The sequence below is a fragment of the Kordia periserrulae genome, assembly GCF_003054265.1.
Classification (GTDB): domain Bacteria; phylum Bacteroidota; class Bacteroidia; order Flavobacteriales; family Flavobacteriaceae; genus Kordia; species Kordia periserrulae.
Map to the genome: position 1 here is coordinate 57,672 of NZ_QBKT01000001.1, position 57,671 is coordinate 115,342.

General features: G+C 35.6%; 46 protein-coding genes (2 of these 46 cut by a window edge). 20 read left to right on the plus strand and 26 right to left on the minus strand.

Going from position 1 to position 57,671, the window contains the following annotated elements:
- Positions 1 to 68 carry the 5' portion of a PASTA domain-containing protein gene (locus C8N46_RS00280; RefSeq protein WP_108112862.1) on the minus strand. The gene continues 529 nt to the left of window position 1, outside the view, so the window shows 68 of its 597 coding nt (coding positions 1-68); it begins with the start codon at positions 66 to 68; its stop codon lies beyond the left edge, outside the window.
- Between the two features lie 163 nt (positions 69 to 231).
- Here C8N46_RS00280 and C8N46_RS00285 point away from each other — a divergent pair, with 163 nt between their 5' ends.
- Positions 232 to 1,212 carry a D-alanine--D-alanine ligase gene (locus C8N46_RS00285; RefSeq protein WP_108112863.1) on the plus strand — a complete coding sequence of 327 codons (981 nt, stop codon included), beginning with the start codon at positions 232 to 234 and terminating at the stop codon, positions 1,210 to 1,212.
- A gap of 35 nt (positions 1,213 to 1,247) precedes the next feature.
- On the plus strand, positions 1,248 to 1,700 hold the full coding sequence (coaD, locus tag C8N46_RS00290) for a pantetheine-phosphate adenylyltransferase (RefSeq protein ID WP_108112864.1): 453 nt from the start codon (positions 1,248 to 1,250) through the stop codon (positions 1,698 to 1,700).
- A 117-nt stretch (positions 1,701 to 1,817) separates the two neighbouring features.
- Here the strand turns inward: coaD and murB are convergent, their stop codons facing one another.
- A complete protein-coding gene (gene murB / locus C8N46_RS00295) occupies positions 1,818 to 2,834 on the minus strand; it encodes a UDP-N-acetylmuramate dehydrogenase (RefSeq protein ID WP_108113560.1) in 1,017 nt (338 codons plus the stop codon).
- Positions 2,835 to 2,842: 8 nt separating this feature from the next.
- Positions 2,843 to 4,033 (minus strand): pyridoxal phosphate-dependent aminotransferase, encoded by a 1,191-nt coding sequence (locus tag C8N46_RS00300; protein WP_108112865.1) that lies wholly within the window; start codon positions 4,031 to 4,033, stop codon positions 2,843 to 2,845.
- 152 nt (positions 4,034 to 4,185) lie between these two features.
- Between C8N46_RS00300 and C8N46_RS00305 the strand changes: the two genes are divergently transcribed.
- Positions 4,186 to 5,529, plus strand: coding sequence for an aspartyl protease family protein (locus C8N46_RS00305; RefSeq protein ID WP_158269034.1), 1,344 nt, complete (start codon positions 4,186 to 4,188; stop codon positions 5,527 to 5,529).
- 178 nt (positions 5,530 to 5,707) lie between these two features.
- On the opposite strand, the gene C8N46_RS00310 is transcribed toward C8N46_RS00305, so the two are convergent.
- On the minus strand, positions 5,708 to 6,133 hold the full coding sequence (locus tag C8N46_RS00310; protein WP_108112867.1) for a DUF1573 domain-containing protein: 426 nt from the start codon (positions 6,131 to 6,133) through the stop codon (positions 5,708 to 5,710).
- Positions 6,134 to 6,326: 193 nt separating this feature from the next.
- Between C8N46_RS00310 and C8N46_RS00315 the strand changes: the two genes are divergently transcribed.
- Complete coding sequence (locus C8N46_RS00315; RefSeq protein WP_108112868.1) at positions 6,327 to 8,960, plus strand: valine--tRNA ligase; 2,634 nt, start codon at positions 6,327 to 6,329, stop codon at positions 8,958 to 8,960.
- Positions 8,961 to 9,338: 378 nt separating this feature from the next.
- On the opposite strand, the gene C8N46_RS00320 is transcribed toward C8N46_RS00315, so the two are convergent.
- The 7 genes from C8N46_RS00320 to rsfS form a co-directional block, all read right to left on the minus strand.
- Positions 9,339 to 9,767 (minus strand): organic hydroperoxide resistance protein, encoded by a 429-nt coding sequence (locus tag C8N46_RS00320; RefSeq protein ID WP_108112869.1) that lies wholly within the window; start codon positions 9,765 to 9,767, stop codon positions 9,339 to 9,341.
- Positions 9,768 to 10,054: 287 nt separating this feature from the next.
- The gene (locus C8N46_RS00325; RefSeq protein ID WP_108112870.1) at positions 10,055 to 10,312 is read right to left on the minus strand and encodes an acyl-CoA-binding protein; all 258 of its coding nucleotides are present in this window, start codon (positions 10,310 to 10,312) and stop codon (positions 10,055 to 10,057) included.
- On the minus strand, positions 10,309 to 10,959 hold the full coding sequence (locus C8N46_RS00330) for a phosphatidylserine decarboxylase family protein (protein ID WP_108112871.1): 651 nt from the start codon (positions 10,957 to 10,959) through the stop codon (positions 10,309 to 10,311). Before C8N46_RS00330 ends, C8N46_RS00325 begins: the two co-directional genes overlap by 4 nt.
- On the minus strand, positions 10,949 to 11,770 hold the full coding sequence (locus tag C8N46_RS00335) for a phosphatidate cytidylyltransferase (RefSeq protein ID WP_108112872.1): 822 nt from the start codon (positions 11,768 to 11,770) through the stop codon (positions 10,949 to 10,951). The genes C8N46_RS00330 and C8N46_RS00335 overlap by 11 nt, the downstream gene beginning before the upstream one ends.
- A gap of 1 nt (position 11,771) precedes the next feature.
- Positions 11,772 to 12,380 (minus strand): LUD domain-containing protein, encoded by a 609-nt coding sequence (locus tag C8N46_RS00340; protein ID WP_108112873.1) that lies wholly within the window; start codon positions 12,378 to 12,380, stop codon positions 11,772 to 11,774.
- A 111-nt stretch (positions 12,381 to 12,491) separates the two neighbouring features.
- The gene (gene ftsH / locus C8N46_RS00345) at positions 12,492 to 14,429 is read right to left on the minus strand and encodes an ATP-dependent zinc metalloprotease FtsH (RefSeq protein WP_108112874.1); all 1,938 of its coding nucleotides are present in this window, start codon (positions 14,427 to 14,429) and stop codon (positions 12,492 to 12,494) included.
- 18 nt (positions 14,430 to 14,447) lie between these two features.
- Complete coding sequence (rsfS, locus tag C8N46_RS00350; protein WP_108112875.1) at positions 14,448 to 14,819, minus strand: ribosome silencing factor; 372 nt, start codon at positions 14,817 to 14,819, stop codon at positions 14,448 to 14,450.
- A gap of 92 nt (positions 14,820 to 14,911) precedes the next feature.
- Between rsfS and C8N46_RS00355 the strand changes: the two genes are divergently transcribed.
- Entirely contained in the window at positions 14,912 to 15,643 is a 732-nt protein-coding gene (locus C8N46_RS00355) for a biotin--[acetyl-CoA-carboxylase] ligase (RefSeq protein ID WP_108112876.1), read from the plus strand.
- A gap of 141 nt (positions 15,644 to 15,784) precedes the next feature.
- Here the strand turns inward: C8N46_RS00355 and C8N46_RS00360 are convergent, their stop codons facing one another.
- Both C8N46_RS00360 and pyrE read right to left on the minus strand, forming a co-directional pair.
- Positions 15,785 to 16,177, minus strand: coding sequence for an SRPBCC family protein (locus C8N46_RS00360; RefSeq protein WP_108112877.1), 393 nt, complete (start codon positions 16,175 to 16,177; stop codon positions 15,785 to 15,787).
- Positions 16,178 to 16,208: 31 nt separating this feature from the next.
- The gene (gene pyrE / locus C8N46_RS00365) at positions 16,209 to 16,853 is read right to left on the minus strand and encodes an orotate phosphoribosyltransferase (RefSeq protein WP_108112878.1); all 645 of its coding nucleotides are present in this window, start codon (positions 16,851 to 16,853) and stop codon (positions 16,209 to 16,211) included.
- A 7-nt stretch (positions 16,854 to 16,860) separates the two neighbouring features.
- On the opposite strand from pyrE, the gene C8N46_RS00370 reads away from it, so the two are divergent.
- On the plus strand, positions 16,861 to 17,442 hold the full coding sequence (locus C8N46_RS00370) for an NUDIX hydrolase (protein ID WP_170110050.1): 582 nt from the start codon (positions 16,861 to 16,863) through the stop codon (positions 17,440 to 17,442).
- 148 nt (positions 17,443 to 17,590) lie between these two features.
- Here C8N46_RS00370 and C8N46_RS00375 read toward each other — a convergent pair whose 3' ends face one another.
- The gene (locus C8N46_RS00375) at positions 17,591 to 19,342 is read right to left on the minus strand and encodes a M14 family metallopeptidase (RefSeq protein WP_108113561.1); all 1,752 of its coding nucleotides are present in this window, start codon (positions 19,340 to 19,342) and stop codon (positions 17,591 to 17,593) included.
- 161 nt (positions 19,343 to 19,503) lie between these two features.
- On the opposite strand from C8N46_RS00375, the gene C8N46_RS00380 reads away from it, so the two are divergent.
- The 3 genes from C8N46_RS00380 to C8N46_RS00390 all read left to right on the plus strand — a co-directional run bounded on the left by C8N46_RS00380 (position 19,504) and on the right by C8N46_RS00390 (position 25,587).
- Complete coding sequence (locus C8N46_RS00380; RefSeq protein WP_108112880.1) at positions 19,504 to 21,114, plus strand: SulP family inorganic anion transporter; 1,611 nt, start codon at positions 19,504 to 19,506, stop codon at positions 21,112 to 21,114.
- Between the two features lie 80 nt (positions 21,115 to 21,194).
- The gene (locus tag C8N46_RS00385; RefSeq protein WP_108112881.1) at positions 21,195 to 23,411 is read left to right on the plus strand and encodes a tetratricopeptide repeat-containing hybrid sensor histidine kinase/response regulator; all 2,217 of its coding nucleotides are present in this window, start codon (positions 21,195 to 21,197) and stop codon (positions 23,409 to 23,411) included.
- A 43-nt stretch (positions 23,412 to 23,454) separates the two neighbouring features.
- The gene (locus tag C8N46_RS00390) at positions 23,455 to 25,587 is read left to right on the plus strand and encodes a tetratricopeptide repeat-containing hybrid sensor histidine kinase/response regulator (protein WP_108112882.1); all 2,133 of its coding nucleotides are present in this window, start codon (positions 23,455 to 23,457) and stop codon (positions 25,585 to 25,587) included.
- Between the two features lie 756 nt (positions 25,588 to 26,343).
- Here the strand turns inward: C8N46_RS00390 and C8N46_RS00395 are convergent.
- Complete coding sequence (locus tag C8N46_RS00395) at positions 26,344 to 29,265, minus strand: leucine-rich repeat domain-containing protein (RefSeq protein ID WP_108112883.1); 2,922 nt, start codon at positions 29,263 to 29,265, stop codon at positions 26,344 to 26,346.
- A gap of 429 nt (positions 29,266 to 29,694) precedes the next feature.
- Here C8N46_RS00395 and gap point away from each other — a divergent pair, with 429 nt between their 5' ends.
- The 3 genes from gap to C8N46_RS00410 all read left to right on the plus strand — a co-directional run bounded on the left by gap (position 29,695) and on the right by C8N46_RS00410 (position 35,219).
- Positions 29,695 to 30,690, plus strand: a complete 996-nt coding sequence (gene gap, locus C8N46_RS00400) for a type I glyceraldehyde-3-phosphate dehydrogenase (protein WP_108112884.1) — start codon at positions 29,695 to 29,697, stop codon at positions 30,688 to 30,690.
- 59 nt (positions 30,691 to 30,749) lie between these two features.
- The gene (locus C8N46_RS00405) at positions 30,750 to 32,918 is read left to right on the plus strand and encodes an ATP-binding protein (protein WP_245896662.1); all 2,169 of its coding nucleotides are present in this window, start codon (positions 30,750 to 30,752) and stop codon (positions 32,916 to 32,918) included.
- 477 nt (positions 32,919 to 33,395) lie between these two features.
- Positions 33,396 to 35,219, plus strand: coding sequence for a hypothetical protein (locus C8N46_RS00410; protein WP_108112885.1), 1,824 nt, complete (start codon positions 33,396 to 33,398; stop codon positions 35,217 to 35,219).
- Positions 35,220 to 35,272: 53 nt separating this feature from the next.
- On the opposite strand, the gene C8N46_RS00415 is transcribed toward C8N46_RS00410, so the two are convergent.
- Both C8N46_RS00415 and C8N46_RS00420 read right to left on the minus strand, forming a co-directional pair.
- Complete coding sequence (locus tag C8N46_RS00415; protein ID WP_108112886.1) at positions 35,273 to 36,007, minus strand: hypothetical protein; 735 nt, start codon at positions 36,005 to 36,007, stop codon at positions 35,273 to 35,275.
- The gene (locus C8N46_RS00420; RefSeq protein ID WP_108112887.1) at positions 36,007 to 36,552 is read right to left on the minus strand and encodes an RNA polymerase sigma factor; all 546 of its coding nucleotides are present in this window, start codon (positions 36,550 to 36,552) and stop codon (positions 36,007 to 36,009) included. The genes C8N46_RS00415 and C8N46_RS00420 overlap by 1 nt, the downstream gene beginning before the upstream one ends.
- Before the next feature lie 107 nt (positions 36,553 to 36,659).
- Between C8N46_RS00420 and C8N46_RS00425 the strand changes: the two genes are divergently transcribed.
- From C8N46_RS00425 to C8N46_RS00440, 4 genes are all read left to right on the plus strand, one after another.
- Positions 36,660 to 38,057: a hypothetical protein gene (locus tag C8N46_RS00425; protein ID WP_108112888.1), complete on the plus strand. Its 1,398-nt coding sequence runs from the start codon at positions 36,660 to 36,662 to the stop codon at positions 38,055 to 38,057.
- Between the two features lie 82 nt (positions 38,058 to 38,139).
- The gene (locus C8N46_RS00430; protein ID WP_108112889.1) at positions 38,140 to 39,681 is read left to right on the plus strand and encodes a T9SS type A sorting domain-containing protein; all 1,542 of its coding nucleotides are present in this window, start codon (positions 38,140 to 38,142) and stop codon (positions 39,679 to 39,681) included.
- 22 nt (positions 39,682 to 39,703) lie between these two features.
- Positions 39,704 to 40,291 (plus strand): hypothetical protein, encoded by a 588-nt coding sequence (locus C8N46_RS00435; protein ID WP_108112890.1) that lies wholly within the window; start codon positions 39,704 to 39,706, stop codon positions 40,289 to 40,291.
- Positions 40,292 to 40,421: 130 nt separating this feature from the next.
- Positions 40,422 to 43,190 carry a CHAT domain-containing protein gene (locus C8N46_RS00440; RefSeq protein ID WP_158269035.1) on the plus strand — a complete coding sequence of 923 codons (2,769 nt, stop codon included), beginning with the start codon at positions 40,422 to 40,424 and terminating at the stop codon, positions 43,188 to 43,190.
- A 716-nt stretch (positions 43,191 to 43,906) separates the two neighbouring features.
- Here the strand turns inward: C8N46_RS00440 and lpxK are convergent.
- Complete coding sequence (gene lpxK / locus C8N46_RS00445; protein WP_108112892.1) at positions 43,907 to 44,923, minus strand: tetraacyldisaccharide 4'-kinase; 1,017 nt, start codon at positions 44,921 to 44,923, stop codon at positions 43,907 to 43,909.
- Positions 44,924 to 45,181: 258 nt separating this feature from the next.
- Here lpxK and C8N46_RS00450 point away from each other — a divergent pair, with 258 nt between their 5' ends.
- Positions 45,182 to 46,576 carry a hypothetical protein gene (locus C8N46_RS00450; protein ID WP_108112893.1) on the plus strand — a complete coding sequence of 465 codons (1,395 nt, stop codon included), beginning with the start codon at positions 45,182 to 45,184 and terminating at the stop codon, positions 46,574 to 46,576.
- 33 nt (positions 46,577 to 46,609) lie between these two features.
- Here C8N46_RS00450 and C8N46_RS00455 read toward each other — a convergent pair whose 3' ends face one another.
- Entirely contained in the window at positions 46,610 to 46,987 is a 378-nt protein-coding gene (locus tag C8N46_RS00455; RefSeq protein WP_146169685.1) for a hypothetical protein, read from the minus strand.
- Between the two features lie 223 nt (positions 46,988 to 47,210).
- Between C8N46_RS00455 and C8N46_RS00460 the strand changes: the two genes are divergently transcribed.
- Both C8N46_RS00460 and C8N46_RS00465 read left to right on the plus strand, forming a co-directional pair.
- A complete protein-coding gene (locus tag C8N46_RS00460) occupies positions 47,211 to 48,305 on the plus strand; it encodes a Nif3-like dinuclear metal center hexameric protein (RefSeq protein ID WP_108112895.1) in 1,095 nt (364 codons plus the stop codon).
- Between the two features lie 2 nt (positions 48,306 to 48,307).
- Entirely contained in the window at positions 48,308 to 49,087 is a 780-nt protein-coding gene (locus tag C8N46_RS00465) for a zinc ribbon domain-containing protein (protein WP_108112896.1), read from the plus strand.
- 30 nt (positions 49,088 to 49,117) lie between these two features.
- Here C8N46_RS00465 and C8N46_RS00470 read toward each other — a convergent pair whose 3' ends face one another.
- Positions 49,118 to 49,924 carry a class I SAM-dependent methyltransferase gene (locus C8N46_RS00470; RefSeq protein ID WP_108112897.1) on the minus strand — a complete coding sequence of 269 codons (807 nt, stop codon included), beginning with the start codon at positions 49,922 to 49,924 and terminating at the stop codon, positions 49,118 to 49,120.
- A 116-nt stretch (positions 49,925 to 50,040) separates the two neighbouring features.
- Here C8N46_RS00470 and C8N46_RS00475 point away from each other — a divergent pair, with 116 nt between their 5' ends.
- Positions 50,041 to 51,984, plus strand: coding sequence for a T9SS type A sorting domain-containing protein (locus tag C8N46_RS00475; protein ID WP_108112898.1), 1,944 nt, complete (start codon positions 50,041 to 50,043; stop codon positions 51,982 to 51,984).
- Between the two features lie 143 nt (positions 51,985 to 52,127).
- Here C8N46_RS00475 and C8N46_RS00480 read toward each other — a convergent pair whose 3' ends face one another.
- The 6 genes from C8N46_RS00480 to C8N46_RS00505 all read right to left on the minus strand — a co-directional run.
- Complete coding sequence (locus C8N46_RS00480; RefSeq protein ID WP_108113563.1) at positions 52,128 to 53,219, minus strand: amidohydrolase family protein; 1,092 nt, start codon at positions 53,217 to 53,219, stop codon at positions 52,128 to 52,130.
- A 235-nt stretch (positions 53,220 to 53,454) separates the two neighbouring features.
- On the minus strand, positions 53,455 to 54,039 hold the full coding sequence (locus C8N46_RS00485) for a hypothetical protein (RefSeq protein ID WP_108112899.1): 585 nt from the start codon (positions 54,037 to 54,039) through the stop codon (positions 53,455 to 53,457).
- A gap of 329 nt (positions 54,040 to 54,368) precedes the next feature.
- Complete coding sequence (locus C8N46_RS00490) at positions 54,369 to 55,157, minus strand: SDR family oxidoreductase (protein WP_108112900.1); 789 nt, start codon at positions 55,155 to 55,157, stop codon at positions 54,369 to 54,371.
- A gap of 108 nt (positions 55,158 to 55,265) precedes the next feature.
- Positions 55,266 to 55,580, minus strand: coding sequence for a GIY-YIG nuclease family protein (locus C8N46_RS00495; RefSeq protein ID WP_108112901.1), 315 nt, complete (start codon positions 55,578 to 55,580; stop codon positions 55,266 to 55,268).
- A gap of 170 nt (positions 55,581 to 55,750) precedes the next feature.
- Positions 55,751 to 57,196, minus strand: coding sequence for an aldehyde dehydrogenase (locus tag C8N46_RS00500; RefSeq protein WP_108112902.1), 1,446 nt, complete (start codon positions 57,194 to 57,196; stop codon positions 55,751 to 55,753).
- Between the two features lie 2 nt (positions 57,197 to 57,198).
- Positions 57,199 to 57,671, minus strand: partial view of a hypothetical protein gene (locus C8N46_RS00505; protein ID WP_108112903.1) — the 3' portion only. Its footprint extends 178 nt past the window's final position; the window shows 473 of its 651 coding nt (coding positions 179-651); its start codon lies off the right edge, out of view; it ends in the stop codon at positions 57,199 to 57,201.

Here is a 57,671-nt window from a genome sequence, read left to right on the forward strand (position 1 = left end):
ATGATTCCGACAGCTATTCCTAATTGTTTTAAAAATACTTTTGACGTAAGAAACTTTAAAAAATCCATTTACAATCCGTTTTAAAAGACAAATATACATACTATTATTGAACTCGTCTCGACTTTTCCATCTCAAAAAAATACCGAGATTCTGCTACTTTTCTGCTTTGATTTGTCCACAAATACAGTTACTTTCGTTTAATAACGTTTATTTGAGTTATTTCTTATTGGAATGAAGAAAAATATTGCCATCATTATGGGCGGTTATTCTAGTGAATACGCCATTTCATTAAAAACGGGAAATGTTGTTTACAAACATTTAAACAAAGAATTATACAATGTCTTTAAAGTGCATATTTTTCTCGAAAAGTGGGTTTGTATGACCGATTTTGGCGAAGAGTTTCCTATTGATAAGAATGACTTTTCCGTGACTATCAATGCGGTTAAAATTACGTTCGACTGTGTGTTTAACGCCATTCACGGAACGCCAGGCGAAGATGGTTACATGCAAGGCTATTTAGATTTGTTGGGAATTCCGCATACGAGTTGTGGTATGTACCAAGCGGCATTGACTTTTAATAAACGTGATTTGCTAGCGACTTTGAAACCCTATGGTATTAAAAGTGCTACTTCTTACTATTTGAACGTGGGCGATGCTATTGACGAAACTGCTATTATTGAAACGGTTGGCTTGCCTTGTTTTGTAAAAGCGAACAAAGCAGGAAGCAGTTTTGGAGTCTCCAAAGTTCATGAAGTTTCCGAATTGCAAGAAGCAATTGCGGTCGCTTTAAAAGAAGATGATGAAGTCATTATTGAATCGTTTTTAGATGGTGTTGAAGTTTCTGTCGGTGTGATTAATTATAAAGGAAAAGTAACCGTGTTGCCAATTACAGAAATTGTGTCTGAAAATGACTTTTTTGATTACGAAGCGAAGTATTTAGGGAAATCACAAGAAATTACACCTGCACGAATTTCGGCAGAATTGACCGAGAAAGTTTCCAAAGTAGCCAAACATATTTATGAAGTATTAAAAATGGAAGGCTTTTCGCGAAGTGAATTTATTTTTAAAGATGACGAACCGTATTTGTTGGAAGTAAATACCGTACCAGGAATGACCGAAGAAAGTATTTTACCACAACAAGCAAAAGCCGCAGGAATTTCGTTAGAAGCACTCTTTGGAAATGCTGTTGCCTTAGCTTTGGCTAAAAAATAGTACCTTGTCAACGATTTTCATCTCAAATTAAGCACATGAAACGAGCTATTTTCCCAGGATCTTTCGATCCAATTACTTTAGGACATTATGATATTATCAAGCGTGGCATCCGATTGTTTGATGAAGTTATTGTCGCTATTGGCGTGAATTCTGCAAAAAAATACATGTTCAGTTTGGAACAACGCAAGCAATTTATTGAAGCTGCATTTAAAGACGAACCGCGTGTAAAAGTAGTTACGTATGAAGGTTTAACTGTTGATTTTTGCATGAAACACAAGGTAGATTTTATTCTGCGCGGACTTCGAAATCCCGCTGATTTTGAGTTTGAAAAAGCCATTGCACATACCAATCGTGATTTGGCACCTGTAGAAACTGTTTTTCTGTTAACTGCCGCAAAAACTTCCTATATCTCCTCTTCCATCGTTCGCGAAGTCATTCGCCATAATGGCGATTATACCTTGCTAGTTCCAGATTCGGTTCGAGTTTGATGTTGAATGTTGGATGTTGGATGTTGGATTTTGAAATTATAAAAAAGAAGTATCTAAAAGCGCAGCGGTCTAAGAGATTTCGCATTCGCAGAAACAAGTCTAAAAGCAACAGTGCATCTAAGAAATCACATTCACTTCCGCTTCAATCGCAATATTGAATTTTTCTAAAACGGTTTCTTGTATTTTTTTCGCTAAGGCTAAAATTTCCGATCCTTTGGCATTTCCGTAATTCACCAATACTAAGGCTTGATGCTTATGTACACCTGCATCTCCAAAGCGTTTTCCTTTAAATCCACATTGCTCAATGAGCCAACCTGCAGGCACTTTAATTTCCGTATCTGAAACGACATAATGCGGTGCATTGGGATAGTTTTTTTGTAAAGCTTCAAAGGCGGTTTTTAGAATTATCGGATTTTTAAAGAAACTTCCACTATTGCCAATTTCTTTCGGATTGGGAAGTTTTCGTTGACGAATCGCAATCACGGCATTACTCACATCTTTGATGGTCGGATTGGTTATGTTATTGCTTTCCAATTCTTGTTGAATGGCTCCGTAAGAGATATTCAATGAATGCTTACGCGAAGTCAATTCGAAAAAAACAGAAGTGATAATATAGTTGCCTTTCGCTTCGTTTTTAAAAATAGAATTTCGATATCCAAATTGGCAATCTTCTAATGTAAATACTTTTTCTTCTTGCGTTTTTATATCAATGGCGATGCAATGCGAAAAAACATCTTTCAATTCTACGCCATACGCACCAATATTCTGAATAGGAGACGTTCCTACATTTCCTGGAATGAGCGATAAGTTTTCAACGCCGCCGTAATTATTTTCCAAACACCACAATACAAATTCATGCCAATTTTCGCCAGCTTGAACTTCCACAATCACAGTTTCTGAAGAGGCAGCCACCACTTCTTTCCCTTTTAAATTGACATGCAATACAGGAGTTTCAACATCGCGAGTGAGGAGCATGTTACTACCGCCACCAAGTACAAAATAATCTTGAAATTCGGGTAATTTCAAAACTTCAATCAATTCCTTTTTGGTAGAAACTGAAATAAAATACTTCGCGTTGACATCGATGCCAAACGTGTTGAAATCTTTTAGCGAAACTTTATGTTGTATGGTGATTTGCAAAATTAAGCGTTGTAAGCTTTCAAAGCTTCTTTAAGTATTTTGATAGATTTTTTCAAACTATTTTCATTCAACACATACGCAATTCTAATTTGATTGAGTCCTGTGTTTGGTGTAGAGTAAAATCCTGCTGCTGGTGCAACCATAATGGTTTCGCCGTTGTAATCAAAGCTTTCCAACAACCACTTTGCAAAATCTTCTGCATTTTCAACAGGCAATTCTGCCACGCAATAAAAAGCACCTTTCGGATTTGCCACACGCACACCTTCAATTTCTTTCAATCCCGTGATAAGCGTATTACGTCTGCTTACATATTCTTCAATAACATCATCAAAATAACTTTGCGGTGTTTGTAAAGCAGCTTCACTGGCAATTTGGGCAAATGTTGGAGGCGACAAGCGCGCTTGCGCAAATTTCATCGCAGTTTCCATTACCTCTTTGTTTTTTGATATAATACAACCAATACGCGCTCCACACATGCTATAGCGTTTGGAAACAGAATCGACCATAATCGCATGTTGTTCCAAATTAGGTTCTTGCATAATGGAATAGTGCTGCACACCATCATAAGCGAATTCGCGATATACTTCATCCGCAATTAAAAATAAATCGTGTTTTTGTACAATTTTAGCCAGTTTTTGAATTTCTTCTTTGGTATATAAATAGCCTGTTGGATTTCCAGGATTGCAAATAAGAATTGCTTTTGTTTTTGGCGTGATTAATTTTTCAAATTCTTCAATTGGAGGCAACGCAAAATTGTTCTCTATCTTAGAAATTACAGGAACCACTTTTACGCCAGCAGCGACTGAAAAACCGTTGTAATTGGCATAAAAAGGCTCAGGGATTATCACTTCATCATCTACGTCCATTGTACTTCCAAAAGCAAATGCTAAGGCTTCACTTCCACCTGTTGTCACTATAATATCATCTGCATCTACTTCAATGTCATGCTTTGCATAATAATTGGCAATTTTTTTTCTATATTCTTCCGAACCGTCTGATTTTGTGTACGCCAATACATCTAACATGTGCACTTTTACAGCGTCCATTGCAATTTGCGGCGTTTTAATATCAGGTTGCCCAATGTTTAAGTGATATACTGTTTTTCCTTGTTTATAAGCCTTTTCAGCATACGGAACAAGTTTACGAATAGGCGATTGAGGCATTGCAATTCCTTTGTTGGAAATAGTTGGCATGATATACGATTTTTAGAGCTACAAAAATGCAAAATATATTTCAGAAATATAACGAATATGACATATTTTCAACAACGTTAAAAAAGAAGTATTTTTCGGAAAAAAGAAGGTTTTTTTGTATATTAGTTTGTTACCAAAACCCCTCAATAATTTTGCGAAAGTTAAAAATACATATATTTCTGCTGTTATTTTGTATATCTGGAATTGCACAGGCGCAAAGTAAGTTTCACATCATCGATGGAAAAGAAAAGGCATCTGTAAGTTTTAAATTGATTAACAACTTGATTGTCCTTCCTGTTGAAATTAATGGTGTAAGCATGTCTTTTCTGTTAGATTCTGGCGTTAATAAACCCATTATGTTTAGCTTGAATCCTGGCGATTCATTATCTATTGAGCAAAAAGAGCGCATTCAACTTCGCGGTTTGGGTTCTGGAGAATCAATTGATGCCGTAAAAGCGCGTTCGGATACGTTTAGAATCAACAATCTTCTCAAAAATAATTTAGAATTATACATCATTCTCGACCAAGATATCAACATGTCTACTCGTTTAGGTGTTCCAATACATGGTATTATTGGTTATGATGTGTTTAAAGATTTTATTGTGGAAATTAATTATGCCACGGAAAAAATCAAGTTTTACAACCCAAAAACATATAAGTATCGTAATTGTAAAAAATGTACCGATTTACCACTGACATTTCGAAATAACAAACCGTATATTGATGTCACAGTTGCCATTGAAGAAGATACAGAACCTAATATTCCTGTAAAATTATTAATTGATTCTGGCGGAAGCGATGCCTTGTGGTTGTTTGAAGATAAAGAAAAACAAATTACCATTCCTGAGAAAAAATTTGATGATTTTCTAGGTCGCGGATTGAGTGGAAGTATCTACGGAATGCGTTCGCGGGTAAAGAAATTTAACGTGGGACAATTTACATTTGAAAACGCAAAAGTCGCTTTTCCAGATTCTACTGCAATCACCTACGTAAAAAACTTTAAAGAGCGCAATGGAAGTATTGGTGGCGAAATTTTAAAGCGCTTCAGAGTCATTTTCGATTATGGCAATGAACGTATCCGACTTCGAAAAAGTAAATACTTCTCCGACCCATTTCGTTACAATATGAGCGGTATTGAACTGCAACACAATGGCATGCGCGTGGTGCAAGAAATAAAAAAACGTAGTAATGGTGTTACCAATTATGGTCGCCAAACAGGCAATGGTGAAATCAGCGTTGTTTTTGAACATTACAACACGTTCAATCTTGTAAAAGCTTATGAAATTGCTGAAATCCGAAAAAATTCCCCAGCAGAATTAGCAGGATTAAAAAAAGGTGATGTGATTGTTTCTATCAACGCAAAAACAGTTGATAAAATGTCTCTAAGTGAAGTCACAGAACTACTGCAAGGAAAGGAAGATAAAAAAATGCGTATCAAAGTCTTACGCGGTCCGATGGAATTAAAATTTGAGTTTCGTTTAAAAGACGTACTTTGATAGGCAATAGACTTCTTAGATTTTAAGATTTGTTAGATTTTTAGACTTTTAGACTTTTTAGAAACACTTTGCTTTTACAAATAACTCTAAGACAAATCAACGAATCCACAAAAAACATAAAAAAAACGCCCAATCAAAACTGAAAGGGCATTTTCTAAAATTATAGGGTTGTCAGAGATTAAGACTCAATTTCTGATTTATCTTTCATCATAATACTTTTCTGCTTGCTAGGATCCACAATTTTTCCTTTAATCTTGATAGCTTTCGTTGGCTCATCTGCATTAGAATATACCGTAATGGTCTTTCTAATTGGTCCTACACGCTTTGTATCGTACTTCACTTCAATAATTCCAGTCTTTCCTGGTAAAATTGGAGCATCTGGTTTTTTAGGAATAGTACATCCGCAACTTGAATATACTCTTGTAATTACCAAAGGCGCTGTTCCTGTGTTCGTAAATTCGAATACACGTACGCCGTCGGCTCCTTTTTCAATCGTTCCGTAATCAATCGTTTCTGTTTTAAACTCAATCTTTGCGGTTTTTTCCTGCGCTTGTAAAGCAATAGTAAATAAACCTACAAACAATATCGTAACTATTTTTTTCATCTTCTTTGAATTTAGTATTAGTGTAAAATTAGGTGCTTATTTATAATTTTACAAAAATTATTTCACAAAAAACAAAGTAACTCGTATCAAATACACATATTTCGCAATTAACTGCAAAAGTGATAAAACACTTTTTAAATAGTGTAGATATAAGTACTTTTGTCAACTTAAATAATACAAAAACAATACCAAAATGAGTATTCAGAAAAAGTATGATCCAAGTAAGATCGAAGACAAATGGTATCAGTATTGGATGGAAAACAACTATTTTCATTCAGAACCAGACGAACGTGAAGCGTACACCATCGTAATTCCGCCACCAAACGTCACAGGAGTCTTGCACATGGGACACATGCTCAATAATACCATTCAAGATGTATTGATACGCCGCGCCAGACTGCAAGGATACAACGCTTGTTGGGTTCCTGGAACCGATCACGCTTCTATTGCAACGGAAGCAAAAGTCGTGAACAAATTGAAAGAAGAAGGCATCAATAAGTCCGACATTACACGCGAAGAATTTTTAACACATGCGTGGGAATGGACACATAAACACGGCGGTATTATTTTAGAGCAACTCAAAAAATTAGGTGCTTCGTGCGATTGGGAACGTACAAAATTTACGATGGATGACGATATGTCAGCATCTGTCATCAAGACATTTGTCGATTTATACAATAAAGGCTTAATTTATCGCGGATATCGTATGGTAAATTGGGATCCCGAAGCAAAAACAACATTGTCTGATGAAGAGGTAATTTACGAAGAAAAACAAGGAAACTTATACTATCTGTCATATGCCATTGAAGGAAGTGACGAAAAAGTTACGATTGCCACAACACGTCCAGAAACGATTTTGGGAGATACTGCCATTTGTATCAATCCAAATGACGAGCGTTATGCACATTTAAAAGGTAAAAAAGCGATTGTGCCATTGGCAAATAGAGTCATTCCTATTATTGAAGATGACTATGTAGACATCGAATTTGGTACAGGTTGCTTAAAAGTAACGCCTGCGCACGATGAAAATGATAAAATGTTGGGTGATAAACACAACTTGGAAGTAATCGATATTTTCAATGAAGATGCTACGCTCAACAGTTTCGGTTTGCATTACGAAGGAAAAGACCGTTTTGTAGTTCGTAAAGAAATCTCCAAAGAACTAGAAGAGAAAGGTTTCTTGATTAAAACGGAGCAACATATCAACAAAGTTGGAACGTCTGAGCGTACCAAAGCGGTGATTGAGCCGCGTTTGTCTGACCAATGGTTCTTAAAAATGGACGATTTGGTAAAACCTGCGTTGCGTGCGGTGTTGGAAGATGGTGATATTAAATTATTCCCGAAAAAGTTTGAAAATACCTATCGTCATTGGATGGAAAACATTCGCGATTGGAATATTTCGCGTCAACTTTGGTGGGGACAACAAATTCCTGCGTATTATTTTGGCGATGGAAAAGAGGATTTCGCTGTGGCGGAAACGAAAGAAGCAGCCTTAGCCTTAGCGAAAGCCGCGACTGGAAACGAAAACTTAACACTTGATGATTTACGTCAAGATGAAGATGCGCTTGATACATGGTTTTCGTCATGGTTGTGGCCAATCAGTGTTTTTGACGGAATTCGCAATCCTGAAAATGAAGAAATTCAGTATTACTATCCAACCAACGACTTGGTAACGGGACCAGATATTTTGTTTTTCTGGGTTGCCCGAATGATTATTGCTGGATACGAATACCGCGATATGAAACCGTTTACGAATGTATATTTGACAGGATTGGTTCGCGATAAGCAAGGAAGAAAAATGTCAAAATCGCTCGGAAACTCGCCAGATGCGTTAAAACTAATTGCCGATTATGGTGCCGATGGCGTTCGTGTAGGATTGTTGTTAAGTTCTGCCGCTGGAAACGATTTATTGTTTGACGAAGCTTTGTGTGATCAAGGAAAGAAGTTTGCCAATAAAATTTTCCAAGCGTATAACTTAACGCAAATTTGGGAAGTAAGCGATGAAGTTGCACAACCAGAAGTAGCAAAAATCGCGATTGATTGGTACGAAGCAAAACTGCAAAAAGCCTTGGCAGAATTGGAAGACCAATACAGCAAATACCGAATTTCAGATGCGTTGATGATTAGTTATAAATTGGTGTGGGATGATTTCTGTTCGTGGTTTTTGGAAATGGTAAAACCAACCTACGGCTCGCCAATTGATAGAAAAACCTACGATAAAGTAATTGCTCTTTTTGAAGCGAATTTGAAGATTTTACATCCGTTTATGCCATTCCTTACGGAAGATATTTGGCAGCGTATGGCAGTACGTTCTCCAGAAGAAGCGTTGATTGTTGCGAGTTGGCCGGAATCAACTACAATTGATGAAAAAATCTTGACTGATTTTGAAATGATTCAAGAGGTAGTTTCGGGAATTCGTACGATTCGCAAGGAGAAAAACATCGCCAATAAAGATGCGATTTCGTTAACAATTGTCAACAATGAAAAAGCTACCGATACACTAGATGCTGTAATTGCAAAACTCGGAAACGTAGACAATATTTCGTATAGCGACGAAAAGTTAGAAGGCGCGTTATCGTTCCGTGTAAAATCGAATGAATACTTTATTCCAATGGAAGGTGCCATTGACATTGAAGCGGAAATTGAAAAGTTGACCAAAGAGCTAGAATATGTAGAAGGTTCCTTAAAAATTGTGCAAAAGAAACTATCTAACGAACGTTTTGTAAATAATGCTCCTGAACAGGTTGTAGCCAACGAAAAGAAGAAAGAAGCAGATGCCATTGCGAAGATTGAAACGCTGAAGGCTAGTTTGGCTTCGCTTAAATAATGTATCAATTTTTTAATTAAGTAATGTACCAATTGGTTGATTTGCTAATTTGAAGATTTGAAAATGGGCGCTGGTGATGTGAAATTCGCTAGCGCTCATTTTTTTTGAATTGAATGATTGAAAAATTATCCTTTGATGTTCTTGCTCGCTTAATTTTAATTTTCTTCTATTCATTCCTGCGTAGGCAGGAATCCATTGCAGTTTGAAAATGATTCATCATCTTATAAAGCTGAGAGGAATCAAAATCATAAAAATAAAGCAACACTAAAATTCCAAAGCAAAGCGTGTCCAAAAGCGAAGCGAGTCTAATAAAAAAATCGCTCAAAGTTTCCCTTGAACGATTTTTGTATGTTTTAAATTTTCTTGAGACAAAGAATACTATTCGTCCAACAATAAATTCAAGGTTACCGTAATATTGTCACGTGTCGCTTTACTAAATGGACATACTTCATGTGCTTTTTCGACCAAATCCTCACCGGTTTTTACATCGACACCAGGAATGTAACAATCCAACGTTGCTTCTAAAAAGAAACCATCTTCATCTTTACAAAAACCAATAGTCGCTGTGACACTTAATTCTTCTTCATTAATAGCTATGCCTTCGTTTTTAGCTACAGCTTGCAAAGCGCCACCAAAACAGGCTCCGTAGGCTGCTCCAAAAAGTTGTTCAGGATTTGCTCCGTCACCACCATTTCCGCCCATCGATTTTGGAACTGATAAGTTAAAATCTATTGGACTGTTTTCAGAATGTACTTTTCCTTCTCTACCTCCTATAGCTTCCGTAGTAGCTTCATATAATGTTTTCATAATATTCTTTTTTTGTTATTAAGTACTAAAGATAACATCATATATATACTTTATAAAATGTAAGCTCTTAAAATTCTCATAAAACAATGATGACTTCGTTTTTTTATAGTGGAAAACCTGTGTTCTTAGTTTATAAGTTGATGAGTTTATGTGCTTGTATAGGAAATTATGCTTGTTGTATTCGAAATTTAGAATCCAACATTTAAAATTCTAAGAGCGAAGCACTCTAACAGACGAAGTCGATTCTAAAGCAAAGCGTGTCTAACAATCTAAAAGCGCAAGCGTATCTACTCAAAATACGAATTCACCAATGCAATATATTCTTGTTTGGCTTGTTCGGGAGAAATGTCTTGCATTTGCAAGAGCGCGTTCATTTTAAAAGCGTTGATAATCGGGCGACTGCTACTAGGTTTGCCGTCATTATTAGTGGCGCGTTTATAATAGGCATACAAGCGCAGCAAAAAATCCGCAGGAAATGGTTCTGTGGAATTGTTTACGCGTTCAACAGCTTCAAAAAATGCTATGTCTAAGTCAGAAGTACTCATGATTTCATTGCCACAACATCAACGCCACCTTTTACCGTTTGGTTGAGTTGCACATTCAATTTTGTGTTTAAGGGTAAAAATAAATCGACACGCGAGCCAAATTTGATGAATCCAGCGTCTTCACCTTGTACTGCGGTTTCACCTTCTTCTGCGTAGTTAATGATTCTTCGCGCCAACGCACCAGCAATTTGACGGTATAAAATTGGACCGTAAGTATCATTTTCAACGACAATAGTTGTACGTTCGTTTTCTTCTGACGATTTTGGATGCCAAGCAACCAAGTATTTTCCCGGATGGTATTTGCTGTATTTTACCGTTCCTCCAATTGCATATCGCGTTACATGCACATTGATTGGCGACATGAAAATAGACACTTGCAAACGCTTGTCGTTAAAATATTCTTTTTCAAATACTTCTTCAATTACTACCACTTTTCCATCAACCGGAGCAATGACATGTGCGTCATTTTTAGGAGTGACGCGTTTTGGGTTTCTAAAAAATTGCAAAATCAAGATTAAAAAAACGACTGCAACTGCTTGTAGTCCGTATTTTATCCATGCAATATCAATTTTATCTGCCGTTAGCACAATAGCAGCAACAATAATAAAGGTGACAATGATGATTTTATAGCCTTCTCTATGAAACATAATGTAATATCTTTAAAAACAAATAAATAAATGGTGCTGAAAATAGCATGCTATCCAATCGGTCAAAAATTCCGCCGTGTCCTGGCATGATAGAGCCACTATCTTTTACATTTGCTTGTCGTTTAAATTTTGATTGTATCAAATCGCCAATCGTTCCGATAGAACTGATGATGATTGCTAAAATTAACCAACTTGTAAAACTTAAAGTTTCTGTAAATTTAAAGATAAAATAACTAGCAATACAAGAAAAAAACACGCCGCCCAAAAAACCTTCCACCGTTTTTTTAGGAGAAATTCGTGAAAATAGTTTTTGTTTTCCAAAGTTTTTCCCCGTGAGATAGGCAAAAGAATCATTTACCCAAACTAGAATAAAACTCCCTAAAATGATGTACGGTTCATAGTTGTCGGTAGCGTTTGGAATCAACAATAAAAAAGCAAAACTACTACTCATATAAAACGTAACGAGCAAGTATTTTTTGAATTCGGTTTGCGGAATGATTTTTTTACTGAACAAATCGCGGATTAAAAATAGCGAAACAAACATGGAAAATACCAGTAAAATTAGCGTCGCTTCTTCAAGTTTAACTTCGGGTTGCAATTGTTTCCAAAACACAAAAACGCTCAATACGACTAACAGTATGAAATATTGGATAACACCTTTTAGATAAATAAGTTTGCTAAATTCGTACATACACAACAATCCAAAAACGGTAAACACAGTAAAAATAGCTGGTTGTGAGTAGTATACTGACGCAATCAGCAGTGTTACAAAAATAAGTCCGGTTAAAGATCGGGTTAAAAATTCTTTCATTCTAGAGGTCTTCCAATAGCAGCAAATATAAGTTTTTTGAGCTACTTCCATAAGATAAAAAGTCCTTTTCTTCCTGTACTTGAAAATGCTTTATTGTAGTAATGTTGGTTGGAATATTTGATCGGTATTTGTTTTTGATACCGCGCAAACCTTCACCAATTGTAGTAACGAGTTGACTTGTTTTGGCAAGAATGACAAAATTGTCTGGCAAATCGTTGAGTTTTTTTTCTTTGACTTGATTGGAACAGACTAAGATAGCACCGTTATCTGCAATTAAATATTCGCAAGACGATAAGAAAAAACTAGCATTCATATTGACACGCGAAAATTTCATATCAAAATTGTCAAAATGCTCTTGTAATTCTTCATCAAAGCACAATACTTCTTTCTCTTCCCAATTGTTTTCTAGTAGAATATTTTCCAAACTATCATACACGTCTGTAAACGAATCGCAGTACAAAAATTTACCGCCATTTTTGCGAAAATTGATGGTAAAACGCTCGTCAATAGGCAATTGTATTTGAGGCATATATTTTCCGCGCTCTTCCGCAGGATTATCTTCCTGTTGAGGTTTGGATTTGGAGCCGAAAATTTTTTTGAAAAGACTCATGGAGTCAATTGTAGTTTAGGATTTGGAAAAATTTATGTAAAGATAAAAAATCTCGAATTATTCGAAAGATAATTCGAGATTTTTTAAGAGTTAATATTTTGTGAATGTGTATTATTCTTCAGAATCGTCTTTTTCTTCTGATTTTTCAAACGGTCTTTTTCCGAAAATTACTTGTAAATCGTCTTTAAAGATCACTTCCTTTTCGAGTAACAACTCAGCAAGCTTTGTCAGCTTGTCTTTGTTTTGCTCCAAAATTTGAATAGCTCTTTGGTATTGATTTTCGATAATCTTCGAGATTTCTTCGTCAATGATTTTTGCCGTTTCTTCACTGTATGGTTTATTGAAACCACTATCATTTCCGCTAGAATCGTAATAAGTAAGGTTTCCAATTTTGTCATTCAAACCATACACGGCAACCATGGCACGTGCTTGTTTGGTTACTTTTTCCAAATCGCTCAAGGCTCCAGTAGAAATTTTATTGAAAATTACTTTTTCTGCGGCACGTCCACCAAGTGTTGCACACATTTCGTCCAACATTTGCTCCGTACGAACTAGCATACGTTCTTCTGGTAAGTACCAAGCTGCTCCTAGCGATTGTCCTCTTGGTACAATGGTAACTTTTACCAATGGCGCAGCATGCTCAACCAACCAACTTACCGTTGCGTGACCAGCCTCGTGAAATGCTACTGTTTTCTTTTCTTCTGGTGTGATGATTTTATTTTTCTTCTCTAATCCACCTACAATTCTATCTACAGCGTCTAAGAAATCTTGCTTTTCAACGGCTTTCTTTCCTTTTCTCGCCGCGATTAAAGCAGCTTCGTTACAAACGTTTGCAATGTCTGCACCAGAGAATCCAGGCGTTTGTTTTGATAAGAAGTCGGTATCTAAATCTTCCGCTTTTTTCAACGGTTTTAAGTGTACTTCAAAAATTTCTTTACGTTCGCGGATGTCTGGTAAGTCTACATAAATCTGTCTATCAAAACGTCCAGCACGCATTAAGGCTTTATCTAAAATGTCTGCACGGTTTGTTGCTGCCATTACGATGACATTGGTATTGGTACCAAAACCGTCCATTTCTGTCAATAATTGGTTTAGCGTGTTTTCACGCTCGTCGTTAGAGCCTGTAAAGTTGTTTTTTCCACGCGCACGTCCAATCGCGTCAATTTCATCAATAAAAATAATTGCTGGCGATTTTTCTTTGGCTTGCTTAAACAAGTCGCGCACTCTCGATGCTCCTACTCCCACAAACATTTCCACAAAGTCAGAACCAGAAAGTGAGAAAAACGGAACTTGTGCTTCACCAGCTACTGCTTTTGCTAACAATGTTTTTCCTGTTCCTGGAGGTCCAACTAACAAAGCTCCTTTCGGAATTTTTCCTCCAAGCGAGGTATATTTTTCAGGATTTTTCAAGAAATCAACAATTTCTTGAACTTCTTCTTTCGCACCTTCCAAACCAGCAACATCTTTAAATGATGTTTTCATATCGGTTTTTTCGTCGAATAATTTCGCTTTCGATTTTCCAATATTGAAAATTTGTCCACCCGCACCGCCAGCGCCACCGCCAGACATTCTTCGCATGAGTAAAATCCAAACGCCAATAATTAAAATAAATGGAAGTATGCTAAAAATTATACTCGAAAAAGTAGTGTCTTGCTGGTCGGAAGCAATTTGAAAATCGAGATTTTTCTCTTTTTTTACCTCATCTAAATAATCTTCAAAATTATCAAGACTAAGGTATTTGATAGAAAAATCAGGATTGTTGCCCATTGAAAAAATGCTAGGTCGGTTGTTGATAAACTTTTTATATATGTCTTTATCAGCAGCACCTTGCTTTAGATAAACTCGAGCAATTTTTGAGTTTGTAACGACTTCGATTTTTTCAATATCGTTATAAGGAACAAGTTCTTTAAATTGTGTAAATGTAACATCGTCACCTGCTCCAGAATCATTTGAAAAGATTAAGAAAAGGAGAAAAATTCCAATTAAACCATAAATCCAATATGCATTGAATTTAGGTTTCTTTGCCATGTTATTGTTGTCTTTTGCCATTAAATCAAAATGTAATTTTTAATAATTTGCTTGAATAGAAGTTACTTTTGCATCGCCCCAAAGTCCTTCTATATCGTAAAACTCTCGGATGTGTTTTTGGAATACGTGGACAACTACGTTGACATAATCCATCAAAACCCATTCTGCATTTTCAGAGCCTTCTACGTGCCAAGGTTTATCTTTTAATTCTTTGCTCACTATTTTCTGAATGGAGCCCACAATGGCATTGACCTGAGTGTTAGAGGTACCATTGCAAATAATAAAGTAGTCACAAACTGTATTGTCTATTTCACGTAAGTCTAAGATGGTGATATCATTTCCCTTTACTTCTTCTATCCCTTTTATGATGCCTGTGATCAATTGATCAGTACTTACCTTAGTTTTCGTCATTCAATTATTTATATTTTATACAAAAGTATTACTTTTAAATGTTATTTGTAACTTCTTTATCATAAGAATCTCTAAAGATTTTAAAACCTGCAATGAAAATAATCAAACTTGATGCCATTGATTCCACCAATTCGTACGTGCGACAGCTTAGTTTGCATGAAAAGCTAGTAGATTTTACTATTGTAACTGCTGCTGCTCAAACCTCAGGGCGAGGTCAAATGGGAACTACGTGGAATACTGAAAAAGGCAAAAACCTTACATTTAGTGTGTTTAAGAAGGTTTCTTGTTTGGAAAATGAGGAGCAATTTTACATTAGCATGGCGACTTCTTTAGCGATTTACAACGCTTTAAAGCACTTTCAAATTCCGAAACTAGCTATTAAATGGCCAAACGACATTTTGGCAGAAAATAAAAAAATATGTGGCATTTTGATTGAAAATGTCATACAAAATAGCAAAATGACAGCCGCGATTATCGGAATTGGTTTAAATGTGAATCAAACGGATTTTGATACTTTATTGAATGCTTCTTCGCTGAAAAAAATTACAGGAATTCATTACGATTTGGATGAAGTATTGTTTCAAGTTGCTGCACAGTTAGAAAAATATGCACGTTTGATTACCGAGCGTTCCCTAGAACAACTAAAAATGGAGTATGAATTGTTGTTGTTCCGAAAAGACAAACCGTCAACGTTTGAAGATACTGATGGAAATTTGTTTATGGGATTTATTCAAGGTGTCGCTGACGACGGAAAGTTGCATGTATTACTCGAAGATGAAATTGTTAAAGCGTTTGATTTGAAAGAGATTAAGCTGAAATATTGAGTGTAGACTCAGCGTAAACGCTTTTAGACTTGCTTTGCTGACAGACTAGCATGTGCTTTTAGACACGCGTTGCTTTCGATTGTTAGCTTTGTGTTTGAAACTGATACGAGTCAGTAAGAAACTCGCATCAGCTTTATTTTTTTATAATTTGCTCATATTCTCGGCAAGTGTATTCACAAATTTTCCAATCGGTCCTTTAATCATCATGGACATCATTGGATTAAACTTACCTTCAAAAAGTAATTGTGCTTCGCTTTTTCCTTCGCTAATTTCCTGAATATTTCCAGTTAAGGTAAAAGGTAACTTGTCAGAAGCAGCGCCTAAAACTACTTTATTTGGCGGTGTGCTTTCTTTTAATTTCAAGATAATTTCTGGCATTCCTTTTAAGGCGAATACAAATTTTCCTTCTTCCAACACCTCAAACTTACTGATGTTTTCAGGCATTAATTTTTCAAAATTTTCAACATTAGTCAAAAAATCATACAGTTCTTGAGGAGATTTGTCAACCTGTACTTTAGGGCTTTCTATGTTCATGTATAGTATTTTGTTATTTTTTGATAGGTAATCAATTAGCGTTCCAATTTGCAGGATCTTTTCGCCAATTTTCCAGCGTTTCTAGTTCACTAGACGTAATATAATTGGTGTCCAATGCTTGTTCTAGCAAGTTTTCATAATTGCTTAAGGTGTGTAAATTGACGTTGGATTTTTCAAAATTTTCTTTAGCAATGTCAAAATTATACGAAAAAATCGCAACCATTCCTTTTACATTGACTTCCGCAGCTTCTAGCGCTTTTACAGCATTCAAGCTACTTTTTCCTGTGCTAATTAAATCTTCAACGACCACGACGTTTTGTCCTTTTTGAATAAAACCTTCAATCTGATTTTGTCGTCCGTGTTTTTTGGCTTCTGGACGCACATATACAAAAGGCACACTCAAATATTCGGCTACCAGAATACCAATTCCGATAGCGCCCGTAGCGACACCTGCAATTACATCTGGCTTTCCGTATTCCTTCTCAATATGCTTGGCAAATTGCTCTCTGAGATAATTTCGAATTGGTGGAAAAGACAACGTGACTCTATTATCACAATAAATTGGCGACTTCCAGCCAGAAGCCCAAGTAAAAGGCTCTTGTGGTTGTAATTTAATTGCGTTAATTTGCAACAGCAATTCGGCAGTCTTTTTGGCTGTATTTTTATCAAAAATCATAGTGCAAATGTATAAAGTTTTTATCAATGATAAGCTCATTATTCTATCAAATGAGGTGCAAAAGAATGAAATTTCCGACACTTACGTATTGAAAGATGTTGATTTAGAGTGGCTTATAGGAAAAATGAACTCAGGAAAAATAGATAAAGCGATACTTTATCACGATAAAAGTGAGGACTTACTGCGTTTGCTCTGTTCTCGACTTCCTTTGGTAGAAGCGGCAGGCGGTTTGGTGAAAAATAACAAGAATGAAACCCTGTTTATCTTTAGAAACGGAAAGTGGGATTTGCCCAAAGGGAAAACAGAAAAAGGAGAAGATATAGAAGAAACTGCTATTCGCGAAGTAGAAGAAGAAACGGGCGTTACCGGATTGACCATCACTGACTTTTTAATGCAAACCTATCATGTTTTTAAGCGAAATGGCGAATATCGTCTAAAATTGACGCATTGGTACAGCATGAAAACAAACTACGACGGAGAATTACATCCAGAAATTGAAGAAGACATCATGGAAGTAGTTTGGAAAGACGATGCCGCAGTAAAAACTGCTTTGCAAAATTCCTATGAAAATATAAAGATGTTGTTTTAGCTTCGCTTCGCTCAATTGAATGATTAAAAATTCAAAGATTCAAGGTTTTTTTGTTTTTCGTCCTTTGTTTTTTGTCGTTTTTTTAGACTTTTTAGATGTATTAGACATATTAGATTTTTAGACCCAAAACCTAACACCCAAAACCCAACTACCTAAGCTTCCTAAAAACAGGATAACGCAAATGTGCTTTTTCGTAATGATTGGACTTCATGTAAATCCAGCGCAATTGCTGTTGTGCACTTTCTGAAAACTCTTTGTTTGTAGCTTTTAATTGGTCAAATTCTGCTTTCCATTCGGGATTCTTCGCCAATAATTCTTTAGCTTCATCTTCGAAAACGTAGGCGGAAAACCCTTCTTTTTGTTGCAAAATAGTATCAAAAAAGTTCCAGTTAAAAAATGAATCTACCGCTTCTGGTTCTAGTGTTTCCAATAAATAACGAAATGCTGGTTGATTCGTATTTACAATAATATCACCTTTTCTAAAACCAATTTTCTCGATGCTTTTGCTAACTTCCGTATTGTAATGCGGATAATGTCCTTCATACGGATTGGTGTAGGTTTTGTAATCTTTAATATGATATACTTCTACTTCCATAATAGTGTCGTTTTCAATCATAGAAAAATCAACCTGATTTATTTCTAATAATTCCATCACTTCATGCCAACCTTGCGGAATAATGTACGCTTTCGGAATGGCAACTTCCTTTGTTGGTTTGAAATAATTGTAATACTCCACTTCTTTGGTAAAAGGCTTGCTGACATCATATTTCAATCGTTTTTGTCCAGTCAATTCACTTTCTACAAACGCACCTTCGTAGCCTTTAAAATTCAAGATAGATTTTTGCGTTCTGTCCAACGTCCATTGTACAGGATAGGTTTTTGCATTGACAAACGATTGATGTGTCTTACTGCGAATTTCTTTAATTTCTGCATGATGCTTGGTTTCTATGTTTTCAATCAACGCATCCATAAGTGCGTAGGTGCCTTCCACGCGTGGTTTGTACGGTTTTAACATGTGTGTTTCCACCATTAATCCCAACGTATTGAACAAGGTTGTATATCCAGTAGAATAGCGTGGCGAGTCCATAAATTGTGTAAATCCACTATCAGGCGTACGCCCAAAAACATTTACATACGGCGTAATGTCCCAATTGTTTTGTAGCAGTGTTGCTTCCAAATCGGGCATCATTTTGTTGTGGAGAAATTCACCTGCTTCATGACCTAATTTGTTGTGTTGCGTAAACAAGTGCGTTAATGTGTATTGATAATCGGCTCCATTACTCACATGATTGTCTACAAAAACATCGGGTTGTACTTTGTGAAAAATTTCGGCAAAAGCTTTTGCATTTTGGGTGTCCGATTTGATAAAATCACGATTCAAATCATAATTACGTGCGTTTCCACGAAAACCATAGGCTTCTGGACCATTTTGATTGGCTCTTGTACCTGAATTCCGATTCAAACTTCCACCAATATTATATACAGGAATGGCAACAATCACAACATTTTTAGGTGCTTTTTTAGTACCGTTTGCCAAATCGCGCAGCAATAGCATCGTGGCGTCAATGCCGTCACTTTCGCCAGGATGAATTCCATTATTTACCAATAAAATCGTCTTTTCTTTGCGAATTTCATCAAAATCAAATTCTCCGTCAGGATTATAGGTAACCAAATGTAATGGTTCGCCTGAATCTGTCATTCCCATAGTTTCCAAATGGATTTCAGCATAGCGTTCTGCTAAATTTTCATAAAAAGCAATCACTTCTGGATAAGTTGGCGTTTGCGTTCCGCCAGATTTCTCAAAAATGGTGGTAAAATCGTAATCGGTTGGTGTTTTTTTCTTTTCCGAAGAACAAGCAAACAATAGCGAAATGCAGAAAACAAATAGCAGTTTTTTCATGAAAATGGTTTTTAGCATGTCAAACTTAGTCAAAAAAAAATAGAAAAATAAGCGCGCTGTATTGAGTTGACCTTTTGATAATCTTTAAAAACTTGCAAGACAAAATAATAGCTGTATTTTTGCCGCTTCTTATTTTTAGCAGAATTACAAGGAAAATAGTTATGACAGAGTTTATTAGAAAACGTGCAGCAAATGCCAAAAATGACATATTAAGTGGATTAACCGTAGCATTGGCATTGGTGCCAGAAGCGGTAGCGTTTGCCTTTGTGGCAGATGTTCCTCCAATGGTTGGTTTGTATGGTGCGTTTATGATGGGATTAATCACAGCGGTTTTTGGTGGACGACCAGGCATGATTTCCGGAGCAACAGGTGCCATGGCAGTTGTAATGGTCGCTTTGGTGCAAAAAGGAAATGAACTCGGATTGGAAACAGGCATGGAAGACCAAGGGTTGATGTTTTTATTCATAACGCTATTGATGGTTGGTGTCATACAAATGCTAGCAGGCGTTTTTAAACTTGGAAAGTTTGTGCGATTGATTCCGCATCCTGTCATGATGGGATTTGTAAACGGTTTGGCAATTGTCATCTTTTTATCGCAATTAGAAATGTTTAAAACAGGAAGTGGTGATGCCAAAACTTGGTTAGAAGGCGCTGCTTTGTGGATAATGCTCGGCTTGGTAGGTTTAACGATGTTGATTATGTGGGGATTGCCAAAATTGACCAAAAAACTACCCGAAGCGTTAATCGCGATTATTGTTGTTTCTGCGATTGTAATTCTTGGAAATGTGGACGATGTAGCTACGGTAAAATCATTTATTGTAGAAGGAAGTGGAGGCGATGCAACTGGCTTAAAAGGCGGATTACCAACGTTTCAAACCGCTATTTTTTCGTCAGAACTCTGGAATATGAACAATTTATTAATCATGGCGCCGTATGCGTTTATCTTAGCCGCTATTGGATTGATAGAATCACTCATGACTTTAAATTTGGTAGATGAATTGACTGAAACACGTGGAAATAGCAACCGTGAATGTTTGGCGCAAGGTGGCGCTAACATCGTCAACGGATTGTTTGGTGGAATGGGCGGTTGTGCCATGATTGGGCAATCTATCATCAATATAAAAGGAGGTGGACGTGGACGATTGTCGGGAGTTGTTGCAGCAGTTGCGTTATTGTGTTTTATTTTATTTGCTTCTGGATTGATTGAGCAAGTACCGATTGCCGCATTGGTAGGCGTGATGTTTATGGTCGTAATTGGAACGTTTGCATGGAGTAGTTTTAGAATCTTGAATAAAATTCCAATTAGTGATGCCATTGTATTGATTGCGGTATCTTTAATTACCGTTTGGAAAGATTTAGCAGTTGCCGTCATTGCGGGAGTGATTATTTCAGCATTGGTATTTTCTTGGGAAAATGCCAAACGCATTCGTGCTCGTAAGAAAGTATTGGATGATGGAACGAAAGTCTACGAAATATACGGTCCATTGTTTTTTGGAAGCATTCAAGCGTTTAACAGCAAGTTTGATGTAAAAAATGATCCCGATATCGTAGTGATTGATTTTATGGAATCGAGAGTTTCTGACCATTCGGCATTGGAAGCTATTTTCAATCTCACACAAAAATACGAAGCCGCAGGAAAACAATTGCGTATCAAACACTTGAGTGACGACTGTAAAGCGCTGATGATCAAAGCATCTCCAAAATTAGCAAACGTCATTGAAGACGCTGTTGATGACCCACGCTATTATGTAATGGCGGATTTACAAAAATAATCGTAGGCAATCATTTGAAATTGTAAAAACCTACACGAATTTTTGTATCTTTTCGGCAGATTATAGCTTGCTAACTTACCATGACTGCCATACGCGTCTTTTTATTGCTTTTTGTTGTTGCTACTGCCATGCATGGACAAACGAATCGTGTGCTGACGAAAGATAGCATCATTCAACTTCAAGCAGCCGCTAAAAAGATGACTTCAAAGCAACAATTTAATGAAGCCATTCGGTATAGTCAACGTGCCTTACATCAGTCAGCTTTGGCACAAAACGACAGTTTAATTGCCGAAAGTTACTGTACACTTGGCGCTGTGTATATTCAAATGCGTTTTAAAGAACGTGCTATTGAAAGCTACAACAAAGCCATTGAATATTTTACCAAGAAAAATAATGAAAAACGCTTGATGCAAGTTCTTAGCAAACTTGGGTTTTATCTATTTCAAAACAATCAATTAGAAGCGGCTGAAAAAAAACTGAAAAAAGGATTGATGCTTTCCGAAAAGTTTCAAGCTGATGTAAGTTCCATTAAGCCGAAATACTACATCGGACAGTTATTTTTGAAGAAAGGCGAATACGAAAAAGCCAAAGATTGTTTTTCCAAAGTGATTTCTTATTGCGAAGATAATCCAGAATATTCTTCGAGTGAAGATATGTTGCAAGGAGCGTATTATTTTAATGGAAATGCCTCTTTTTTGCAAGGTGATACGGATGCAGCGTTGGATTACTACAAAAACGCAATTGCTATTTGTGATACCTCTCATAAAAAACATCTCAAATTACTAGCTTCTGCAAATAAAAAACTTTCAGAAATTTATGCTAAAAATGGTGATAGCGAAGCTGAATTAGCCGCTTTAAAACAGCATATTGAAGCGTTTGAAACAGACAATGTAAAAAAGAAAGACGAGCTGCTTTCCAAAATTATATCAAAATATGGAATTGACGAGTATGAAAGTCGATTGGAAAGCATTGAAAAGGAGCAAGAAACCAAAGAAATTTACATCAATAATTACCAACGATTGACGACCATTTTAGTGGTGATTTTGGTAATTTTAGTACTACTAACAGGAATTTTTTATTTGAATCAACGTGCCAGAGTACGCACAAACGCTTTGCTGAGTGGACAAAATAAGGAATTGATTGAAGCGAAAAAGCAAATAGAGAATGTTTCAAAAATTCGCACAAACTTCTTTTCATTAATCAGTCACGAATTGCGCACACCTTTGTATGCAATTATCGGAATGACCAATTTACTGTTGTTAGAAAAACCAGAAAAATTTCAAGAACGCTATTTAAAATCTTTAAAATTTTCAGGAGAACATTTATTGGCAATCATCAACAATATTCTGCAAATGAACAAAGTGGAAGCCAGTAAAATGAAAGCTGTTGAAGAACACATTGACTTGCGCAAAAACGTTAAAAATGTCATCACTTCCGTAGATTTTTTAGTGAAAGAAAACCGCAACCACATTGATATTAAAATCGATGAACACATTCCAAATATCTTACTGGGTGATAGTTTAAAAATTTCTCAAATCCTATTCAATTTGCTAGACAATGCGGTTCGTTACAATAGGGAAGCAGATATTCGCTTGCGTATCAAACTTGTCACCGAAACTGCCGAAACAGTGCATTTAAAATTTTCTGTAAAAGACAACGGTTTGGGAATTCCACAGCAAAAAAAGCATGTGGTTTTTGAAAATCTTGCCAAAGGAATTATACTGACGGAAGACAACGGTTATTTGGATTTAGGCTTGGGATTGACCACAGTGAACAATCTTCTCAAAGTGTTGAAATCCAAACTACATTTGCGCAGTGTGTTGAATAAAGGCTCTGAATTTTACTTTGAGTTAGCGCTTAAAAAAGTAGAAATCACGCCAATGGAAGACGATATCGAATTTGATAATAAAACCTACAATTTTGAAGGATTGAGCGTCCTAATTGTAGATGATAATGCCGTAAATGGTTTGTTGACACAAAAAATTCTGGAACGCCAACACATACAAACCAAAGTTGTGCACAGTGGTTTTTCTGCCTTAGATATTATAGAACAACAACAATTCGATTTGATTCTTATGGACATGTTTATGCCCAAACTAAACGGTTTGGAAACCATTGATAAAATTCGTGAAAACAATAACAATATTCCTATCATTTTACTCACGGCGATGGAAGTTTCGGATGCGTATGCCAAAGCTGTAAACACCAATATTAGCGGTGTTATAAGCAAACCGTTTGAACCGGAAATGCTTTATGATAAAATAGATGACGTAATGAATCAGTCAAGTGAAGAATAATGCGCTAGTACATATCGTCCTTTGTTTTTTTGCGTGTGTATCATTGCATGCACAACAGGTTGCTGCAGACAGTATAAAAAAGCTCAATGATGAGGCTTTTGATTTGTCGCGCGATTACAAGTTTGGGCAGGCACTTTCCTATAACTATCTCGCTATACAACACGCTTTAAAAAACGAAGATGACAACTCGCTTGCGTCTTCATATCATACCTTGGCAAATACGTACAGGCGAATGCAATATTTTGGCAAAGCTGAAAAGTATTTCAAAAAATCATTGGCAATTTATCAAGAACTGCAAGACAAACGCCAAATTTTATTGGTATATCAAGATTTGGCGCGTACGTGTATGGATCAAGTTAAATATGCAGCCGCGCATCAATATTTACAAACGGGTTACGAGTTGGCAGCAACTTCCTCCGTAGTAGAAGATATCATGTTGCTCGATTGGGCAAAAATAGCACTACTGCAAGCGGAAAAACGCTATGATGATGTACTTGCTTTTGTAGAAAACGTAAAACAAAGAGTAAAGGCTTCTACCGATAGCGAACTGTTTTACACTGCCCGAATGAACTATTTAGAATTTACGCAAGGTGATGCCTTTTTTAACTTGGGCGATTATGAAAATGCGCAAAGATATTTAGAGAAACACATCAAAAATGAATACGTTCATGTAAATGATTTGGCGACTTCCTATCATCAATTGGGAATCATCTACGAATCGCAAGGAAATATTGGAAAACAGCGAGAAGCAGAACTCAAATATCAGCAAAATCTCAAAAAGCAACTCGAAAACGATCAGCAGCGCTTGGAAGAGGAATTGTTGGCAGATTATAGTTTGAGTGAGGAGCAACTCAAGTTGGATATTTTAGAAGAAAAAAACTATCAAAAAAGCATCATTGTCAACCGATTTAAAGTGGTATTGGTGATTATTGCCTTGCTTTTGATTGGTTGTATCATTTTAGGAACGCTTATCATAAAAGCCATTTATAAAAAGATAAAAAGCAACCGACTTTTACGCATTAAGTACAATAAGTTGGAAGAAGCCAAATTAAAAGCAGAAATGACTTCCAAAACAAAATCCAACTTCTTCTCCATGATGAGTCACGAATTGCGCACACCTTTGTATGCGGTGACAGGAATTACGCATTTATTATTAGAAGAAAACCCAAGACCGTCGCAACAACAATACTTAAAATCGTTAAAATTTTCAAGCGACCATTTGCTGTCTTTGGTGAATAATATATTGCAAGTCAACAAACTAGAAGACAACACCATTACCATTGGTGCGTCTACGTTCAACTTAAAAGCGAATATTGACAACATCATCAAGTCGTTTGATTTGTTGATAAAAGATCGCGAAAACGAACTGCATATTGCGTATGATACGGAAATTCCAGAATTGCTAGTAGGTGACAGTTTAAAAATATCTCAAATTTTAATCAACTTAATCAGTAATGCTATCAAATTCACCAAAAAAGGAACCATTCGGTTAAGTGTTGAAAAAGTAGCAGAAACTGAAGAAGATGTGCAATTGCATTTTTGCGTGCAAGATACCGGCATTGGAATTCCGAAAGAAAAGCAAGAAAAAGTATTCGAAATGTTTTCGCAAAACCACAATGTTGTGAACGAAGAATACCAAGGTTCTGGATTGGGATTGTCGATTGTAAAAAAATTATTGCAGTTGTACGATAGTGAAATTCATTTGGAAAGTAAAGTAAATGTTGGGACTACGTTTACTTTTGATATTCGTTTTCCAAAAGCTACTGAACATACAGACACAAAAGCAGAAATTGATATTGAAGATGTTGATTTTAGTCATTTAAAAATGTTGGTGGTAGACGATAATAAAATCAACCAAATGCTGACGCAAAAAATTCTTTCTACGAAAAAAATTGATGTCGATGTAGTAACCAGTGGCGCAGAAGCTATTGAAATTGTGAAGAACAAGCATTACGATTTAATTTTGATGGACATTCACATGCCCGAAATGGACGGTTACGAAGCGACTTCTGCCATTCGAAAATTCAACAAAAAAGTGCCGATTATTGCCTTTACCGCAGTTTCCTTAGATGACAGTCTGCCAAAAATCATCAACTCAGGAATGAACGATATGATTATCAAACCGTTTGTAGCCTCGCAGTTATTTGCTTTGATACGAAAATATATGGAGGTTTAGATTTTTAGACTGCTTTGCTTTTAGACTTCGCTGCGCTTTTTAGACTCGCTTCGCTTTTTGGACTTGCTTTGCTTTTAGACTCGCTTCGCTTTGGATTTTTAGAGTCACGAAACTAGATTGCTTCGCTTTTGGAGTCAGGACTTTTTCGGATAAGGTGTATAGTATTAGAAACGTCATTTCGAGTGATTTTCGCTAGAAAATTGTATCGAGAAATGCTATGAAATGTTGAATGTTGGATGTTGAATGTTGAATTGATTCGAAGGTCAACTTGTAAAGTTAGATAACATATCGTTATGTAAAAAAATCGTCATTTCGAGTGATTTTCGCTAGAAAATTGTATCGAGAAATGCTATGAAATGTTGAATGTTGGATGTTGAATGTTGAATTGATTCGAAGGTCAACTTGTAAAGTGGGCAACAATCTTTATGGAAAAAAATCATATACCAAAAAAACATTGGCACATTTTCAAATTATCAAATTATCAAATTAACACATTAAAAAACCATTGATACATTAGTACATTAAAAAAATCCGGTTCTCCGAGGAGTTTACCCCCTAAACGAACCCCTTTTATCCGGTTCTGAACCTCTTTTTACAGGTTCCGAACCACTTCGAAGCACTTCCGTAACCGCTTTTAATGGTTAAAGAACCTCTGCAAATCCTTAAATAACCTAAATAAGTCTTTATATAACCTCAAAAAGATATTGACACATAAAAAAATACATTAGAGCATTTTCAAATTGTCACATTGACATATTAAATATCTCTCAAAATTTTATTTACAATCTTAGTCAATTGTTCGTCTAAAATCCCCAATCGGCTCGCTTCTTTTAGAGTAATTAATTTTTCTTCTTTATTTCCTGTAATTCTATTTTCAATTCTAGTATACATCCCATATTGATATGTCCCTAACTTAGCTATATTTTTTTGTCTCTCCAACATATTTTCTTCATTAAAATTCTCTAAGCCTGGAAATTCACTAACCACAATACAATAAACTTTTTTGTTAGATCCATCTGCAATTGCATCCATTGTTTTATGTACTTCCTGTTCTAAAATATATTTTGAATTAAAAAAATTAATCGACAACATAAAAATTACCATATCACTTTCGTGGAGTTCATACTGAATCTGATTGTGCCATTTGCCGATGGTGATGTCTTCGCAACTCCAATTATCAGCTATATCAAACAGTTTGAGTATGTTTAAATGCTTGCGTAGCTCGTCTTTGTATTCCACATCTTTTCGGGAGTAGGAAATGAATATTTTTTTCATTTTTTTGATATTTGGATTGATTAAAAGATTGTAATTTTTGAAGTTTTTACCATCAACTGAAATATACATATCTGAGGGTGTAATTACCCCTATATTTGTATTTTTAAGTAATGCTAATATCCCAATTTCATTATATACATTTTTTGTAGTTTTATTTGTTAATAGCTCATCACTTCCTTTCTTAATAATCGGAGGTACTTCCTTACCCCAATATAAAAACATAATTTCTTGAAATATTCGTTGAACTACTTTATTTATGCTAATACCTGTTCTAATTGATTTAATAGAGACGGAAATCATCAATTTTGAAAAATCTAGCTGTATCCATACTTTAAATTTTCTATCCAACGTAAAAATTAATTGATCACGCCAGTAATATTTGTTATCTAAATTTTGTCCAAAATGACAAATTAACTGATTAATAAGTCCAAATGGGATAAAATGTTTAAACTGTAAAATAAAAGTTGGTTCAACTGCAAAAAACAATAAATTATAAATTACATCATCTTCAGATGATAGTGGCAAATAATTGGGAATGATATACTCTTTATTATATTTATCAAAAAATAATATTTTCTCAGTAAGTAGTAAACGTTCCATTTCAGAGTCTATATTAAGTTTTTCAAATTCTTCAATTGTAAGTCTTCCTTTGTACTTTAGAATTATATTTTTATTAAGTATAGTTTCATGAATTTTTGTAACTGTTGCCTCAGGGTTTAGCCAAGCTACGTCCTTCAATACAGGGTCATTTTTATAATACAACAAAATTCCCTTGCGTGACAGTTGCTCCAAATCGGCTCGTAAAGCATCTTCTCTATCTTTTTCCGTAAAATCAGCCGTAACTTCCCGTTTATAATATTGTATAATGGTATTTAATGAAACTGCTTTTGAACTTTTTTTGTTAATGATATAGCTCAAAAACTCTGGAAACCATACAGGCACTTTTTTCTCTTCGGAATGTTGTGTTACGGTATGCCAAAAAGAAGCCTCTACATATTTCAGTGATGCTTCATTTTTTAAAGTTTTGTAATCTTTATTGAGCGAAATATAAAACTCGTCCACGATATTATGAGCATTGTAATCTTCTTTCCAATTATTTTTTTGATGTATATCTGCATAAGTTTGAATAAGTAATAATGGATCAGTATACTGACTGATATCATTATACTGTTTAAAAAATACATATTTTAGTTGAGCTAACCAGTAGCTTCGGTTGTAATTCCGCATACTAAATTTATTACTTCCCCCATATATGGATTTATTTTCATCACTAGCAGCATTCCAAACTAAAATATTTACAGCTTCTTGAGTAAAAAATGCTCTGTGTACACCATGATAATAATCTTGTCCGCCAAAGTCATAGAAAATAGCCTTTGGTAAATTGTAGTTTATAGTAGTTTTAGAATGTACAACCGACAATACATTTGTGCTAGTATTTTTAATAGTATGCACCTCAGAATGTTGTTGTGTTTGTAAATATTTGAGTAGTGTAGATTTCCCTGAAGCATGATTTCCTAATAACATTACTTTTACGGGTAGTTCAATGTTAATTTGATTTTCTTTTAGCTTTTGTAATTCACTTTTGACAATGTCCAAATGATTCTCTCTCCAGTTTAAATTCAAATTTGAAGATTTAATAAATGGATTCCCACTAACATTCAAGTATTTTAATTTGTTTAGTCTAAGTAAAGGATTTATAATTTTAATATCTGAAACTTCATTATATGAAATATTTAATACTGAAAGATTCGTGAGCGATTCAAGATTTTCAATTTTTGAAATTTGATTAGATGAAAAATCCAATTCTGAAAGATTCGTTAGTTTTTCAAGATTTTCGATTTTTGAAATGTGATTAGATGAAATATATAATTTTAAAAGATTGGTTAAGTTTTCGAGGCTTTCAATTTTTGAAATATTATTATTTGAAATATCAAATTCTAAAAGATTCGTTAGCGTCTCTAGGTATTCAAGTTTTGAAATTTTATTATATGAAATGTATAATTCTGAAAGATTCGTTAGTTTTTCAAGATTTTCGATTTTTGAAATGTGATTAGATGAAATATATAATTTTAAAAGATTGGTTAAGTTTTCGAGGCTTTCAATTTTTGAAATATTATTATTTGAAATATCAAATTCTGAAAGATTTGTTAGTTTTTCAAGGTTTTCAATTTTTGAAATATCATTATTTGAAATACCCAATTTGGAAAGGTTTGTTAGTTTTTCTAAGTGTTCAATTTTTGAAATTTGATTATCATTCAAGTTCAAACCAATAATTTCTTGTTCATCGTTTAAAAAATATAGGTTTGAGTTTCTCCAGTACATAATTTCTTTTTCATCCTTCGTCTCCTCCAACGTAATCCCATACGCCGCTTCCAACTCCAAAATCTCCTGTGGTTTGCTCATGCTTGTCTTGTATTTTATGTTATACGAAACAAGATACAAATTTGTAGGAAAAAATAAGTAGCTACTGTAAAGTGTTTATTAAAAATTCTAAAGATTTTAATTGATAATCGATATCGTAATAATCGTTGGCGAAAATAAAAAAGTACAGTTTATTTTTGAGCCTAAAATCTATATTACTTTACTTCGACAAGCTAAAAATGAACGCTTTTGGAGTCTGGACTTTTTTTAACCTTTACGTCTCATAGCACTTCTCCATACAATTTTCCTGCATTTCAACAAGCTCAATAACAAGAAAACCACGCGAAGTGACGGTTGGTTGTTTTTCAAATTGACTTTGCACCTAAAACTTCTAACCATCTTAACTACGAAGTTTGACAAAATATTCCATTCAAAAAACGTAATTTTACAGTTCTAAATTGAAGCATCCGCATGATACGAATTGCCATTAATGGATTTGGCCGCATTGGTCGAAATGTATTCCGCTTATTACTCAATCATCCCACTATAAAAGTTGTTGTGATTAATGATATTGCTGACACACGTACTTTAAGTCATTTGTTGAAGTATGATAGTATTCACGGTGTGTTGCCGAATACTGTCAGCCATACCGCCACCGAAATTTTGGTAGATGAACTCGTTTTTCCTGTGACGAATGTTTCAGATATTACACAATTGAATTGGCAAGCATACGATGTAGATTTTGTAGTAGAAGCTACTGGAAAGTTTAAAACCGAAGCCTTGCTACAACATCATATTACAAAGGGTGCAAAAAAAGTGATTTTATCCGTTCCACCAGAAGATGACGAAATCAAAATGGTGGTTTTAGGTGTAAATGAGCATATTTTAGACGGTTCGGAAACCATCATTTCCAATGCTTCCTGTACTACAAACAATGCTGCGCCAATGGTAAAAATCATCAATGAATTGTGTGGCATTGACCAAGCGTATATCACAACGATTCACTCATACACTACCGACCAAAGTTTGCACGATCAACCGCATCGTGATTTGCGTCGTGCGCGCGGAGCTAGCCAAAGCATTGTACCCACCACTACAGGTGCTGCCAAAGCGTTGACTAAAATATTTCCGAACCTTTCAGATGTGATTGGCGGTTGCGGAATTCGTGTGCCTGTACCCGATGGTTCGTTGACAGATATTACGTTTAACGTACAAAAAGAAACCTCTATCGAAGAAATAAACGCTGCATTCAAAGAAGCCGCAGAAACGTATTTAAAAGGCATACTTTCGTATACTGAAGATCCAATAGTTTCGGTGGATGTGATTGACAATCCGTATTCCTGCACCTTTGATTCGCTGATGACTTCTGTAATAGGAAAAATGGTCAAAGTCGTAGGTTGGTATGATAATGAAATCGGCTATTCCAACAGATTAATTGATTTAATGTTATATATTTCAAATAAATAAGTATTTTTGAATAAATTGAATACTTCATGGTGTGTAAAGTAAAACACATTTTATATTTCTTGTTTGCTTTATTCTCTGTATCGTCCATAGCACAATCTAAAGAACAAATTAAGGACAGTATAGAGCGCTCATTCATTGAAGTGTACGAATTCAAAAAGAAAGCTAAAATGAGCAGCGCACTGGAAAAGCTGACGACCATTTTAGATTTATCCGATACTATTCAAGATCAAAAAAGTAAGGCGCGCGCTTACATGCTACGTGCAGAAATTGGTGTGGAAGAAAACTACAATAATTTCAATCCGGAAGAGATAGAAGATTATTTAGTACGAGCAAAAGAACTTCAAGAAGAAATCAACGATTCGCTCGGATTGGGTTATAATTTTGTCCTACGCGCGTTAACGGCAACTCGAAATACGTCTTATAGTAATGCTGATAAATATTTTGAAGAAGCAGAAGCTATTTTTGATAAATTTCAATCCATTGATGATATCAACAAGCTGAAATACTACCGTGGATTATTTTATTTGAGTCAAGGCATCAACGGTCGCGCCATTGAACGTTTTGAAAATTCGCTTCCTATCAACGACCCGTACCAGCCAAATTACTTGCGCTCCAAAGTACATCTGAATCTGGCGAAAGCTTATAAAAACATCAAGCAATACGACAACGCAAAGTTAAATGCTGAAACTGCATTGAAAATTGCCAATTCGTACGATTTTCCTGTTATCAAACTGCAAAGCACACAAATTATCAGTGATACCTACGCTGGTTTGGGCGATTTGGAAAATGCGTATGCCTATCAAGGACGCTATATTCAAATCAAGGATTCCATCTTTAATATTAACAATTTGCAAAGTATGGCAGAAGCGAATGCGTACTTTGACAATGAATTCCACAAACGTCATATTAAAGAATTGGAGCGTCAGTACGAAGATTCCAACCAAAAAGGAAAACGGAATAAATTGACGTCTATTTTGAGTTCGGCGCTGCTGATTATTATTTCGTTATTAACGATTTCACTCTACCGAAACAATCAAATTAAGGTAAAAACCAACAATTTATTACTAAAGAAAAACTCAGAATTACAATTGGCAAAAGACAATGCGGAAAAAGCGATGAAAGCCAAAGCGCAGTTTTTATCAACCGTAACGCACGAACTTCGAACGCCATTGTATGCAGTGACAGGTTTGACACACTTGTTACTGGAAGAAAACCCAAGTGAAAGTCAAAAAGAGCACTTAAAATCGTTGAAGTTTTCTGGAGATTACTTGTTGACGTTTATCAACGATATTTTACAAGTAAACAAAATTGAAGCACGAAAATTAGCCGTTGAAAAAGCGCCGTTAAATCTTAAAAAAGTGCTGAATGACGTCGTGAATTCGCTCACACAAACTTCCAAAGAAAACAACAACAAGATTATTTTAAATATTGATAAAAGTATTCCTGAAAAGCTTGTGGGTGACTATTTAAAAATGTCGCAAGTATTCATCAACCTCATTAGTAATGCTTTAAAATTTACGAAAGATGGTATTGTTGAAATTTCTGCGAGAGTGTTGGAAGAAGATGACGAGCAACAACTTATTCAGTTTGAAATAACAGACAACGGAATCGGGATTTCCAAAGAAATGCAGGAGAATATTTTTGATAGCTTCTCGCAAGGTTCTGTGCAAATCAACCGTAAATATGGCGGAACTGGTTTAGGATTGACCATTGTGAAGAGTTTGCTCGAATTGTTAGAAAGTGATATTCAACTCGAAAGTAAACTTGGAGAAGGTTCTACGTTCCGTTTTGCGTTGCCTTTAGAAAAACTAGCGCCAGAAGCATCGGAAGCAGACATCGCTATTACGGAGAAAACCGATTTAAAAAGCAGACAGTTTAAGGTACTCTTGGTAGAGGACAATAAAATTAACCAAGTTATTACCAAGAAAATTATCGCCAAGCAAAATATGACTTGTGATATTGCAGACGATGGTTATCAGGCAATTGACTACGCACGTAGCAATCGTTACGACTTTATTTTGATGGACATTCACATGCCTGGTATTAGTGGTGTAGAAGCCACGAAGGAAATTCGAAAATTTGATGTGTCAACCCCAATTATTGCGCTTACGGCGATTTCTTTAGATGAAAACAAAGGCGATTTCCTAAAAAACGGTTTCAACGAAGTTATTTCCAAACCATTTGATCCTGAGGTTTTCTATCAGAAAATATCCAACATTCTCTCCTAACACATTAACAAATATTTAGCTATCAAAAAAACAACGATATAGTTGTTTGGCATACGATTTGTGTATTCTATTTTGAAAGCAAACAAAAGCAATCACGCTTTGTTTTCATTTCACATAAATTTTGGATTGGTTAGTTAAAAGACAAGACGAGTATATTGCTCGTCTTTCTTTTTTTTAGTTCTTCAACGAATTCTCAAGACTGCTAAAAATCATCATTTTTACAATAAATAGAACTCTATTTCAACAATTTACACGCTTAAATCTGTTTAAACAGTAAATATTGTAAGTTTTTTACTTAATTATTTTCTTACAAAAATACATATATTTATAGTACATAATATATTACTAATTTATATCAAGAATCATTACAGTTTTCTTTTCATTACAAGTATACAACTCCCTTTTCCTTATAAAATGTATCGCGCAAGCGTATTCCGAAAAGCTTAAATAGAGTAGGAATCATTTTAATTACCTATCATGAAAAAAAGTCTTAAAAAGTATGTAACCTTATGCAGCTTGGTATTGATAAGCATACTAGCCTGCCAAAAAGAAGAACAAATTGTTCAAGAAACTTCTTCTTCAAATCAAATTACACAAAAATACGAAGGTGTAGACAGCGACGAAATTAAAAATGCCTTACAACATTATAAAGGCAGAGAAACCGAAGGAAATTTTATCGGTCGTGTTATTGACGACAACCAACAACCCATAGCTGGAGCCATAGTCACGTTAGGAAACCAACAAGAAATTACGGATGCTAATGGTATTGTTGTTTTTTTTGGAGCTATTGTCAATGAAAATTTTGCATACGCACAAGCCTCAGCAGCTGGATACACCAACGGTTCGAGAGTGATGGTGCCTACGGGAAACGATTCATTCACAATTCAGTTGTTTAGCATTGAAAACTCACAAATAATAGAATCATCTGGTGGTGAAGTACAAATCGATACTGAATTTGGTGAGCCTGTAACTGTTCGATTCAATGGAGGCTTTATGGATGAAAACGGAAATCCATATTACGGTGCCGTAAATGTATCCGTTAATTATTTGGATCCGCTAGCCGCAGAAACCGCCAATACCATGCCTGGAGAATTGTACGGAATTGATGCTAACTTTCAAGAAGTAGTATTAGGCTCCTACGGTATGGTGAATGTAGCACTAGTAGGAAGCGGCGGTCAAAACCTACAAATTACAAATCCCGCAGAATTGGAAATTCCAATTCACCCAGCCCAACAAGCAACCGCACCTTCACAAGTACCTATGTGGTCATTTAATGAAGACACTGGTGTTTGGTTTGAAGAAACAGTAGCTTACAACACAGGAAGTCATTTTGTAGCTCAAGTAAATCACTTTTCTTTTTGGAATTGCGATGCGCCGTTCCCTGTGGTCAATTTTGATGCTACTGTAATTGATTCAGGTACTGGTGCTCCGTTAGCTGGTTTGCAAGTTAAAATCACCTACGGAGGATTTGCACGTTATGCATATACAAATAGTAGTGGAGTCGTAAGTGGAAAAATTCCTAGCAACCAAACGATGATTTTAGAAATTATTGATGAATGTGGTACTGTAATTCATACCATCAATCCTTTTGGACCGTACTCAGGAGCGACTTCTATTACTATTCCTGTTACGCTGGCAACGGCTCCCGTAAGTGTTTCAGGGACAATGGTAGATTGTAGTGGTGTGCCAGTAACCAACGGATATGTTACATATAAAAATTCGGCAGGACAATTATTAGGAACTTTTATAGTAACTGGTGGAACGCATAGCTATTCAGGTGCAGCTTGCGCACTTCCTCTTACTGTCATTCTTGATGGAATTGATAACAATACAGGACAAGCAGTATCAACGACTACAGTAATAGCAAATCCGACAGCAACAGCAAACTTAATTGCCTGTGGTGGAACGCCATCAGAATATATACGATACAGTATAAATGGCGGAACTATACAATATGATATTTTATATCCTGGCGGCGGAATTCAACCACCAAATTCAATTGGCATGTATGCGTCCAATCCAACTTTAGGAACATATATGTACGGAAATGTAGTTGCATTAGGCACATATCCTTTTGATCATAGCTTGTCAATACCAGCATTGGCATTTGAAGCTTTTGGAGATGTAAACGGAATTGACCCAGTAGCAACGACGGGAACTGCAGGTGCTATTCAATTTACCATTACCAATATGGGACCTGTTGGAACGTATATGGATGTGAGTTTTTCAGGAAACTACATAGATGCTTCAGGTGTATTGAGAACCATTAATGGAGACGCACATATCATTAGAGATTTTTAATTGAGCGCTGTACATTATACACAACGGGATTTCTGAAAAGGAATCCCGTTTTTTTATGGCAACTGTGATAAGATACTTTGAATCGCTTCCGATTTATACGCTGGATTGACTTTTTGTAATTTCTCTAACAGATGTTTAGCAGCTGTTGTATTGTTATTTTTGAGATGAATCAACGCGGCGTACCAAAGTGCTTCTGCTTGATAATCGAACGTTTGTGAAGTTAGTGTGTTCAATTCGTTCAAAGCCAAGTCCGTTTTCTCTTGATTCAACATAGACATCGCATAATAAAAACGAATGTTACGGTTTTCTTCGCCTGCTAAAATAGTTTTAAAAGCGGTTTCTGCTTGCGCGAAATCGTTACTTTCATAGGCTTTAAAGGCTTCAAAAGTAGCTTCTTGCTTTGAATTTCCTCTAGTGACAGGCAAATAGGTATTCGGGCAGACTTCAAAATAAGTTTCAAACATTGTGTCTTTTCCCAAATATTGATTTAGCATAAAAAAAGCACCCACAATAAAAATCGCGGCAATTGCTACGCGATACAAAACATTGAAATTTCGTTTCCCTTGTTTGTTAAGTTTATCCGTTGAAGAAATGGTAGCATCCAACGCTTGTAAGTCTTTTTTCAACGTTCGGTCGTTTGACAACTGAAACGCAGTCGCCATTTCTTGATGCGTCTCGTACAATTCCTGCATTTCTGCATCGGTGGTAAGCAATGCTTCTACGTTTGCTTTTTCTACATCCGACAGACGATTGGCAATATACTGTTGTATAAGTTCTTCTTTATTCATTATGCTTTTTTAAACAACGATTTTAAACGTTTCAAACATCTCGATTTATGACTACGCACCGTATTTCCGTCTTTATAATCCGTAAGTTCTACTATTTCATCTACGGTTAAATTTCGATAGTAAAACAATTCCAAAACTTTTCTACAACTTTCTGAAATGCTATCCAAATACGTACTTAGCGTCTGTACTCGCTCTGACGGTGTTGACTCTTCTATAAAAATTTCGGTATAGTCTTCTTCTTCTGTTTCAACGTGCATAAGTATCGTTGCTTCTTTTTTCTTTTTTAAAATTTTAAACTTTCCAATACCAAACAGATACGTTTTTATAGAACTTGAGGTCAACACCAATTGCGAATTCACAAAATTATGACGCATGGCAATGATAGCATCTTGGTAAATGTCGGTTGCGTTGTGTGCATCCAAACCATACCGTTTTGCATAATTCAAAAACTCGTTTTTATAGGTTACATAAATAGTCTCAAGCGCTTTTTTATCGTCAGATCGTAATAAATCTTGCAACTCAGCATCTGTGCTATTTCTACTCATTAGTGATTTTAAAAATTAAAATATTAACACAATTGTGAAATTTTTTTTGTGTAGCTGTTAATATTAAGCCTGTTAAAGATACAAAAGGATAAACAAACGTATTACTCATGAAACCAAAATTAAACATCCTGTTCTTAATCATTTGTTTAGTATCTTTTCAAAGCGCTGATGCTCAATTATTTAAAAGATTGAAAAAGAAAGCAAAAGAAAAAGCGAAAAACATTGAAAATAAAGTAATCAATAAGGTTGAAAATGAAGTCGATAAAACTATTGACCGAACCATTGAAGGCAGAGGAAATCCTGATAAAGGCAAACCCGCTCCTAAAACAACCAAAGATAAAAGGGATTTTGGAAACATTACCATCAATCACACACAAAAATATGGAAGTGTTAACATTACAGAACTGAGTCAAGTAAAAGTATCTAAAACCAATACTGGATATACCATTGCTGGAAATTGGTGGTCGCATGAAGCAGATATTTACGACGGATTCAATCTAGTCATCAAAACCACTACCGACTTAAAAACTACTACCGATTCAGAAAAACGTACGTTTAAAATTCCGGAAGAAGCTACCTTACAACTCGGGTATGACCCACAACTCCCGTACAATAAAGAACCTGTTGACGATTTTAAACGTGCCGTAACAGACGATTATCAAAATTACGATGTGTTAAAAGGTGAAGTTACCGTCGCTCTACTTTCGGATGAAAAAGTACAATTTAGTTTTTCTGGAAACGCCTCTTTACGAACGGTAACTCGCAAAGCCAATAGCGACGATTATTCTGAAACTTTTTACAATACTTCAATAAATGGAGAAGTTACTGGGAAAAGCCCTAAATACTCTTCTGAAGAAACAGTGACAAAAACTAACAATTCGGAAAACACATCCAATACGGGATATAGCATTACGCCAAGTACTTCTACCAATACACCAACACCTGGCGTTTATCAATTTTCGTATGAAACCGTAACAGAGATTTCCGTTCCTGAACAAAAAAGAAGTTACCGAATGTCGTACTTACTCAATCCAAATACAAAATACATTGCTATAAAAGCGGATATGAGCGAGTATTCTGATGATGAAATGGATGGAAAATCTATTATGGTGATGGACGAAGGCAATGTGCACATTTTTATAGAAACTGGCGGAATGAAAATGCGCATGTCTAAAGGAATGATGGGACAAAAAATGCAGAATCCAACCGAGCAAATGGCGAATTATGATTACACCAAACTTCAAAAAACAGGAAATACCAAAACTATTTTGGGCGCTACTTGTCACGAATATGCCATGGCAGATAAAGATGTAAAAGTTAATTTTTGGGTAGCACCAAGTATCAAACTATCCAATTGGTTTATGCAAAATACAGGTGTCGTTGACGGTTATATCATGGAATATTCTGTACAATCAAAAGATGGAAACATGACTAGCAAAACGGTGGCTATCAACGAAAATGTCAACATCACCATCAATCCGAAAGCATACAAAAAAATGTTTTAATCAACAGTAAAAACTGTCTGCATGTGCATTAGCAAACTTAAAAATGCACGTGTAGACTTTCTATAATTTTAAATCTTACTTTATGAAAAGAAAAATACTTGTATTGCTCACTTTTTTTGCAAGTGTAACCGCGTTTACACAAACTACTTTTGTTCCAGACGACGGTTTTGAAACAAGATTACAACAATTAGGACTCGATTCTGGTCCGTTGGACAATTTAGTCCTTACGGGAAATATCAATACACTTTTAGACTTTGATTTTGGGAGTTTTGTAGTGACAGATATCACAGGATTGCAAGATTTTATCGCGCTAAAAGATTTACGCATAGATGATGCTGTAGCCGATATTTCGCCAATGGAAAACTTAACTGCGTTAGAACAACTTACCATTAGAGATGTTACCGATACAACCATCGATTTGAGTGCGTTGGTCAATTTAACCTTTGTAAGTATTTCAGATGCTGCGTTTACCAATATAGACCTTTCCAACAGTCCCAATTTGACAAATTTAACGCTGGAAAACATGACGTTGGAATCGCTTACATTAGGAAACAATCCGTTGCTGGACGATGTATTTATCAACTTTGTTAATGTTCCAGAATTGGATTTCTCCAACTGTCCCGCATTGCGCTCGCTTTTGGCAAATAACAATAACGATCTTTATTTATTAGATGTGACACAATGTCCATTGTTAGAAAACATAGAATTTGATGACAATTTACAACTAACCTACATTGATTTATCTGCAAATACAGCACTCGTTGACGTGCGTGCGGAAGACAATCCGTTGTTGGAAACCATTTTTATCAAAAATGGAACCAATACCAATATTGGACAAAGTTTTAGAGTGCGCGACAATGTTTCGTTAACATGCGTAGAAGTAGATGATGTAGCGTGGAGTAATACCTTTTGGGGATTCAACACCAATAATTTCCCGGGATTTAGCACCACGTGTTCACCATCAAATGACGACTGCGCTCAAGCCGTTTCAATTACGTTGGCACAGCCAGCCGCTAGTACTACGCAAAACGCAACTAATAGTACCAATACGCCAGGTTGTGAAGAAGGTGGCATTACGATTTTAGACATTTGGTATCAATTTCAAGCACCAACTTCAGGAAGCGTGACTATGACGATTAATGCGCCGCCTTTAACTGGGAAAATTGCTTTATATGCTTCTTGTGCAGATGCGACTCCAATAGCCTGTCAAGAAGATGAATTGGCAATTACTGGCTTAACGCCGAATGCCACGTACTATTTACAAGTTTGGCTAGAAGCAAATACGGGAGGCAGAGGTTATGACGATGTAATATTAGAAAATCAAAATGGCGGATTTGTGTTAGAAGTACAAGACACCGCCACGTTGAGCGTGAATGATACTGATGCAACAACCAACGAAATTCGTATGTTTCCAAATCCTGCACAAGCGCAACTACATATTCAGGCACCAACGGACTTAGAACAAGTTTCGATTTATGATTTGTCAGGGAAACTACTTCTTCAAAATGAAAACCTGCGTAGCAATTTAGAAACTGTAACCGTTTCGGCACTTTCTAGTGGAATGTATATGGTGCAAATTAAAACTGCAAAAACAATCACGCTCAAAAAATTAATCATCAAGTAAACAATCAACTAAAAGCATTTTTATGAAAATTTTAAACCGTATTGCAATTATCACATTGTTTCCTTTTTTCCTAACTTCTTGTTTCGGCGATAAAAATACTGTTGTCGGACAAGAGTTGGGAGATAGTAGTTTTGTGAACACCAACTTTTCAGGAAACAAAAAAGACTTTGCCGCGCTTCCCAAAAACATGTGTGAATTTATTAGTGAATCCAATGTGAAAAATTTATATCCTGACGCAACAAAAGTATTGTTTGACGATGGAAAAACATTCATGACCAAAAGTTGTCGCTTTTTAGTCTACATGGGCGATGACGAATACAATTACTTGAACGGAACTATTATTGCTGTTGAAGAAAAACTTGCAGAAGGCGAAGACTGGAAAGAAACGTGGGAACTTAAAAAGAAAATGTCCAAATCGTCCTCGTTTGTTTCTGACTTAGGACAAGCTGCTATTTGGATAGATAAAAAACGTGAACTTTCAGTAAAATTAGAAGGGTATATGATTACGATAACTGTTCCTGGATCGCCATTTAACGAACAAGAAATCGCCAAAAAACGAGATTATAAAAAAATAGCTGTCGAAATCGCGAAAAATACGGGACTTTTCTAACAAATACACCAATAGAAAATATTGTATTTTTAAGCAACTATAAAAACCAATAAAAAAAGTGTACCTCAAAAAGCCATTCCATATCACAAAACAGTTTTGTTTGGTTTGTTGTCTATTTTTGATGTGCAACATGCTTGCTACAAACTCGATTCGGTTTCCTCAAAACACAACTCAGGATAGCATTCAACCAAGTATAGAAACGCTTTGGAAAACTTCAAACGCGCTAAACAACACCAAACAATTTGATAAATTGTTGGTGTATTTGGAGAAATATATCCACGATGTGCATCCCAAAAACGAAAAGGACAGTTTGGATGTTTCCGATTTGTATTTCAATCAATTTCAAGGTCATTTTTACACGGGAAACTATTTAGAAAGTATCAAAAGTGCCAACAAAGGACTTCTGTTTTGTCAACATAATAAAAGCAAACGCGGTATTCTAAATACTGGAGCTTTGTATTACAAAAGAGCGTATGGTGAATCTGAAATGAATTTTGCCAAACGTGCCAAACTCAGCATGAAAACCGCGATTGAATATTTACCTGAAACCAACGAACGCAGTTTGGATTATTTGGTAGATGCGCATGTCTTTTTGGCGAGTCAGGCAGCGTATCACGGTAATACTGTAGACGCAAAGCGTTATTTTCGGCTCGCTAATAATATCTATAAAAATCATAAAACCTATCTCGACAAAGCGCGGAACGATCGGTATGAAGTGGTATTGGCATATCGAGAAGCATACATCTTTTACAAGTTCTCTAAAACCCAAGAAGATAGCTTGCAAATAGTAAAGATTGTAAAGAAGTTAGATGAGCTTCATGCATCTCCGAAATTTAACAAACACGAACAAATTTACTACACTACAGCTTTAAACCATATTGGCGATTGGTACTTAGGTCGCAAACACGATTCTTTAATTGACGCTGACGATTTGGAAAAAAGCACCTTTTATTTGGACAAATCCATCAACTTGGTACAAGAGAAAAACTACTCGGGTGACTTAATTACGTTCAAGTATAACAAATGCAAAGCTTTAACGTATGCCAATAAATTAATTGAAGCTGAAGCATTAATTGTACAATTGCTAGATGAAATGTCACCAAACGATTATAGAAAACCGTTCTTTTTAGCACAAAAAGCTTTGATAAAAGCCAAAACAAAACAAAAGGACAGTGCATTGCGGATTTTTCATGAAGCCATTGCACACATTCATGCAGATACTACAATTTTAGCTAAAGATTATAGCAATTTCAAACCGAGTAAAGTCTACGGAGAAGCGCGATTGATTCGTCGTGTAGCGGAAAAGTTGGAAAAATTTTATAGTGATGATATTTCAGTTCAAAAAATGATTCCAAAACTGTATGAAATTGCGTTTATTCAGTTTGAAAATAGTTATGCGCGTACCAAATTCAATCCAAATCAAAATGATGTTTTGCGGAAGATTTTACACGGTTTTCTTGTTGCGAAAACAGCATATCCACAGACGGAAACCATTACTATTGATAATGTGTTGAGTCGCACAGAAACCATCATGAATCAGATGACGTGGCAACGTTTTTATCAAAATCGTTTTACGAATTCTTTACCAAAATTAGATTCGTTAAAATATAGAAACCTCAACCTCAGAACACAATTAACCGCTGCCAAAAAAGAACAAAACATTCGCTCGGTAGATTCCATTCAAGAACTGATTCAAAATCATGAATTATATACTGGCAAACAATTTCCGAATTTAGCGTTGTTGAGCGATAAAGAATTCAATATTGATTCGCTTCAAAAACATATCCACGATGACGAAATAGTCATAAAATATCTTCTCTTTGAAGATGAAATCGCTATTTTCTCAATTACTTCAGATGCAATTCGTTGGGAACTACGTCCTTGGACAGCAACTGAAATTGCATTGGAAGAAGAACTCATCAACAGCATCCGAAATCGTACGTATAATCGTGAAATCGCAGTACAACTGTCTCAAAAATTGTTGCCAAACATTGACAAAACTTATCGAAAAATCATCATCAATCCTGATGGCGAATTGTATCGCATTCCGTTTGAAGTATTGCAGCACAACGAGCACTATCTTATAGAAAAGTATCAAATTCAGTACACTTCAAACTTAGGGTTTATACATTTTGAAAACCAGTTGCAACCGACAAAAAAAGGTGTTTTGGCAATTTACGCACCAACTTATCCAAAAAGTGAAACAGCGCTTGCTACGCGAAACAGCAATAATAGTTCTTTTTTACAAGGAGCTGCCAAAGAAGCGGAAATCATCAGTAAATTGTTTCCTTCCAAAACCTATGTTGGTACAGCAATTTCTAAAAATTATTTCTTGGAAACTGCGCCAAAAGCAGGAATTCTACATTTGGCAATGCATGCCGAAATCAACACCGAAGAACCTGGATTGAGTCGTTTGTTATTTAACAAAAACAGCAACACCGACGACGATTTGTGTTTGGAAGAGTTATATGCCTTGCAGCTCAAAGCAGATTTAGCCGTTTTAAGCGCCTGCAACACTGGTTTGGGAAAAGAAAGTGCTGGCAGAAACTTAGAATCGTTTCAACGTGCCTTTACCTTTTCGGGCGTTCCTGCAACGGTGGTAAGTTTATGGGAAGTTCCTGATCAATCCACTAGTGAAATTATGGAGCACTTTTACTCGAATTTAAAAGTGGGAAACACAAAATCGGAAGCATTGAAAAATGCCAAAATCCACTATCTCAACAAACACAAAGGCACCAAATTAGCGCAACCGTATTACTGGACAGGCTTTGTGTTGTATGGAGATAAAAGTGCAGTGTCAATTGCTCAAACTTCCAACAGCAGTTGGTATATTGCCATTGCAATTATGCTTTTTATTTCATTATTTGCGTTTGTAAAATTTCGCAGGAAAAACGACTAGAAATTTTGAATGTTGGATGTTGAATTTTGAATTATTCTAAACACCTAAACTTATAAACTTTTCAACTCTAGAAAATCATAGCTGTTCTCGATACATTTTTCCTTCGAAAAAATACTCGAACTGACGTGCTGTGGAACATAAGATAGTATTGAGATATGAGTAGTGAGATGTTTTCAAAACCTAAACTCGTAAACATATAAACTTCAAAAAACAAAGCGTCACTTCGAGTGAAATTTCGCAGAAATTTTGTATCGAGAAGTGCTTCGAATCTTAAAATGTTGAATGCTGAATGTTGAATTTTAAATTATTCTAAACACCTAAACTTATAAACTTTTCAACTCTAGAAAATCATAGCTGTTCTCGATACATTTTTCCTTAGAAAAAATACTCGAACTGACGTGCTGTGGAACATAAGATAGTATTGAGATATGAGTAGTAAGTATTGAGATTTTTTTATTCAAAAATCAACAATCAGTAATCGTTAATCGTTAATCAAAACCGTCACTTCAATTTTATAACAAGAATAAATAGTAAATCATTGGTACATTTTCAAATTATCAAATTGACACATTAAAAAAATCGTCACTTCGAGTGGATTTGCGCAGCAAATTTGTATCGAGAAGTACTTTGAAACTTAAAATTTTAAATCAATAAACTTCAAACAACGAAAAACAAACAAACAAACAAACAAATCGACCAAATCAAACAACAAAAAACTAAAAACGCCCAATAAACTCCTCAACTTTACGCTGAAACTTCAAACCATCCGCTAAAAACTGTACTTGAATTGGTAAAAAATACAAGTTCTTTAATCTTCCTTGCAAACGCATAAAATCTTTTTCGGTAGTAATGATTTTTTTGTCACCTGCTTTTTGTTGAATGGTTTCAATATCGCTTTCGCTGAAATCGTAATGATCTGCGTATTTTAAGTGTGAATATTGCAACTCTTGAAGGTTTAAATGCTGCAACAACGGTTTCGGATTCGCGATTCCTGTGATTAGAATAAAATCCGTTCCTTTTAAAAACGACACCAACAATTCTTCCTGTGTGTTTCGAATAGTTTCCGAATAGGTAATCGCCGTAAAAAACACTTCTTGATCCGATTTTGGAGCTAATTTTTTCTGAATCTTGGCACGTTTTTCCTCAGAAACATCTTTGGGACATTTGGTAACGACAATTACATCCGCGCGTTTGGCACCTGAAATAGGTTCGCGTAAATTTCCTGCGGGCAACATAAAATCGTTCGCATACAAATCGTAAAAAGGCGTCAATAAAATTTGAAATCCCGCCGTTACTTTTCGGTGTTGAAAGGCATCATCAAGCAAAATCACTTCTGGTTGATGCGCTAGTTTTCGGAGATTTTCAATTCCCACAGTACGCTGAGCTTCTACTGCCACTTGAATTTCTCCTTTAAACTTTTGATAAAACTGCAACGGTTCGTCGCCAATATCAGCTGCGGTGGTTTGCTCATTGGCTAACAAAAAACCTTCCGTTTTTCGTTTGTAACCTCTGCTTAGTGTGGCAACAGTATATTTATCCTTTAGCAATCGAATCAAATACTCAATCATGGGCGATTTTCCAGTACCGCCTACACTAAGGTTTCCAACACAAATCACGGGAAAGTCGTACGAAGTTGATTTCAAATAATCGTTATCAAACAACCAATTACGCACGTACACAATAGCGCCGTACAACAGAGAAAAAGGCAATAATAACAATCGAAGTGTTCGCATTAGTACGAAAGTATGGTTTTTTAGGTTAGGAATGAAAATGAGACATTAAATATTCAAACTAACTAGAAAAAACTTAAAAGAATTTAATAAGAAATATTAAAAATTAAAAATAGTAGATTCATTTTGGCTTTAGTAAGAATTATTTTACCTTACAAAAATAAATCATTACCTTGAAACTTACTATCTTAGTTTGTATTAACAACTCTCATAATATAATTGCTAGCATTTTTAAAATAATTAATTATCTAAAACTATCTAATGAGTGATCTAATTTCTTCTAATAATTTTAAATCATTTATAAAAGGCACTAATACTGTAAGTAAAGTTTATGGTCATCGACAAAATGTTCCTGATTTTCAAATAAAATATCTAGATGATAAAATTATCATTTCAGGTAACTTTGAACTTGCTGACGATTTAGTATTTCATGAAAATGAGGTTTTTGATAAAGAATTATTTTTTGATGGAGGTAATTATAAAAATATAATATTTCGTGGAGGAAGATTTACAAAAATCTTTTTCAGGAGAGGTACTTTTAAAGGGTATATAAGTATTCGGGGAGGATATATAGATAATTTAATTTTATTAGGAGGTAATTTTCTTCGTTGGCTGGGTACTTTAGATGGAGTGATAAATAATGACGATAATGAAAGAGTCCTAGCTGAAGAACCCTTAGTCATTAATCGTTTTGAAATAGAAGGAGGTTCATATCTTCACAACATTTGGCTTTCTGGTGGAGATATAAAAAGTTTGGAAATTAAATGTGTGACTCCAATCATTATACATTGTATGCCTAACGATGATAAGTTGTTCGATATATCAAAAAACACATATAAATACAAATTTGAATCAAAGCCTAGAATTAACAATTTACTTTTATCTAGATATTCCAATAAGAATACATTTTATCATTTTAGCGAATTAAGTTTGAAAAATTTATTTTTTGAAAATTTCACCAATCTTGGAAATATTACTATTTCTAAGATAAGCTTGAGTGAGAATATAACTATTAAATATTCAGACTTAGGAAAATTAACTTTCATCGATTGTGATTTTTCAAATCGTGAAATGCTTTTTTTAAGTTCTAAAATAAATGATATTACATTAGCTGGAGCAAAATTTCCTAGTCCTAAAAAAATAAACAGCTTAATAAACAATAAAGAACAAAAAAAATTAGCTGTTAGTCAAATCAAAAAAGTTTTTCAAAATATTGGAGATAGTTTAACTGCTAGCGAATATAAAGCAGAAGAATTAAACACTTATGAATCAACACTAAATTGGTCTTGGGAAAAAATAAATCTTTATTTGAACAAACTGACGAATAATCATGGACAAAACTGGATTCAACCCTTGGTTTTACTACTTATTAGTACTGCTTTTTTCTTTTCAATTTATTGTTTTTCTTTAGGTTTTAAATTTGAATTAAAATCTTATCAAAACATTGAAGTCTTTCTAAAAAACTGTAGTTACTATTTTGAATTTTTAAATCCTATTAGAAAAAGTGATTTTTTACCTAAAATATTATTAGGTTCTGAAAAATTGAGAGATATTTCTAATGTAACTTATCTAATTGATAGTGTGGCTAAGATTTTTAATGGATATCTCTTATACCAATTTATTGCAGCATTTAGAAAGTTTGGCAGAATGAATTAATTTAAATAATTATAGTTTCAAGTAGTACTATTATCACTCCTTTTTCACATAAATCTTTTCATTATTGGCAAACAATACCAACTGTTTGTCTTGCTGTTCGCCGTGTGTGATTAAAATTTTAAAATACTTATAACTATCAGGATAAACAGAGATTTGTGGTGAAATTAAGTTTGCCGTTTTGTATAATTTTCCTTGTGGCGATTCTTCAAAATTGGCAATCACGATGTAATAAAAACTTTTAAATGCTTGAATGTCTTCATCATCACTCGTGCGTTCGTTACTAGCAACTTTAATGGCTTGCATGCGAAAATGCTCGTTGCTTCGCGAAAGCACATTATTTTCGTTTACTTCCAACACAACTTTAAACAATCGTTCGTCTTGAATGGGTTCAATTCCGTCTTGCGAAAACACGCAAAAAATATTTAAAAAAAGCAACATCGAAGTCACATATATTTTCATGATATTCAACAGATTATAATTTCTACAGAAAGATACATTTTTCTATAGTTGAAGCTGAAAATTACTTGATAAGCGTAGCTACAAATTCGTAAGCGTTCTAAATAGGCGTGCTTTTGCATTTTAATTGTTCATTTTTTTGTGCTAATTTCTATATTTGAGAAAAAGGAGATTTAAAATGAAAGTTCAAGATATTATGTCGTGCATTGAAGAATTCTGTCCGCTCGCGTATGCGGAAGATTTTGACAATGTAGGTTTGTTGGTCGGTAATAGCCAACAAGAAGTTTCTGGCGTGTTAATTTCGTTAGACACGCTTGAAAATGTAGTAGACGAAGCCATCGAAAAAGATTGCAATATGATTGTGAGTTTCCACCCAATTATTTTTTCTGGCCTAAAAAAAATAACCGGAAAAACATACGTGGAACGCGTAGTACTAAAAGCTATCAAACACGATATTGCCATTTACGCCATGCATACCGCTTTAGATAATTCGTGGAACGGCGTGAGCGACCGTATGTGCGACGAATTGGGCTTGCGCAATAAATCCATTCTGATTCCGCAAAAAGGAACCATTAAAAAACTTAGTACGTTTGTGCCGAAGAAAGATGCTGATAAGGTTCGAAATGCGCTATTTGCTGTTGGTGCGGGAAGCATTGGAAATTATGAAAATTGCAGTTTTAATGTAGAAGGTTTGGGAAGTTTTCAAGGAAATGAAGCTTCCAATCCGACCATAGGAACGAAAGGAGAAACCCATTTTGAAGAAGAAATACAGTTGGGAATCACTTTTGCGCGACATTTGGAAGGAAAAGTGATTCAAACGTTACACGAAACACATCCGTATGAAGAAGTCGCGTACGAGATAACCACGCTAGAAAACACCAACCAACATATTGGTATGGGCATGATTGGCGAACTCGAAAAACCCATCAACGAAGTGCATTTTATGACGCTGTTGAAGACGAAAATGAAAGTGCCTGTAGTACGACATTCGGCTTTATCGGGAAAAATGATTCAAAAAGTAGCTGTTTTGGGCGGCAGTGGAAGCTTTGCTATTGATGCTGCCAAACGCGCTGGTGTAGATGCGTATGTCACGGCAGACTTGAAATACCACGATTTTTACAAGGCTGAAGGAAAGCTTATTTTGGCAGATATTGGACACTATGAAAGTGAACAGTACACAAAAAATCTTTTATTTGAGCATCTTACGAAAAAAATTCCTAATTTTGCGTTCATTTTATCAGTGGAAAATACAAATCCAATCAAGTATTCATAAATATGGCAAAGAAGAAAGAAGTTACAGTCGAAGAAAAATTACGCGCACTTTTTGATTTACAATTAATTGACTCTCGCGTAGACGAGATTAGAAACGTTCGTGGAGAGCTTCCTTTGGAAGTAGAAGATTTAGAAGACGAAGTAGCTGGATTAAATACAAGACTCGAAAAGTTACACAACGATCTTGATCAGATTGATGATGACATTAAGAGCAAAAAGAATATTATTGAAGAAGCTAAAAACTTAATCAAGAAATATACAGAACAGCAAAAAAATGTTCGTAACAACAGAGAATACAATGCATTATCGAAAGAAGTAGAATTCCAAGAGTTAGAAATGCAATTGGCTGAAAAGCACATCAAAGAGTTTAAAGTCGCTATTGAGCAGAAAAAAGCAGTGATTGATCAAACGAAAGAGCGTTTGGAAGAAAGAGAATCTCACTTAAAGCACAAAAAAGCGGAATTAAACGATATTCTTGAAGAAACAAAAAGAGAAGAAGAATTCCTTTTAGAAAAATCTGAAGAATTTGAAAAATTAATCGAAGCTAGATTGTTAGCTGCTTACAAACGAATTCGCAACAATGTTCATAACGGTTTGGCAGTGGTTAAGATTGAAAGAGGTGCTTCTGGAGGTTCGTACTTCACAATTCCACCACAAGTTCAGGTTGAGATTGCTTCTAGAAAGAAAATCATCACCGACGAACACAGTGGTCGTATTTTGGTAGATCCAGCTTTAGCTGACGAAGAGCAAGAAAAAATGGAAAAGCTTTTTGCTAAGTTTTAATTCCTGTTCAACATACAAAATCAAACCTCGCTAAATGCGAGGTTTTTTTGTGGCTTTTAGTTCGTAAATGAGCGGATACAATTTATCCTTTGTTTCATACAAACCTTCTTTATTTTGTATCAAATTGGGCAATACATTGTACGGAGAAGCATCGTGTTCGGTTAAAAACTCAATCGTCAATCCCGCATTGATGAGTGCATTGACAACTTCGCCCAAACCATGATTCCACGCGTATTCTTTGCTAATCATGTTGGTTTCGCCATCTTCGGCATACGTACCTTCATATTCTTCGTAAATTACCTCATCTTGGTTATACCCATAGGTTAATTTTGGCGGATTTTGTAAATAATCAAACATCCAAACAATCGGGTGAAATTCGACCATATAAAATACACCGCCTTCTTTTAATCGCGACGCAATGATTTCTGCCCATGGTGTCAAATCGGGCAACCAGCCGATAACGCCATAACTGGTAAACACCATATCAAACGTATCGACTACATGCGCGTTCACATCGTACACATTACAACAATGAAATGTCGCGTTAAGATGTAATTCTTCATTTAACGATTTGGCAAGTTCAATCGCTTCGTCCGACAAATCAATTCCTGTACATACCGCGCCCATTCGAGCAAAACTCAACGTATCTTGTCCAAAGTGACACTGCAAATGCAATAACGATTTTCCAGCTACATTTGGCAAACTATTCAATTCATATTTCATCAAAGAAGAAGTTCCTTTCTTAAACGCGTCCATATTATACATGTCACTTTTTGCATGAATCGCCACTTTTTTATTCCAAGTTTCTTTGTTGGTCTTAAAATAATTATTGTTCATTTTATCGGAATTTTATACCATTTATCGTATTATTGTTTTTAGATTTTACCCCAACAACAATTGTAGGGAAAAAAATTTAAATCGTACCCAAAATAATCTTACTTAAACCTATTTCTATGAAAAAAACTACATTTTCATTAGTCAGAAACGTTTTCTTGTTTTGTCTGATGATGAGTTTTACAAGCAACGCTCAAAATGTGGATGTGATCCTTTCGGTAGATTGGCCAAATTGGTCCACCGAAAATAAAGTAGAATTTTACAGTCCCGCAGGCGTTCTTTTACAAACCATTGACAATGGTTTTGATGGTAGTGCCAATACTGCTTACAATGAAACCACTGTAGCTGTGAGTTATCCTGTAGATGACAATGTGCCTGCTAATTCTGGATATTATGTTATTGTATATGATACGTATGGCGATGACTGGAATAGCGGCGGAAACTTAACCGTTACTGTCGACGGACAAACTGCTTTTACCTTTGATGGTGATTTTACCTCGAATGTTACTTCAGGAAATCCTGTTGAAATTATGGAAACGTTTTATTTTGCTGTGGAAGAAGCTCCTGCGCCTCCACCTCCGTTTCCAGGTGTGTCACAGTTTGATACTAGCGGTAACGAATACATCGAATACATTCCTGGAAATATGCCAGTCATCATTTCGGCACCTCATGGCGGTGTAAAACAATCGGGACAAACTATTGGTGGTACTTTTTATCCAGATAATGACAGTACACTACCAGACAGAAACTGTGGAACGAATGAAAGAGATGATAATACCGATATTTTAATTCGCGAAATTCAACAATCGGTGTACGACCAAACAGGTTGTTATCCGTACATCATTATCAACAATTTACACCGAAGCAAACTCGATCCAAACAGAGAGCAAAACGAAGCAACTTGTGGCGATGCTGATGCTTTATTCTATTGGAATGCTTTTCATAACTTCATCGACCAAGCAAGTGCCGATGTAATGAGCAAGTGGGGAAAAGGACTGTATATCGATTTACACGGGCAAAGTCATAGCATACCGCGAATTGAAGCAGGTTATAATATTTCGGCTTCCGATTTAAACAATACCACTCCTAACTACTTAAATTCCGTGTCAAACTCTACTATTACAAGTTTGGTGAGCAATAATTTAGGAAACCTCACACAAGAACAATTGGTGCGCGGCACGACAAGTTTGGGTGGATTGTTTGCTACTACAGGCGGTGCATTTTACAACGCACAAGGCTATCCAGGATGTAGTTCTACACAAGGGTATAGAACCGTTCCAAGTCATATTAACACAGGAAATTCAAGTTGTGATGATACACGTCCGTATTCAAATGCATATTTTGACGGTGATTATTATAATAACAGACGACATGGCTCTGGTCCAGCAGCAAGCGACGGACAAGGCGGCGGCGGAACGATTGACGGAATTATGACAGAAGTCAACCGACGTGTGCGCGATTTGGGAACGTATAACGGAAATGTGTACGACACGCGTCCGCAAACGCTTGTTCCTTTTGCAGACGATTATGCTACCGTTATTACCAACTATATCAATATTCATTACAATGATTTTGCTGATTTTGCATACAGTTCAAATACCTATGCTACCGATGATGCCGATCCTACACCAACACGTACTACAGGCGTAACAGGCGTTTTTACTGCCACACCTGCAGGATTGGTTATCAATGCTACTACAGGAGAAATTGATTTATCAGCTTCTACTGATGGCGTCTACACCATAACACATACGGTTGGAGATTGTAGTTTGTATCAAGCAACCACAATGATGACCATTACAAACACGTTGAGTACTACTGAAGTAACAGCAGCTTCTTTTGCGTTATATCCAAATCCAACTACAGGACAATTACAGATAGAAACTACACAAAAAATATCGACTATTACTGTATATAATTTAGTTGGGCAACAAGTAAAGGCATTCAACTTACAGACCAATCAAAAGTCTATCGATATTTCAAACTTAAAAGCAGGAAGCTATTTTGTAACCTTACAAAATGCTACTGGAAACGCCTATACAAAACTTATTGTGAAGAAGTAATTCTGAGCAACGTAATAGTGCTAAATTAGAAAAGCCTTGCGATGTATTTTGCAAGGCTTTTTATTTGAAATGAGTTCTGAATTTTACTGTGATGTGAAACTGAATCAAGTTCAGTTTGACTGTGCGTTTGCTAGTAGTTCTTTTTATGGTCTTTCAGCTAGAATTTTTTGAGTCAATTGTCGTTTCGTTTCTTCATCGTCACCAAATAACCAACGTAATACATTGTCTTCCCAAATATCGTCGTATTGTTGTTGATTGATGATGTTTCTTTCAATTGCTAAATCGAGAAGTTTCCCTGGATAGGAAGATTGTGGTTTGCTTTCCATTTCGCCTAATGGATACGGATCGTCTAATCCCATAATGATTTGGTTGCTTCCTTGACGATCAACCATCAACTTAAACGAATCGGTGTCATGTACTAGCGTATCAAAGTAAATATTAGGATGTCCTACGGCTTTTCGCGGATGTACTTTTCCTTTGAATAAATCTGGTCGTCCATCAAATCCTTGTATGCGTCGCCCAAGATTCATTTGTGCTAACTGTCCACCATGCGCAAAACAGGTTCGAATATTTGGAAAACGTTCTTGCATTCCGTTTAGGGTATAAAAATGATACGCATCGCCACATTGTGCCAACATCCAAATAAGGTGAAAACGCCAGTTTACATTTTGCAGCTTAATCATTTTATCGCCGTCATACGGATGAATTTCAATGGCAAGTTTGTATTTATTAGCCAATTCGAAAATAGGATCATTCTCTTCATCAAAAACCGAACGCCACTGCCCTATCGAATCCATAAAGTGCGTTGGCAAGCACAAAACACGCAATCCCAATTCTTCCACACAGCGCTCAATTTCCCACAAAGCACCGTGAATAAAACCTGGATGCACGACAAATCCGCAGGTAAATTTTGACGGATGATTTCGCTGTACTTCCGCATTGAAATCATTTTGAAAACGCAGCGCATGTTTCATGACTTCCAAACGCAAGCCATTTCCATACAATTGTGATAGGTTTAAAATTACAGCATGGTCAATTTTATTGCGTTCCATCCATTCGAGCTTTTCATTTAAGAAAAAACTAGAATCGGTTACAGGACGTTTCCAATCGTCTTGCAACATATATTTACGTTCATCATCCACCCAAAATACCTTTTTTTCTTTCATAAAAGCAGGAATTTGTTCTGGATAAGGCAACAAATGTGAATGTCCGTTTATACGCAATTTTCGTTTCAAGGTTCCGTAGTTTTTAGTCGTGTTCGTAATGAATTTCAATATATCAAATACACTATTCGCGCACTTGCAAGTGCAAATTACTGCTATAAAAATACTATTTATTAGAGAATATGTGATGCATTTAACATTTTAAAATCGTTAAACTCAAATTATCGAATAAAAAAAGTCTCTACTACTTTTTGATAGTACAAAAGCATAGAGACTTTGATAAAAATATGGTTGGTTGGTTATTTGCTTAACTTACAACTACTGCTGCCATTTTACGAGCACTTTTGAGTGTAATTGTATTATTAAACTTATTCTGATAGGTAAATATAGTTTCTCTTCCTTGTTTTTGGGCTACTACTTTCGTTGGAAATACAAAAGAAGCCGCATCTAAGTTCAATTCATGACCTTCCGCATTTTCGCTGTAACTTTCAATAAGTCCTGCAAACTCGGTTGCTAATTTTTCATTTAAAATATAGAATTTACTTCCACCGTTTTGGCGTACAATCAATGCCAATTCTTTACTTTTAAAACCTAAGATTGGATTTTTGTGTACTGGAATTGCGTACGAATTGCTGTTGAGCTGTATCATTTCTGAAGCATTGTACTCGTATCCTTCTTGGTTGAGTACTTTTACCAAACGCGCATGCGTATTGGCAACATTTTCAGATACATTAGCGATGGAAATACGTGTTACATTGTGTAGCAAACGGTTGAATCCTTTTCCGATACTTGTTAATGAAACACTTTGATTACTTGCTAGTGTCGAACTAGGAAACATAGAGAGCGCACCCGCTCCGATTACACTAGATACAATAAAGTTTCTTCTGTCCATATATTGGTTAGTTATTTGTTTACAACATTTTTTTAAGATTGCAAATGCGGTTTTCTGTTTCCAATTTAAGGATTTTTTAACACTTTCATCAAAAAAATAATTAAAAATGTTAAAGTCAGGTAGTTTTACTTTTTTGTTTGTGGGAAAATTAAATACAATATTAGAGAACAGCTTCTCGTTTTTAGACTGTCCACGTTAGCTAGACTGAATACGTTTATAATACTGACAACTCTCTGAAAATAGGTATTTGTCTGCACAGTCTAGAACAATAAGAAACTAAAACTTCAATTGAATCTCGACTGCGCTCGATTTGACATTTAGCGTATCTTTTACAACGACTTCGTACGTCCACCATCAACAGGAACGTTAATTCCATTGATATACGAAGCTGCTTCGCTTGCTAAAAACGCAATAGCATTCGCAATTTCTTCTGGCTTTGCAAAACGTTTAGCAGGCACACTGTTTTTCATAGCTTCACTCACCTCATCAATAGTTTTCCCTGTTTTGGCAGCTTTGTTTTTGATGATTTCTGATAAGCGTTCCGTCGCCGTTGCACCAGGCAATACGTTGTTGACAGTGATTCCAAATTGCCCTAATTCGTTTGCTAGTGTTTTAGACCAATTTGCCACCGCACCACGAATGGTATTGGAAACGCCCAAACCATCCAACGGTTGTTTTACAGAAGTAGAAATCACATTGATGATACGTCCGTAACCAGCTTCCTTCATGCCACCAACAACCGCTTGCACTAAGATGTGATTGCATTTTAAGTGTTGTGTAAATGCACGTTCAAACTCTTCAATTGTTGCATTAAAAACAGGGCCGCCCGCAGGACCGCCTGTGTTGTTGACCAAAATATGAAAAGCATGATTTTTAGCAATAAACGCTTCAATCTTTTCGCGAAGTTCGTCAGGATTTTGAAAATCTGCTACAATATAATGGTGGTGTTGTCCTTGCGAGGTATCTAATTCAGCAAGAACATTTTTGAGTTTTTCTTCGTTTCTAGCGGTCAACACTACGTTTGCTCCAAGGTTTGCCAATTCTATAGCCGCCGCTTTTCCAATGCCTTGTGTACTTCCACAAACGAGTGCGTTTTTGTTATTTATTTTTAAGTTCATTCTTTACTTTGATTAGTTATTAAGTCTGAAAGTTTCAAAGTGTTCTCGTGAGCTTCGCTCGGTATCTTCGATAATGCTCGAACTGACACTTTCTGTTATTATTATATATTATTCATTTTTGTATTTAAAATGTGTTGCATTTCTACATTCTGCTAAAATTTGTATCCTATCGTAGTTCCCTTCTACCAATGCTAATTTCTTTTTTTGACTCCATTTTTTTATTTTCTTTTCAAAATAAATGGCTTGCGCTACATCATTAAAGTCTTGATAAAAGATTAGTTCAACTGGTATTCTCGAAAATGTAAAACAGTTTTTATTGAATCCTGATGTATGTTCATTTACTCTACGTTCTAAATTATTCGTCATTCCAACATATAATAAATTGTCTTTACATTTAAGGATATATACATAGTATGTCTTCATTTTAAATTGTCAATTGAATTTTCTGTTGTCACATCGAGCGCAGTCGAGATGCCTTACAATTTCAAAGTGTTCTCGTGAGCTTCGCTCGGTATCTTCGATAATGCTCGAACTGACATGTTTCTAATGATTATATGAAAAATTCAGCCTGTTATTTTAGATTAATAAAACGATCAAGAATACTTTATACACACATTTTTCGGTTCGGTGAAGAAACGCAGTGCTTCTAAGCCACCTTCGCGTCCTACGCCTGAATTTTTCATTCCGCCGAAAGGTGTACGCAAATCACGCAATAACCACGTGTTTACCCACACAATTCCCGCTTCTAGTTGTTTGCTCATGCGCATGGTTCGGTTTAAATTATTTGTCCAAAGTGTAGCCGATAGTCCATAGCGAACACCATTTGACATTTGCAAGACTGCTGCTTCGGTATCAAATGGCATCATCGTGACTACAGGACCAAATATTTCTTCTTGATTCACGCGACATTGATCGGTTTGTACTTCAATAACAGTTGGTGCTAGATAGTATCCATTTTCAAATCCTTCCACCGTAACTTCGTTTCCTCCACATAAAATTGTTCCACCTTCTTCTTTTGCAATTTCTATGTATGATTTTACTTTTTCCAGATGCGGTTTTGAGACTAACGCGCCAACTTTCGTAGTTTCCGCAAACGGATTTCCTACCTTGAGTTGTTTCACGCATGCTACAAAATCCGTTTTGAATTTGTCATAGATGCTTCTTTCCACAAAAATTCGCGAACCGCACAAACAAATTTGCCCCTGATTCGCAAAAGAAGAGCGCACTGTCACGTTTAACATTTCGTCATAATCACAATCGGCAAAGATGATATTTGGATTTTTTCCACCCAATTCCAGCGAAAGCTTTTTAAACATTGGCGCCGCCGTTCTAGCGATATGCGCGCCTGTTGCAGTTCCACCAGTAAAAGAAATCGCTTTAATATTAGGATGTTCCGTAATGGCTTGTCCCGTAGTGTGTCCCAAACCATGCACAATGTTCAAAACGCCGTTTGGCAACCCTGCTTTGGTGCAAATTTCACCTAATAAATAAGCCGTCATTGGCGTTACTTCACTTGGTTTGGCAACTACGGTATTTCCTGTAGCGAGCGCGGGTGCAATTTTCCATGTAAAAAGATATAGTGGTAAATTCCAAGGAGAAATACATCCTACAACACCAATGGGTTGACGCAGTGTGAAATTTATCGCATTGAGACCGACACTTTCGTGTGCTTCACTTGAAAATTGTGTAATAGCTTGCGCAAAGAATCTGAAATTACTCGTCGCTCTCGGAATGTCAATTTGCGTAGCCAAACTGAGCGGTTTTCCATTGTCCAACGATTCTGCGTGTGCTAAATCTGCTAAGTTTTCTGCAATTAACGAAGCAATTTTATCGAGAATACGACTGCGTTCTTCAATGGTTGTTTGTGACCAACTCGGAAACGCCGCCTTTGCTGCTTGATAGGCAGCTTCTACATCTTCCGCAGACGAGTTTGGAATTTTACCGTAGATTTCTCCGTTAGACGGATTGTAGTTGTCAATCCATTCATTGCTTTTCGGCGCAACGTAACTTCCGTTGATATAGTTGAGAATCTTTTTCATTGTTAAAGGGCTTCGGCAAATTCTATGAGTAATATATTTTCTTTTAAAAGATTTTCTTTCAATATTTTCATAAATGTAGTAAACTTTTCAGATTGAATAATTTCAGTCTCAATATAGCGTTTCCTTTGTTCTTTAATTTCGTTCGCAGTTTTATTCTTTAGTCTTGAAAGCTCTTTATTTTCATCCCATGTAAATAATATAAATTTTATATTCTCATAAAGATGTACATCTTCAATTACTTCAAACCTTGCTTTTGTTGTTTTAATAAGTTGAAATTGTTCTTTTGTTAGCTCTTTGAGTCTTTCATCTGGCGTAAAATAAACATATTCTATAATGTCAAGTTTTTCAATTTCATTGAGAGATACTTGTGTGTTTATTCCTTTTGGTATAAAATCAATTATATGTCTACCCGCATTTACCTCTATGATATATGGGTAGATTTTAATTTTTCCATTTGATTGTTTACTTAAAAAGT

Excerpts from the sequence above, each read along its gene's own strand:
- C8N46_RS00285 (WP_108112863.1), top strand. The coding sequence starts at position 232 with ATGAAGAAAAATATTGCCATCATTATGGGCGGTTATTCTAGTGAATAC.
- coaD (WP_108112864.1), top strand. The coding sequence starts at position 1,248 with ATGAAACGAGCTATTTTCCCAGGATCTTTCGATCCAATTACTTTAGGA.
- C8N46_RS00300 (WP_108112865.1), bottom strand. The coding sequence starts at position 4,033 with ATGCCAACTATTTCCAACAAAGGAATTGCAATGCCTCAATCGCCTATT.
- C8N46_RS00310 (WP_108112867.1), bottom strand. The coding sequence starts at position 6,133 with ATGAAAAAAATAGTTACGATATTGTTTGTAGGTTTATTTACTATTGCT.
- C8N46_RS00315 (WP_108112868.1), top strand. The coding sequence starts at position 6,327 with ATGAGTATTCAGAAAAAGTATGATCCAAGTAAGATCGAAGACAAATGG.
- C8N46_RS00320 (WP_108112869.1), bottom strand. The coding sequence starts at position 9,767 with ATGAAAACATTATATGAAGCTACTACGGAAGCTATAGGAGGTAGAGAA.
- C8N46_RS00325 (WP_108112870.1), bottom strand. The coding sequence starts at position 10,312 with ATGAGTACTTCTGACTTAGACATAGCATTTTTTGAAGCTGTTGAACGC.
- C8N46_RS00330 (WP_108112871.1), bottom strand. The coding sequence starts at position 10,959 with ATGTTTCATAGAGAAGGCTATAAAATCATCATTGTCACCTTTATTATT.
- C8N46_RS00335 (WP_108112872.1), bottom strand. The coding sequence starts at position 11,770 with ATGAAAGAATTTTTAACCCGATCTTTAACCGGACTTATTTTTGTAACA.
- C8N46_RS00340 (WP_108112873.1), bottom strand. The coding sequence starts at position 12,380 with ATGAGTCTTTTCAAAAAAATTTTCGGCTCCAAATCCAAACCTCAACAG.
- ftsH (WP_108112874.1), bottom strand. The coding sequence starts at position 14,429 with ATGGCAAAAGACAACAATAACATGGCAAAGAAACCTAAATTCAATGCA.
- rsfS (WP_108112875.1), bottom strand. The coding sequence starts at position 14,819 with ATGACGAAAACTAAGGTAAGTACTGATCAATTGATCACAGGCATCATA.
- C8N46_RS00355 (WP_108112876.1), top strand. The coding sequence starts at position 14,912 with ATGAAAATAATCAAACTTGATGCCATTGATTCCACCAATTCGTACGTG.
- C8N46_RS00360 (WP_108112877.1), bottom strand. The coding sequence starts at position 16,177 with ATGAACATAGAAAGCCCTAAAGTACAGGTTGACAAATCTCCTCAAGAA.
- pyrE (WP_108112878.1), bottom strand. The coding sequence starts at position 16,853 with ATGATTTTTGATAAAAATACAGCCAAAAAGACTGCCGAATTGCTGTTG.
- C8N46_RS00370 (WP_170110050.1), top strand. The coding sequence starts at position 16,861 with ATGTATAAAGTTTTTATCAATGATAAGCTCATTATTCTATCAAATGAG.
- C8N46_RS00375 (WP_108113561.1), bottom strand. The coding sequence starts at position 19,342 with ATGAAAAAACTGCTATTTGTTTTCTGCATTTCGCTATTGTTTGCTTGT.
- C8N46_RS00380 (WP_108112880.1), top strand. The coding sequence starts at position 19,504 with ATGACAGAGTTTATTAGAAAACGTGCAGCAAATGCCAAAAATGACATA.
- C8N46_RS00385 (WP_108112881.1), top strand. The coding sequence starts at position 21,195 with ATGACTGCCATACGCGTCTTTTTATTGCTTTTTGTTGTTGCTACTGCC.
- C8N46_RS00395 (WP_108112883.1), bottom strand. The coding sequence starts at position 29,265 with ATGAGCAAACCACAGGAGATTTTGGAGTTGGAAGCGGCGTATGGGATT.
- gap (WP_108112884.1), top strand. The coding sequence starts at position 29,695 with ATGATACGAATTGCCATTAATGGATTTGGCCGCATTGGTCGAAATGTA.
- C8N46_RS00410 (WP_108112885.1), top strand. The coding sequence starts at position 33,396 with ATGAAAAAAAGTCTTAAAAAGTATGTAACCTTATGCAGCTTGGTATTG.
- C8N46_RS00415 (WP_108112886.1), bottom strand. The coding sequence starts at position 36,007 with ATGAATAAAGAAGAACTTATACAACAGTATATTGCCAATCGTCTGTCG.
- C8N46_RS00420 (WP_108112887.1), bottom strand. The coding sequence starts at position 36,552 with ATGAGTAGAAATAGCACAGATGCTGAGTTGCAAGATTTATTACGATCT.
- C8N46_RS00425 (WP_108112888.1), top strand. The coding sequence starts at position 36,660 with ATGAAACCAAAATTAAACATCCTGTTCTTAATCATTTGTTTAGTATCT.
- C8N46_RS00430 (WP_108112889.1), top strand. The coding sequence starts at position 38,140 with ATGAAAAGAAAAATACTTGTATTGCTCACTTTTTTTGCAAGTGTAACC.
- C8N46_RS00435 (WP_108112890.1), top strand. The coding sequence starts at position 39,704 with ATGAAAATTTTAAACCGTATTGCAATTATCACATTGTTTCCTTTTTTC.
- C8N46_RS00440 (WP_158269035.1), top strand. The coding sequence starts at position 40,422 with ATGCTTGCTACAAACTCGATTCGGTTTCCTCAAAACACAACTCAGGAT.
- lpxK (WP_108112892.1), bottom strand. The coding sequence starts at position 44,923 with ATGCGAACACTTCGATTGTTATTATTGCCTTTTTCTCTGTTGTACGGC.
- C8N46_RS00450 (WP_108112893.1), top strand. The coding sequence starts at position 45,182 with ATGAGTGATCTAATTTCTTCTAATAATTTTAAATCATTTATAAAAGGC.
- C8N46_RS00460 (WP_108112895.1), top strand. The coding sequence starts at position 47,211 with ATGAAAGTTCAAGATATTATGTCGTGCATTGAAGAATTCTGTCCGCTC.
- C8N46_RS00465 (WP_108112896.1), top strand. The coding sequence starts at position 48,308 with ATGGCAAAGAAGAAAGAAGTTACAGTCGAAGAAAAATTACGCGCACTT.
- C8N46_RS00470 (WP_108112897.1), bottom strand. The coding sequence starts at position 49,924 with ATGAACAATAATTATTTTAAGACCAACAAAGAAACTTGGAATAAAAAA.
- C8N46_RS00475 (WP_108112898.1), top strand. The coding sequence starts at position 50,041 with ATGAAAAAAACTACATTTTCATTAGTCAGAAACGTTTTCTTGTTTTGT.
- C8N46_RS00485 (WP_108112899.1), bottom strand. The coding sequence starts at position 54,039 with ATGGACAGAAGAAACTTTATTGTATCTAGTGTAATCGGAGCGGGTGCG.
- C8N46_RS00490 (WP_108112900.1), bottom strand. The coding sequence starts at position 55,157 with ATGAACTTAAAAATAAATAACAAAAACGCACTCGTTTGTGGAAGTACA.
- C8N46_RS00495 (WP_108112901.1), bottom strand. The coding sequence starts at position 55,580 with ATGAAGACATACTATGTATATATCCTTAAATGTAAAGACAATTTATTA.
- C8N46_RS00500 (WP_108112902.1), bottom strand. The coding sequence starts at position 57,196 with ATGAAAAAGATTCTCAACTATATCAACGGAAGTTACGTTGCGCCGAAA.